At 72.0% G+C, this 55,521-nt stretch carries 54 protein-coding genes and 1 pseudogene (2 of these 55 cut by a window edge); 23 read left to right on the top strand and 32 right to left on the bottom strand.

Going from position 1 to position 55,521, the window contains the following annotated elements:
- A protein-coding gene (locus ABZS66_RS08175) for a CoA ester lyase (RefSeq protein ID WP_354756316.1) crosses the window boundary here: on the bottom strand, window positions 1–33 show its 5' portion. It extends 921 nt beyond the left edge of the window; 33 of the gene's 954 nt are visible here — the first part of the coding sequence; its start codon is at window positions 31–33; the stop codon falls past the left edge of the window.
- Between the two features lie 77 nt (window positions 34–110).
- On the opposite strand from ABZS66_RS08175, the gene ABZS66_RS08170 reads away from it, so the two are divergent.
- Entirely contained in the window at window positions 111–935 is an 825-nt protein-coding gene (locus tag ABZS66_RS08170) for an SDR family NAD(P)-dependent oxidoreductase (protein WP_354756314.1), read from the top strand.
- Here ABZS66_RS08170 and ABZS66_RS08165 read toward each other — a convergent pair.
- Both ABZS66_RS08165 and amrA read right to left on the bottom strand, forming a co-directional pair.
- On the bottom strand, window positions 913–1,401 hold the full coding sequence (locus ABZS66_RS08165; RefSeq protein WP_354756312.1) for a hypothetical protein: 489 nt from the start codon (window positions 1,399–1,401) through the stop codon (window positions 913–915). The genes ABZS66_RS08170 and ABZS66_RS08165 overlap by 23 nt on opposite strands.
- Before the next feature lie 12 nt (window positions 1,402–1,413).
- Window positions 1,414–1,992 (bottom strand): AmmeMemoRadiSam system protein A, encoded by a 579-nt coding sequence (amrA, locus tag ABZS66_RS08160; RefSeq protein ID WP_354756310.1) that lies wholly within the window; start codon window positions 1,990–1,992, stop codon window positions 1,414–1,416.
- A 124-nt stretch (window positions 1,993–2,116) separates the two neighbouring features.
- Here amrA and ABZS66_RS08155 point away from each other — a divergent pair, with 124 nt between their 5' ends.
- The gene (locus tag ABZS66_RS08155) at window positions 2,117–3,031 is read left to right on the top strand and encodes a DMT family transporter (RefSeq protein WP_354756308.1); all 915 of its coding nucleotides are present in this window, start codon (window positions 2,117–2,119) and stop codon (window positions 3,029–3,031) included.
- On the opposite strand, the gene ABZS66_RS08150 is transcribed toward ABZS66_RS08155, so the two are convergent.
- On the bottom strand, window positions 2,977–3,834 hold the full coding sequence (locus ABZS66_RS08150; protein WP_354756306.1) for a PhzF family phenazine biosynthesis protein: 858 nt from the start codon (window positions 3,832–3,834) through the stop codon (window positions 2,977–2,979). The genes ABZS66_RS08155 and ABZS66_RS08150 overlap by 55 nt on opposite strands.
- A 32-nt stretch (window positions 3,835–3,866) precedes the next feature.
- Between ABZS66_RS08150 and ABZS66_RS08145 the strand changes: the two genes are divergently transcribed.
- The 3 genes from ABZS66_RS08145 to ABZS66_RS08135 all read left to right on the top strand — a co-directional run bounded on the left by ABZS66_RS08145 (window position 3,867) and on the right by ABZS66_RS08135 (window position 6,978).
- Window positions 3,867–5,141 carry a CBS domain-containing protein gene (locus ABZS66_RS08145; RefSeq protein ID WP_354756304.1) on the top strand — a complete coding sequence of 425 codons (1,275 nt, stop codon included), beginning with the start codon at window positions 3,867–3,869 and terminating at the stop codon, window positions 5,139–5,141.
- The gene (locus ABZS66_RS08140) at window positions 5,134–5,739 is read left to right on the top strand and encodes a DUF1003 domain-containing protein (RefSeq protein WP_354756302.1); all 606 of its coding nucleotides are present in this window, start codon (window positions 5,134–5,136) and stop codon (window positions 5,737–5,739) included. Before ABZS66_RS08145 ends, ABZS66_RS08140 begins: the two co-directional genes overlap by 8 nt.
- 96 nt (window positions 5,740–5,835) lie before the next feature.
- Window positions 5,836–6,978, top strand: a complete 1,143-nt coding sequence (locus ABZS66_RS08135) for an Mrp/NBP35 family ATP-binding protein (RefSeq protein WP_354756300.1) — start codon at window positions 5,836–5,838, stop codon at window positions 6,976–6,978.
- A 226-nt stretch (window positions 6,979–7,204) separates the two neighbouring features.
- On the opposite strand, the gene ABZS66_RS08130 is transcribed toward ABZS66_RS08135, so the two are convergent.
- Together ABZS66_RS08130 and ABZS66_RS08125 are read right to left on the bottom strand one after the other, a co-directional pair.
- A complete protein-coding gene (locus ABZS66_RS08130) occupies window positions 7,205–7,624 on the bottom strand; it encodes a twin-arginine translocase TatA/TatE family subunit (protein ID WP_354756298.1) in 420 nt (139 codons plus the stop codon).
- A gap of 71 nt (window positions 7,625–7,695) precedes the next feature.
- Window positions 7,696–9,006 carry a trypsin-like peptidase domain-containing protein gene (locus ABZS66_RS08125; protein ID WP_354756296.1) on the bottom strand — a complete coding sequence of 437 codons (1,311 nt, stop codon included), beginning with the start codon at window positions 9,004–9,006 and terminating at the stop codon, window positions 7,696–7,698.
- A 164-nt stretch (window positions 9,007–9,170) separates the two neighbouring features.
- Between ABZS66_RS08125 and ABZS66_RS08120 the strand changes: the two genes are divergently transcribed.
- Together ABZS66_RS08120 and ABZS66_RS08115 are read left to right on the top strand one after the other, a co-directional pair.
- Window positions 9,171–9,761: a class I SAM-dependent methyltransferase gene (locus ABZS66_RS08120; RefSeq protein WP_354756294.1), complete on the top strand. Its 591-nt coding sequence runs from the start codon at window positions 9,171–9,173 to the stop codon at window positions 9,759–9,761.
- A gap of 32 nt (window positions 9,762–9,793) precedes the next feature.
- Window positions 9,794–10,774: a hypothetical protein gene (locus ABZS66_RS08115; protein ID WP_354756292.1), complete on the top strand. Its 981-nt coding sequence runs from the start codon at window positions 9,794–9,796 to the stop codon at window positions 10,772–10,774.
- 45 nt (window positions 10,775–10,819) lie between these two features.
- Here ABZS66_RS08115 and ABZS66_RS08110 read toward each other — a convergent pair whose 3' ends face one another.
- The 4 genes from ABZS66_RS08110 to ABZS66_RS08095 all read right to left on the bottom strand — a co-directional run bounded on the left by ABZS66_RS08110 (window position 10,820) and on the right by ABZS66_RS08095 (window position 14,993).
- Entirely contained in the window at window positions 10,820–12,046 is a 1,227-nt protein-coding gene (locus tag ABZS66_RS08110) for a DUF1501 domain-containing protein (RefSeq protein ID WP_354756290.1), read from the bottom strand.
- A gap of 76 nt (window positions 12,047–12,122) precedes the next feature.
- A complete protein-coding gene (locus ABZS66_RS08105; RefSeq protein ID WP_354756288.1) occupies window positions 12,123–13,346 on the bottom strand; it encodes a DUF1800 domain-containing protein in 1,224 nt (407 codons plus the stop codon).
- 46 nt (window positions 13,347–13,392) lie between these two features.
- On the bottom strand, window positions 13,393–14,184 hold the full coding sequence (locus ABZS66_RS08100) for an enoyl-CoA hydratase-related protein (RefSeq protein WP_354756286.1): 792 nt from the start codon (window positions 14,182–14,184) through the stop codon (window positions 13,393–13,395).
- A gap of 14 nt (window positions 14,185–14,198) precedes the next feature.
- Window positions 14,199–14,993 (bottom strand): PaaX family transcriptional regulator C-terminal domain-containing protein, encoded by a 795-nt coding sequence (locus tag ABZS66_RS08095; protein ID WP_354756284.1) that lies wholly within the window; start codon window positions 14,991–14,993, stop codon window positions 14,199–14,201.
- 221 nt (window positions 14,994–15,214) lie between these two features.
- Between ABZS66_RS08095 and ABZS66_RS08090 the strand changes: the two genes are divergently transcribed.
- Together ABZS66_RS08090 and ABZS66_RS08085 are read left to right on the top strand one after the other, a co-directional pair.
- The gene (locus ABZS66_RS08090; protein ID WP_081971220.1) at window positions 15,215–15,382 is read left to right on the top strand and encodes a DUF3117 domain-containing protein; all 168 of its coding nucleotides are present in this window, start codon (window positions 15,215–15,217) and stop codon (window positions 15,380–15,382) included.
- A 77-nt stretch (window positions 15,383–15,459) separates the two neighbouring features.
- The gene (locus tag ABZS66_RS08085) at window positions 15,460–16,929 is read left to right on the top strand and encodes a leucyl aminopeptidase (protein ID WP_354756281.1); all 1,470 of its coding nucleotides are present in this window, start codon (window positions 15,460–15,462) and stop codon (window positions 16,927–16,929) included.
- Window positions 16,930–17,086: 157 nt separating this feature from the next.
- Here ABZS66_RS08085 and ABZS66_RS08080 read toward each other — a convergent pair whose 3' ends face one another.
- From ABZS66_RS08080 to ABZS66_RS08070, 3 genes are all read right to left on the bottom strand, one after another.
- A complete protein-coding gene (locus ABZS66_RS08080) occupies window positions 17,087–18,115 on the bottom strand; it encodes a 2-oxoacid:ferredoxin oxidoreductase subunit beta (protein WP_354756279.1) in 1,029 nt (342 codons plus the stop codon).
- Window positions 18,108–19,955, bottom strand: coding sequence for a 2-oxoacid:acceptor oxidoreductase subunit alpha (locus ABZS66_RS08075; RefSeq protein ID WP_354756277.1), 1,848 nt, complete (start codon window positions 19,953–19,955; stop codon window positions 18,108–18,110). The genes ABZS66_RS08080 and ABZS66_RS08075 overlap by 8 nt, the downstream gene beginning before the upstream one ends.
- A gap of 156 nt (window positions 19,956–20,111) precedes the next feature.
- Window positions 20,112–21,596 carry a hypothetical protein gene (locus ABZS66_RS08070; protein ID WP_354756275.1) on the bottom strand — a complete coding sequence of 495 codons (1,485 nt, stop codon included), beginning with the start codon at window positions 21,594–21,596 and terminating at the stop codon, window positions 20,112–20,114.
- Window positions 21,597–21,735: 139 nt separating this feature from the next.
- Between ABZS66_RS08070 and ndhC the strand changes: the two genes are divergently transcribed.
- Window positions 21,736–22,125: an NADH-quinone oxidoreductase subunit A gene (gene ndhC / locus ABZS66_RS08065; RefSeq protein ID WP_354756273.1), complete on the top strand. Its 390-nt coding sequence runs from the start codon at window positions 21,736–21,738 to the stop codon at window positions 22,123–22,125.
- 40 nt (window positions 22,126–22,165) lie between these two features.
- On the opposite strand, the gene folP is transcribed toward ndhC, so the two are convergent.
- The gene (gene folP / locus ABZS66_RS08060; protein WP_354756271.1) at window positions 22,166–23,026 is read right to left on the bottom strand and encodes a dihydropteroate synthase; all 861 of its coding nucleotides are present in this window, start codon (window positions 23,024–23,026) and stop codon (window positions 22,166–22,168) included.
- Window positions 23,027–23,102: 76 nt separating this feature from the next.
- Here folP and ABZS66_RS08055 point away from each other — a divergent pair, with 76 nt between their 5' ends.
- From ABZS66_RS08055 to ABZS66_RS08035, 5 genes are all read left to right on the top strand, one after another.
- Entirely contained in the window at window positions 23,103–23,606 is a 504-nt protein-coding gene (locus ABZS66_RS08055; RefSeq protein WP_354756269.1) for a DivIVA domain-containing protein, read from the top strand.
- The gene (locus ABZS66_RS08050; protein WP_354756267.1) at window positions 23,603–24,079 is read left to right on the top strand and encodes an SRPBCC family protein; all 477 of its coding nucleotides are present in this window, start codon (window positions 23,603–23,605) and stop codon (window positions 24,077–24,079) included. The genes ABZS66_RS08055 and ABZS66_RS08050 overlap by 4 nt, the downstream gene beginning before the upstream one ends.
- Window positions 24,080–24,100: 21 nt before the next feature.
- Window positions 24,101–24,679 (top strand): DNA-3-methyladenine glycosylase I, encoded by a 579-nt coding sequence (locus ABZS66_RS08045; protein WP_354756265.1) that lies wholly within the window; start codon window positions 24,101–24,103, stop codon window positions 24,677–24,679.
- A gap of 67 nt (window positions 24,680–24,746) precedes the next feature.
- Window positions 24,747–25,310, top strand: coding sequence for a GrpB family protein (locus ABZS66_RS08040; protein ID WP_354756263.1), 564 nt, complete (start codon window positions 24,747–24,749; stop codon window positions 25,308–25,310).
- Between the two features lie 79 nt (window positions 25,311–25,389).
- Complete coding sequence (locus ABZS66_RS08035) at window positions 25,390–25,911, top strand: hypothetical protein (RefSeq protein ID WP_354756261.1); 522 nt, start codon at window positions 25,390–25,392, stop codon at window positions 25,909–25,911.
- A 179-nt stretch (window positions 25,912–26,090) separates the two neighbouring features.
- Here the strand turns inward: ABZS66_RS08035 and ABZS66_RS08030 are convergent, their stop codons facing one another.
- Together ABZS66_RS08030 and ABZS66_RS08025 are read right to left on the bottom strand one after the other, a co-directional pair.
- Window positions 26,091–28,757 carry an adenylate/guanylate cyclase domain-containing protein gene (locus ABZS66_RS08030; RefSeq protein ID WP_354756259.1) on the bottom strand — a complete coding sequence of 889 codons (2,667 nt, stop codon included), beginning with the start codon at window positions 28,755–28,757 and terminating at the stop codon, window positions 26,091–26,093.
- A 270-nt stretch (window positions 28,758–29,027) separates the two neighbouring features.
- Window positions 29,028–29,246, bottom strand: a complete 219-nt coding sequence (locus ABZS66_RS08025; RefSeq protein WP_354756257.1) for a zinc ribbon domain-containing protein — start codon at window positions 29,244–29,246, stop codon at window positions 29,028–29,030.
- A 55-nt stretch (window positions 29,247–29,301) separates the two neighbouring features.
- On the opposite strand from ABZS66_RS08025, the gene ABZS66_RS08020 reads away from it, so the two are divergent.
- Complete coding sequence (locus ABZS66_RS08020) at window positions 29,302–30,363, top strand: lytic murein transglycosylase (protein WP_354756256.1); 1,062 nt, start codon at window positions 29,302–29,304, stop codon at window positions 30,361–30,363.
- A gap of 63 nt (window positions 30,364–30,426) precedes the next feature.
- Window positions 30,427–31,428: a GNAT family N-acetyltransferase gene (locus tag ABZS66_RS08015; RefSeq protein WP_354756254.1), complete on the top strand. Its 1,002-nt coding sequence runs from the start codon at window positions 30,427–30,429 to the stop codon at window positions 31,426–31,428.
- On the opposite strand, the gene ABZS66_RS08010 is transcribed toward ABZS66_RS08015, so the two are convergent.
- From ABZS66_RS08010 to ABZS66_RS08000, 3 genes are all read right to left on the bottom strand, one after another.
- Window positions 31,418–32,170 carry a DUF3152 domain-containing protein gene (locus ABZS66_RS08010; protein WP_354756252.1) on the bottom strand — a complete coding sequence of 251 codons (753 nt, stop codon included), beginning with the start codon at window positions 32,168–32,170 and terminating at the stop codon, window positions 31,418–31,420. The genes ABZS66_RS08015 and ABZS66_RS08010 overlap by 11 nt on opposite strands.
- A 157-nt stretch (window positions 32,171–32,327) precedes the next feature.
- Window positions 32,328–34,415, bottom strand: a complete 2,088-nt coding sequence (locus tag ABZS66_RS08005; protein WP_354756251.1) for a ThuA domain-containing protein — start codon at window positions 34,413–34,415, stop codon at window positions 32,328–32,330.
- A gap of 70 nt (window positions 34,416–34,485) precedes the next feature.
- A complete protein-coding gene (locus tag ABZS66_RS08000) occupies window positions 34,486–37,320 on the bottom strand; it encodes a PQQ-dependent sugar dehydrogenase (RefSeq protein WP_354756249.1) in 2,835 nt (944 codons plus the stop codon).
- Between the two features lie 236 nt (window positions 37,321–37,556).
- On the opposite strand from ABZS66_RS08000, the gene ABZS66_RS07995 reads away from it, so the two are divergent.
- The gene (locus ABZS66_RS07995) at window positions 37,557–38,201 is read left to right on the top strand and encodes a helix-turn-helix domain-containing protein (RefSeq protein WP_354756247.1); all 645 of its coding nucleotides are present in this window, start codon (window positions 37,557–37,559) and stop codon (window positions 38,199–38,201) included.
- Window positions 38,202–38,300: 99 nt separating this feature from the next.
- On the opposite strand, the gene hemB is transcribed toward ABZS66_RS07995, so the two are convergent.
- Genes hemB through ABZS66_RS07970 form a run of 5 tightly spaced genes read right to left on the bottom strand, consistent with a single transcriptional unit; the run spans window position 38,301 to window position 43,807 of the window.
- On the bottom strand, window positions 38,301–39,281 hold the full coding sequence (gene hemB / locus ABZS66_RS07990) for a porphobilinogen synthase (protein WP_354756246.1): 981 nt from the start codon (window positions 39,279–39,281) through the stop codon (window positions 38,301–38,303).
- Between the two features lie 12 nt (window positions 39,282–39,293).
- A complete protein-coding gene (locus ABZS66_RS07985) occupies window positions 39,294–40,877 on the bottom strand; it encodes a uroporphyrinogen-III synthase (protein WP_354756244.1) in 1,584 nt (527 codons plus the stop codon).
- Window positions 40,861–41,790, bottom strand: a complete 930-nt coding sequence (gene hemC, locus ABZS66_RS07980) for a hydroxymethylbilane synthase (protein ID WP_354756242.1) — start codon at window positions 41,788–41,790, stop codon at window positions 40,861–40,863. The genes ABZS66_RS07985 and hemC overlap by 17 nt, the downstream gene beginning before the upstream one ends.
- Window positions 41,787–43,070, bottom strand: a complete 1,284-nt coding sequence (locus ABZS66_RS07975) for a glutamyl-tRNA reductase (protein ID WP_354756240.1) — start codon at window positions 43,068–43,070, stop codon at window positions 41,787–41,789. The genes hemC and ABZS66_RS07975 overlap by 4 nt, the downstream gene beginning before the upstream one ends.
- Window positions 43,067–43,807: a redox-sensing transcriptional repressor Rex gene (locus tag ABZS66_RS07970; protein WP_354756238.1), complete on the bottom strand. Its 741-nt coding sequence runs from the start codon at window positions 43,805–43,807 to the stop codon at window positions 43,067–43,069. Before ABZS66_RS07970 ends, ABZS66_RS07975 begins: the two co-directional genes overlap by 4 nt.
- Window positions 43,808–44,233: 426 nt before the next feature.
- Between ABZS66_RS07970 and ABZS66_RS07965 the strand changes: the two genes are divergently transcribed.
- Together ABZS66_RS07965 and ABZS66_RS07960 are read left to right on the top strand one after the other, a co-directional pair.
- Window positions 44,234–45,538, top strand: coding sequence for a sensor domain-containing protein (locus ABZS66_RS07965; protein WP_354756236.1), 1,305 nt, complete (start codon window positions 44,234–44,236; stop codon window positions 45,536–45,538).
- Between the two features lie 35 nt (window positions 45,539–45,573).
- Entirely contained in the window at window positions 45,574–46,218 is a 645-nt protein-coding gene (locus ABZS66_RS07960) for a response regulator transcription factor (RefSeq protein WP_354756234.1), read from the top strand.
- Window positions 46,219–46,221: 3 nt separating this feature from the next.
- On the opposite strand, the gene ABZS66_RS07955 is transcribed toward ABZS66_RS07960, so the two are convergent.
- From ABZS66_RS07955 to ABZS66_RS07945, 3 genes are read right to left on the bottom strand one after another with little or no spacing between them, the layout of a single operon-like run.
- Entirely contained in the window at window positions 46,222–46,872 is a 651-nt protein-coding gene (locus ABZS66_RS07955) for an HAD hydrolase-like protein (protein ID WP_354756232.1), read from the bottom strand.
- Complete coding sequence (locus ABZS66_RS07950; RefSeq protein ID WP_354756230.1) at window positions 46,869–47,114, bottom strand: glutaredoxin family protein; 246 nt, start codon at window positions 47,112–47,114, stop codon at window positions 46,869–46,871. Before ABZS66_RS07950 ends, ABZS66_RS07955 begins: the two co-directional genes overlap by 4 nt.
- Window positions 47,111–48,622 (bottom strand): AMP-binding protein, encoded by a 1,512-nt coding sequence (locus ABZS66_RS07945; RefSeq protein WP_354756229.1) that lies wholly within the window; start codon window positions 48,620–48,622, stop codon window positions 47,111–47,113. The genes ABZS66_RS07950 and ABZS66_RS07945 overlap by 4 nt, the downstream gene beginning before the upstream one ends.
- A 526-nt stretch (window positions 48,623–49,148) precedes the next feature.
- On the opposite strand from ABZS66_RS07945, the gene ABZS66_RS07940 reads away from it, so the two are divergent.
- The 3 genes and pseudogenes from ABZS66_RS07940 (at window position 49,149) to ABZS66_RS07930 (ending at window position 52,253) form a co-directional block, all read left to right on the top strand.
- Window positions 49,149–49,982: a sigma-70 family RNA polymerase sigma factor gene (locus tag ABZS66_RS07940; RefSeq protein WP_354756372.1), complete on the top strand. Its 834-nt coding sequence runs from the start codon at window positions 49,149–49,151 to the stop codon at window positions 49,980–49,982.
- A 217-nt stretch (window positions 49,983–50,199) separates the two neighbouring features.
- A pseudogene (locus tag ABZS66_RS07935) lies at window positions 50,200–51,030 on the top strand (DUF5667 domain-containing protein); the annotation flags it as partial.
- Window positions 51,031–51,335: 305 nt separating this feature from the next.
- Window positions 51,336–52,253, top strand: a complete 918-nt coding sequence (locus ABZS66_RS07930) for an HAD-IB family hydrolase (RefSeq protein WP_354756228.1) — start codon at window positions 51,336–51,338, stop codon at window positions 52,251–52,253.
- Window position 52,254: 1 nt separating this feature from the next.
- Here the strand turns inward: ABZS66_RS07930 and ABZS66_RS07925 are convergent, their stop codons facing one another.
- The 5 genes from ABZS66_RS07925 to ABZS66_RS07905 form a co-directional block, all read right to left on the bottom strand.
- The gene (locus tag ABZS66_RS07925) at window positions 52,255–53,133 is read right to left on the bottom strand and encodes a lysophospholipid acyltransferase family protein (RefSeq protein ID WP_354756226.1); all 879 of its coding nucleotides are present in this window, start codon (window positions 53,131–53,133) and stop codon (window positions 52,255–52,257) included.
- Window positions 53,126–54,193, bottom strand: a complete 1,068-nt coding sequence (locus ABZS66_RS07920) for an NAD-dependent epimerase/dehydratase family protein (protein ID WP_354756224.1) — start codon at window positions 54,191–54,193, stop codon at window positions 53,126–53,128. The genes ABZS66_RS07925 and ABZS66_RS07920 overlap by 8 nt, the downstream gene beginning before the upstream one ends.
- 72 nt (window positions 54,194–54,265) lie before the next feature.
- Entirely contained in the window at window positions 54,266–54,367 is a 102-nt protein-coding gene (locus tag ABZS66_RS07915) for an AURKAIP1/COX24 domain-containing protein (RefSeq protein WP_007465623.1), read from the bottom strand.
- A 108-nt stretch (window positions 54,368–54,475) separates the two neighbouring features.
- On the bottom strand, window positions 54,476–54,691 hold the full coding sequence (locus ABZS66_RS07910) for a helix-turn-helix domain-containing protein (protein WP_190255778.1): 216 nt from the start codon (window positions 54,689–54,691) through the stop codon (window positions 54,476–54,478).
- A 130-nt stretch (window positions 54,692–54,821) separates the two neighbouring features.
- Window positions 54,822–55,521: the 3' portion of an ABC transporter permease gene (locus tag ABZS66_RS07905; RefSeq protein ID WP_354756222.1), read on the bottom strand. Its footprint extends 485 nt past the window's final position; 700 of the gene's 1,185 nt are visible here — the last part of the coding sequence; its start codon lies beyond the right edge, outside the window; the stop codon is at window positions 54,822–54,824.

The raw sequence follows: 55,521 nt of genomic DNA, 5'->3' as shown, positions 1-55,521 counted from the left end.
GCACGAGCGGCGGGGGCGACCGAGAGCGGCCATGGCGAAGCTCCTTAGCAACGGTTAAGGGGCGGGGTACGCCACGGTAACCTCGTCGCGTGAGCGCGCAGAATGCCCCTGTGGGAGATCTCACCGGCCGTACGATCGTGGTCACCGGAGCCAGCTCGGGCATCGGTCTGGCCGCATGTGTCGAGATGGCGCGCCGCGGCGCCCACGTGGTGCTCGTCGGCCGCAACCCCGATCGTCTCACCGCCGCGGCCGCCGCGGTGCAGGAAGCGGCGGGTGGTAAGCCGCCCCCGGCCTACCGGGCCGACTTCGCGCGCCTCGACGACGTGCATGTTCTCGTCGACCACCTGCGCCAGCGGTACCAGAGGATCGATGTCCTGGCGAACAACGCCGGCGGCGTCGTGCGGGGGCACGTCGTCACACCCGACGGGTTCGAGGAGACGATCCAGAGCAACCACCTGGCCGGGTTCCTGCTCAGCAACCTCCTGCGGGAGCAGCTGCGCAACGGCCGCATCATCAACACGGCGTCGGGCGCGCACGCGATGGGCGCGGTCGACCCCGACGACCTGCGCGGCGAGCGCCGCTCGGGGCTGTGGAGGCGCTACGGCTCGGCGAAGCAGGCCAACATCCTGTTCGCGGCCGAGGCGGCGCGGCGCTGGCCCGACATCATGTCGGCGGCGTACCACCCGGGCTGGGTCCGCACCCGCTTCGGCGCCGGCATCGGGGTCAGCTGGGCGAGCCAGATCACGCCGTTCGCCAGGACGCCGCAGCAGGGCGCCGACACGCTGGTCTGGCTGGCCGCGACCCCGTCCGTGCAGCTCACCCCGGGCGGGTATTACGCCAGGCGCAGGCTCGCGCAGCCGACCGCGGCCACCCGCGACCCGCGGCTCGCGGCCCGGCTGTGGGAGGCCAGCCTCAGCGCTGTCGGTCTCGCTTAGCCCCGCGCACCTTGTGCAGGCGGAACGGCCGCTTCGGCAGCCGCGTCGCCGGGGACGGCCGGGGCGGGGCGGCCTGCGCGTCGTCGGGCAGCGGCCGGGTGTCGCCGGCCGGGGTCAGGCGGCTGACCACGCAGCGCTCGGCCCACACGGTGGCCAGTTCGGCGACGCCGTTGAGGCGCTTGCCGGCCAGCTGGGGCACCAGCTCGGCCCACTCGTCGGCGGACGGGTCGATCCGGGTCACGGTCGCCGCCCAGGTGACGATGCGGCCGCCGTGGTCGCCGCGGAGTGTGACGTCGACGGTGGACGCCTCGGCGAGGCCCGGTGCGGGCTGCTCACCGGGGCCGCTCACGACCAGCAGCGAGCCGCCGAGCCAGGCGCACCACACCAGGTAGGCGGGGCCGGCACCGGGCACCGACAGCCAGGCGACCGCGGCCTTCTTGGCGGCCTCCTCGATCAACGGCTCCATACGGCAATCCAATCACAACGGCGCCCGGGGCGAGTGATCATGGAACTCGCTCGACCCGTACCGCCAGGCCGACACCCCGGGCGGCCACTCCCCGTCGGGCCAGCCGCCCTTGCGCAGCAGCGCGGTCAGGAACCGCTGCGGCTCGGGCAGCTTCGTCCAGACCGACGGCAGGAACGTGGCGCGCCGCCGGCCGTCGTCCAGGATCAGCCCGTGAGTGCCGGGGACCAGCGCGGCCAGCACCTGCGCACCGTCGCCGGCTGGGATCGGCGCGGGCGGGCCGAGAACGGAGACCTTGACGTCGAGCAGCGGCCAGTCGTCGTGGGTGACCGGCGGCAGCCGGGGGTCGGTCATCGCCCGGACCGCGTTGCGCACGACGTCGCGGTGCAGTGGACGGACCGGCTCCAGGCTGCCGACGCAGCCGCGCAGGACTCCCGAGCGCTCCAGCGTGACGAACGAGGCGCCGGTGGCGTGCAGGGCGCCGTCGAGCGGCAGCCGGGCGACCAGGCGGGCCCCGCTGAGACGCGCGCGGACCGCGTCCGCCGCCAGGCAGGCGAGGAGCCGGCCATCCGTCAGCGACAATGCCGCCGTCACGCCATCAGCATAGGTGCGCCGACTCGACCGCCGCGCCGGCCGGGCTCGGTATCCGCGGGCGGCAACATGTGTCGGATCAACGACACTTCTCCGGGAGTTCCCGGCGGGTGAAAAGATCTCCGGCATGCGTTTTGCCGTCGCGGCCCTCGCCGTCGCGATCGTGGCCATCTCGTCGTCGGCGCCGCTCATCGCGTTCGCGACGGCCCCGGCGCTCGCGATCGCCTTCTGGCGCAACGCCGCGGCGGTCGGCGTGCTCGCACCGGTTGCGCTGGCCCGGAGGCCGCACGAGGTACGCAAGGCGGGCGGCGTGAGCGTCCTGTCCGGGCTGTGCCTGGCGGTGCACTTCGGCACCTGGGTGCCGAGCGCCCAGCTCACCAGCGTCGCCATGTCGGTGGCGCTGGTCTCGACCACGCCGGTCTGGGCGGCACTCATCTCGGCGGTTCGGGGCGTCCGGGTGCCCGCCTCGACCTGGGCCGGCATCGCGGTGGCGGTGGCCGGCGTCGCGCTCGCCACCGGCGCCGACCCCGACGCGTCGCCCCGGGCGCTGCTCGGCGACGCGCTGGCGCTGGTCGGCGGTATCGCCGCGGCCGGATACACGCTGCTCGGTGAGCGGGCCCGGGCGACGGTCGCGACCACGACGTACACCAGCGTCTGCTACTCGGTCTGCGCCGTGGTGCTGCTGCTGGCCTGCCTGGTCACGGGGGCCGACCTGGTCGGCTTCGACGGGCGGACCTGGCTCGCGATCGCGGCGATGACGATCGGCCCGCAGCTGCTCGGCCACACGCTGATCAACTACGCGCTCCGGCGCATCTCGGCGACCATGGTCGCGGTGCTGCTCCTGCTGGAGGTGCCCGGGGCGCTGGTGATCGCCTGGCTGCTGCTCGACCAGCTTCCTGAGGCCCGCACGCTGCCCGGGATCGCCGTGCTGCTGGCCGGGGTGGCGATCGTCGTGCTCGGGGCGCACGGTCGGCCCCGTCGGCCCGGTCAGCCCACGAACGGCGGCACGGCCATCTCGCCGGAGGCGATCGGCACCACGTGACCGCCCACGGTCGCGGAGACCGCCGCCCCGCCGGACGCGGTGACCGAGCACTGCAACGACGACGGCCGGTGGATCTCCACGCCCTGGGTGATCCGGTACCGGCTGAGGCCGTCACCGGGGAGCAGACCGGCGGCCACCAGCCAGACGCCGAGGCCGAGCGCCGCCGACCCGGTCGCCGGGTCCTCGGCCACGCCGACCCCGGGGACGAGCACCCGGGCGTGCGCCTCGTGCCGCTCGGCGTCCCAGTGGAACACGCTGACGTTGTCGACGTGACCTTGCAGCTTGAGCCGGGTGACGGCCGCGTCCGTCACCGACAGGTACGCGAAATCGAGCCCGCAGCCGGCCGTGCGCGGTGCCGGGCCGACGTAGTCCTCCCCGGTCAGGCCGATCGCCGCGAGCAGCGGTGCCGGGTCGAGGGCCGCGCCGACGGTCGGCTCGCCGCCGGTGACCGTCGCACTGTGGTGCTCCGGGTCGATCCGGATCGGGATCAGCCCGGCGCCGCACTCCTGCACGACGTCGGTGTCCTTGACCACACCGGCGCGGTGCAGCGTGACCGCGCAGCCCACGCTCGGGTGGCCGGCGAACGGCAGCTCGGTGCCCGGCGTGAAGATCCGCACCCGGTACGTCGCCTCGGGCATGGTCGGCGGCAGCACGAAGATCGTCTCGGACAGGTTGAACTCGCGCGCGATCGCATGCATCTGCTCGGTTGCCAGGTCCTGCGCGTCGTGGACGATCGCCAGCGGGTTGCCGGTGAACGGCCGGTCGGTGAAGACGTCGACGACGGAGTACCGCACCATGCTCATGAGTCGAAGCCTAATAAGTAGGCTGGTCTCTTGTGAGCACTGCGCCGCGAGTCTATGTGGCGCGCCTCGCCGGCCTGAGCGTGTTCGATCCGAACGGTGACCAGGTGGGCCGGGTGCGCGATGCGGTCGCGCGTCCCCGCACCGGCAACCAGCCGCCCCGAGTGGTCGGGCTGGTCGCCGAGATGGTGATGCGGCGGCGCATCTTCCTGCCCATCGGGCGGATCACCGCGATCGAACCCGACGCCGTGGTGCTCAACACCGGCACGCTCAACCTGCGCCGGTTCGAGAAGCGCGCCGGTGAGCTGCTCGTGCTGGAGGACCTCCTCGACCGGCACGTCACGATCCCGACCAGCGGGCGCACCGGCACCGTCGTCGACGTGGCCATGGAGTCCGACCGCACCGGCGAGTGGTCGCTCACCCGCGTCGCCGTCCGCGAGTTCAGCGGCCGGCTCACCCGCCGCGGCCACCTCAACCAGCTGGAGTGGGGCGAGGTCGCCGGACTGGCCGGGGAGCCCCAGACCCAGGGCACGGCCAATCTGCTCGCGGTCCTCGACAACATGCGCCCCGCCGACCTGGCCAACGTCCTGCAGGACCTGTCCGAGAGCCGCCGGGTCGAGGTCGCCGCCGCGCTGGACGACGAGCGGCTCGCCGACGTGCTGGAGGAGCTGCCCGAGCACGACCAGCTGGAGATCATCACCGCGCTGGAGCCGCAGCGGGCGGCCGACGTGCTGGAGGAGATGGACCCGGACGACGCGGCCGACCTGCTGGCCGAGATGCCGAAGCCGGAGCAGGAGGTGCTGCTCGACCTGATGGAGCCCGACGAGGCCTCGCCGGTCCGCGCCCTGCTCGACTATCTGCCGGGCACCGCCGGCTCGGTGATGACCTCGGAGCCGATCGTCATGCCGCCGGACGCCACCGTGGCGGAGGCGCTGGCCCGCATCCGCGAGCCGCAGCTCTCCCCGGCCGTCGCCGCCGGCGTCTTCGTCACCCGCCCGCCGATGGCCACACCCACCGGCCGGTACCTCGGGGTCGTCCACTTCCAGCGGCTGCTGCGCGAGCCGCCCTCGGCGCTGCTCGGCGGCGTGGTCGACAACGACATCGACCCGCTCGAACCCGGTACCACCCTGGCCGAGATCACCCGCCGGATGGCGACCTACAACCTGGTGGTGATGCCTGTGGTCGACGACAACGACAAGCTGGTCGGCGCCGTCACGGTCGACGATGTGCTCGACCACCTGCTGCCCGAGGACTGGCGCGACCGCGACCACGCCGAGCCCCTGCCACTGCCCGGCGGTGCCCGTGGCTGACCGCCGCCGCCTCGACCAGCCGCGTGACGCCCGGATCACGCTGCCCCGCTTCGACCCGGAGGCGTTCGGGCAGTGGTCGGAAGGCATCGCCCGGTTCATGGGGACCGCGAAGTTCCTCGTCTACATGACGGTGGTGATCCTGGCCTGGATCGCCTGGAACACGCTGACGCCGCAGAGCTGGCGCTTCGACCCGTACACGTTCACGTTCCTCACGCTGATCCTGTCCCTCCAGGCCTCCTACGCGGCGCCGCTCATCCTGCTGGCGCAGAACCGGCAGGCGGACCGCGACCGGCTGGCCTCCGAGGAGGACCGGCGCCGGGCGGCGGCCCAGAAGGCGGACACCGAGTACCTGGCCCGGGAGATCGCCGCGCTGCGCATCGCCGTCGGCGAGGTGGCGACCCGCGACTTCCTGCGCTCGGAGCTGGCCCGGATGAGCGAGGAGCTCGACGAGGCGGCCGTGCGGCGGGCGAAGCTGGAGCGGAAGAAGGCGCGGAAGGCCGCCGCCGCGACGCCTCCTACGCTGGACGAGCCGCTCGACGACGACTCCGTCGACTCCGACGAGCCGCCTGCTCCCCGGCGGCGGTCGAGGTCGCATTAGCCGGCACGCGGCGCGCGACAAATTTCTCATTTCGGGTCGTGTGACACTGTCCTCGACACGCCTGTTGAGCGCGCTTCCCGACGTAACATGGCAGCCATGTCTGCCCCGGCCACCACCGTCGAGGACGCGATCAGCGCTGCGCTCGCGACCGTCGACGACCCTGAGATTCGCCGCCCGATCACCGAGCTGGGCATGGTGCGTGACGTCACGCTCCGTCCCGACGGGGTCGCGACGATCGGCATCCTCCTGACCGTGGCCGGCTGCCCGCTGAAGGACAAGCTGCGCAGCGACATCACGCGCGCGGTCGGGGCGGTCCCGGGCGTGACCGCGGTTGAGATCGACTTCGGCGTCATGACCCCGGAGCAGCGCAAGAACCTCCAGACCAGCCTGCGCGGCGACGTCCAGGAGCCGGTCATCCCGTTCGCCCAGCCGGGCTCGCGCACCCGCGTCTACGCGGTGGCCAGCGGCAAGGGCGGCGTGGGCAAGTCGAGTGTCACGGTCAACCTGGCCGCGTCGCTGGCCGCCCGGGGCCTCTCGGTCGGCGTCGTCGACGCCGACATTTACGGCCACTCGATTCCCCGCATGCTGGGCGCCGACGGCCGCCCGACCCAGGTCGAGTCGATGATCATGCCGCCCTCCGCGCACGGCGTGAAGGTCATCTCGATCGGCATGTTCACACCCGGCAACACGGCCGTCGTGTGGCGCGGCCCGATGCTGCACCGGGCGCTCCAGCAGTTCCTCGCCGACGTGTACTGGGGCGACCTCGACGTTCTGCTCCTCGACCTCCCGCCGGGCACCGGCGACGTGGCCATCTCCCTCGCGCAGCTGCTGCCGTCGGCCGAGATCCTGGTCGTGACGACGCCGCAGGCCGCCGCGGCCGAGGTGGCGGAGCGGGCCGGGTCGATCGCCCTGCAGACCCACCAGCGCATCGTCGGCGTGGTCGAGAACATGTCCTGGCTGGAGCTGCCCACCGGCGAGAAGATGGAGATCTTCGGCGCCGGCGGTGGCCAGACGGTGGCCGACTCCCTGAGCCGCCTGGTCGGCGCGAAGGTGCCGCTGCTGGGCCAGATCCCGCTCGACACCCGGCTCCGCGAGGCGGGCGACTCGGGCCTCCCGCTGGTCCTGGCGACCCCGGACGCGCCGGCGGCGTCCGCCCTGCGGTCGGTAGCGGACCGGTTGGCGCAGCGCCGCGAGAGCCTGGTCGGCAAGCCGCTGGGCCTCAAGCCGGCCGGCCGCTGACCTAGCGCTTTTTTCTCGCCCCCGGCATCTCCATGATCAAGGGAAACATCTGGTCGCTATGACAGCCAGATGGCTCCCTTGATCATGGAAGCGCGGGCGACGCGGATCATGGAAGCGGGGCATCACGCTCACTGCCCACTTCATTGGGCGCGCCCCGAATCGGACATTTCCGTAAAGTCGGGCGCGCTTGTGTGGGGCGGAAGGTGCTGCGGGCGGCGGTACAGGATCAGGTGACGTCGTCCCATGAGGCGCGGACGGCCGGCTGGGCCGGGGGCGCCGGGGTGGCCGCCGCGGCCGTGGCGCCGTTCGCAGCGGACGCGGCCGCCTGGGCGTCGCGCTTCACACCGTCCGCCACGCCTTTGACGTCGTCGTAGATGCCCTGCAGCGGCTTGCGGAGGGCGGCCTCGTCGGCCTCGCTGAGCAGGTGCTTGCGCAGGAAGGTCTTCGGGTGGAGGTCTTCCAGCTGGATGTCGGTGCCGAGTTCCTTGCTGAGGTCACCGGTCGCGTTGCGCGCCATCTGGCGGACATTGCGCAGCATGCGCATGCCGTCGCCGATGGCCTTCGGCAGTCGGTCGGGACCGAAGATGAACAGCCCGACCAGGATGATCAGGATGAACTCCCAGCCGCCGATGTTCTCCAAGCCCATTGTGCCGGCCCTCCCCTGCTCTCAGCCGCAAGACTACGCACCTACGGACCCGAACGGGGAGGCCCCGGCGGTCACTTGGCGTCTGCGACCAGCGTCACGGGCGCTTTTTCCCGAGTTGTACCCCGTAAGTACTGGATCTCCACGGTGTCCCCGGGCGCGTACTTGCGCACGAGCGCGGTGAGATCCCAGAACTCCTCGATCGGCTTGCCGTTGACCGCCAGGATCACGTCGCCGCTCTTCAGCCCGGCCGCGGCGGCCGGCCCGCCGGCCTCGACGGAGGCGAGGCGCGCGCCGCCGGCGGGGTTGCGGTACGACGGGTCGGGCTGGACGCCCATCACGGTGCGCCGGGCCTTGCCGGTGTTGATGATGTCGGTTGCGATGCGCTTGGCATGGTTGATCGGGATCGCGAACGCGAGGCCGACGTTGCCCGCCGTGGACTGGTCCTCGGACAGGGTGCCGATCACGGAGTTGATGCCGACCACGCGGCCGGCGGCGTCGAACAGCGGGCCGCCCGAGTTGCCCTGGTTGACCGCGGCGTCGGTCTGGATTGCCGCGTAATACCGCGCGGTGCCGCCCTCGCTGGTGCGGATGGGGCGGTCGAGGTAGCTGACCACGCCGTAGGTGACCGTGCTGGTCAGGCCGAGCGGCGCGCCGACCGCGACGACCGGGTCGCCGACCTGGACCTGGTCGGAGTCGCCGAACTCGACCGGCACGAGCTTGCCCTCGGGCAGCCCGGCCGTGTCGATCTTGAGCACGGCGACGTCGGACTCGTCGTCGCCGCCGACCACCTTCGCCGACACCACGGTCGCGTCGTTGAAGCGCACCGTCGCGTTGCCGGTGCCGCCCTCGACGACGTGGTTGTTGGTGATCACGTGGCCGTCGTTGGACACGACGAAGCCCGAGCCGAGCGACGTGCCGGAGCCGACCCGGATGCTGATCGTGACGACGCTGGGCAGGACCTTCTTGGCCAGCGCGGCGACCGAGTCCGGCGGGCGGCCGTTGAGTGGCGGGTCGCTGCCGAGCTCCGTGCCGCCGAGGCCGCCGCCCCCGCCGACGGCGAAGACGTAGCCGAGCGTGCCGCCGAGCGCGCCCGCCAGCAGGGCCGTGACGATCGACACGACCAGCACGAGGCCCAGGCCGAGGCGCGGCCCCGGGCCGGGCGCCGGCGGCTTCTCCAGCGGCGGGATCTCGTCCTGTGGCGTCTTCACCACGACGACCGGCGCATCGGGATCGCGCCACGGGTCGGCCAGCGCATCGGACCACCAGCTGTCCGGCGCGGGCTGCGGCTGCGCCTGCGGGCGGCCCTGCGTTGGCGTCGCCCAGCCACCGGGGCTGGGCGCTGCGCCGTGGCCCGGCTGCCGCCAGGCCGAACCGTCTGTCACGATCGGCTCCTCCGTCCGTTTCGCATCCAGCATTACACGCTCCGGCATCCCACACGCGGGGGCGAGGTCTCCTAGGCTTTGCCGGGAATCGAGTCACCTGGAGGTGCCCCATCACCGCGTCCGCGAGAAGCGCGCAGCAGTTCGCCGACTTCGTCGACGGATATGTGCTGGAGGACCCGGTGCTCACCGCTGCCCGGGAACAGGCCGGTGAGCTGGGCATCCACGCCGTCAGCCGGGGCTGCGGGGCGGCGCTGCGGGTGATCGCGGCGGTGAGCAACGCCAAGGCCGTCGTGGAGGTCGGCACCGGCACCGGGGTGAGCGGCGGGTGGCTTCTGCGCGGCATGCGGCGCGACGGCGTCCTCACCACGATCGACTACGAGGCGGAGCACCAGCGGATCGCGCGGCGCGTGTTCTCCGCCGCCGGCAACCCGCCGTCGCGCACCCGCATCATCACCGGCCGGGCGCTGGACGTGCTGCCGCGGCTCGCCGACCGGGCGTACGACCTGGTGTTCGTCGACCACGATCCGGCCGAGTACGGCCCCGTCGTGGCCGCCGCCGAGCGCCTGCTGCGGCCGGGCGGGACGCTGGTGCTGAACGAGGCGCTGGCCGGCGGCCGGGTGAGTGATCCCACGATCCGGGACACGGAGACGGTACTGCTGAGGGAGACGGTCAAGGGCCTGCGCGACAGCGACGCCTGGATTCCCGCTCTGCTGCCGATCGGTGACGGACTGTTGCTGGCGGCCCGCGCGGCTTAGAAAGTGTCGTACCCGGGTTCGAAACTGTCGCCATGACCGAACTCGGCACCACCACCCGCGTCGTCCTGTCCGCCACCGCCCCGTTCGACCTGGCCTGCTCGATGCGCGCGATGCGCACCTTCACGCCCAACCACAACGACCAGTTCCTCACCGGCGACGGCCGCGTCCGCAAGGCGTTCCTGCACCCGACCGACCCGTCCCGAGCCGTGGTCACGGAGGTGATGGCCCGCGACGACGGCGAGCCGGGCGTCGCCGTGACCGTCCACAGCGACGAGCCCCTGACCCCGGCCGAGACGACGGCCGTCGCCACCGCCGTCACCGACTGGCTGGGCCTCGACGACGAGCGCGCCGAGTTCCTGGCGATCGCCCGCAGCGACCCGGCGATGGCCCGCCTCCTGCCCGTCGCCGAGGGCCTGCACCAGGTCCGCTTCCCGACCCTGACCGAGGCCGCCACCTACTTCACGCTGACCCACCGCTCCACGGCCTGGTATGCGGCGGCCCGCAAACGCCGCCTGGTCGACGAGCACGGCCCGTGGGCCGTCGTGGAGGGCCGCGCATATGCGGCGTTCCCCACGGCTGCCGTGGTGACCGCCCTGGACGTGCACCACCTCCTGCCCTTCACGGGCAGCCAGTTCCGCACCGAGCGCCTGCTGACGGTGCTCTCCGGCCTCGCCGAGCTGGACGAGGCCGCCCTCCGCGCGGCGCCCTATGAGGAGGCTCGCGCGACCCTGCTCGCCGTCCGCGGCATCGGCACGTTCACCGCCCACGGCCTTCTCCTGCGCGCCCTGGGCCGCCCCGACGCCGTTCCCCTGGAGCGGGCCCAGTTCACGAAGACGACCCTGGCGCTCTACGGCGAGCCGACCCCGACCCCCACCGATCTCCGCCGCCGCTACGGTCCGTGGATCGGCTGGTGGGCATACACGGCCCGCACCGCCCTGGGCTGGCTGCCCACCCCGGACTCGTCCGACGCCCCGTCGCCGCCGCCCGTCCCGCTGGCCGCCGCGGCCGCCTGACGCTCGCCACCTCCCCGAGCCGGGCCCGGACGCGGCCCCGAGCGGCTAGAAGAGGCCGTCCAGGGGCTTGGTGTAGTTCAGGATCCGGCCCGGGTCGGCGTCCAGGACGTCCCGGAGCAGCGCGGCGTAGACCGAGCGGAAGTCGGTGGTGAACTTCAGGTCGCCGTTGTCCAGGTCGGCGAGGCTGGGCTGCTCGCCGAACAGGCCGCCCTTCACCGGGGAGCCCAGGACGAACATGTTGGACGCCGTGCCGTGGTCCGTCCCGTCGGAGCCGTTGGCAGCGACCCGGCGGCCGAACTCCGAGTAGACCGCCACCACCACCCGGCGGCCGGCCTCGGTCTTGGCCATGCGTTCGGCGAACGTGGTGAGGGCGCTGTCCAGGCGCTTCAGCAGGGCCTCCTGGGAGTTTCGCTCGTCGGCGTGCAGGTCGAAGCCGCCGAGCGAGACCGAGAACACCCGCGTGGCCACGCCGGCCTCCACGCACCTGGCCACCAGGGCCAGCTGCTCGGGGAGGTCGGCGCGGCCGCCGGTGCCGGTGCCGGTCGACGTCGAGGACTGGTCGTCGTCGGCGTCGGTGTCGGCGCTCTGGATCAGGGTGTCGACGGCGACCAGGTCCGCGAAGGCCCGGGCGGCGCGGGCCTGCAGCGGGGGCTCGCCCGGGGAGGACTGGCCGAGTGAGGTCAGGGTCGACATCGAGACGCCGTTGGGCAGGGCCAAGCCGGTCACCGGGATGGCGGCGCCGGCGGTGGTGGCACCGGCGAGCAGCGGAGGGAGGACGGGTTCGAACGAAACCGCGTGGCGGGGGTCGCCACCGACCGAGTCCAGCCAGCGGCCCAGCCAGCCGGTGTTGCCGGGGCGGTCGGGCTGCGCGGTCTGCCAGATGTCCATCGAGCGGAAGTGGCTGTGGTCGGGCTTCGGGTAGCCGACGCCGCGGACGACGGCGAGCTTGCCGGCGTCGTACATGCGCTTGAGGCCGACGAGCGCCGGGTTGAGGCCCAGCTCGTCGTTCAGGCGCAGGACCTCCTCCGGCGCGTAGGCCAACTCCTGGCGGGCGTCGCGGTAGCCGGGGGCGGCGAACGGGATCACGTTGGCCAGGCCGTCGTTGCCGCCGTAGAGCGTGACCAGGACCAGGGTGCCGGCGTCGCCGGGGCGGTCGTCCCAGGCCGCCGTCTCGAAGAGGTCGCGCAGCGTCCAGGCGGTGCCGGCGGCCAGGGCGGCGGCGCCGGTCACGCCGCTCGCGATGAGGAACCGGCGTCGCGTCACGGTGTCCACGGGAGGACCTCCATCGACAGGTCACGTACTCGGAACTGGAACGGCGGCGCGTCAGGGGTGCGCCTGGAGGGGGCCATCAGCAGACCGCGTACTCGGGGCTGGCCAGGCCCAGGGCCAGCAGCTTGCGCGGGTCGGCCGCCACGGCGGACAGGACGGTCGCCGTGCGGTCGGTGAAGCGGTCGACCACCAGCAGGCGGGCCAGCGCGACCACGCGCTGGGGCTGGGGCACCGACTTCAGGCGGTCGAGCACGGCCGGCGAGGCCTTCGCGGCCAGGGACTGGGCCACCTTGAGCCGGGCCTGCGTCGCCGACGTGGTCAGCCAGGCCGCGCCCGACGGCCAGCCGCCGACGCTCGGCGGACGCAGCGGCACCTGGCCCAGCTGGTTGAGGGAGTTGAGGTGCTGCTCGACGGGGCGGATGCCGAGCTGGCGCAGCGCGCCGACCAGCCACTCGACCGGCTGTTTGACCAGCTCGGTGTGGCCGTCGGCGAGCAGCAGCGTGCGCAGCATCGCGCCTGTGGTGGTCGCGGTTCGCGCCGCGTCCAGTGTGGCCGGCGGGATGTCGCCTTCGCCGCAGTACCGAAGCCAAAGCCGCCTGGCGATGAACGCGGCGCATGACGGCTGGCCCAGCAGGAGCGACGCGAAGCCGTCGGCGTCATAGTTCGACGTCGAGCCCAGGATGGTCTTCGGCTTGTCGTCGTGGCGCTTCGGGTTGAGCGTGGCCGTGCCGCGGGGCTGGTCGACGACCCAGCCGGTCAGGGCGCGGGCACCCTCCCGCACATCCCGCTCGGTGTAGTTGCCGACACCGAGCGTGAACAGCTCCATGAGCTCGCGGGCCAGGTTCTCGTTCGGGGCCTTGACCGTGTTCTTCTGCCCGTCGAGCCAGAGGATCAGGGCGGGGTCGCGGATCATCGCCCGGACCTGAGTGGCGAAGTCGCCGAGCCCGGTCCGGAAGAGTGTCTGCTGCTGGCCGAGCATGAGCGGGCCCGACTTCACCTTGTCGGCGGAGGTGGCCCAGTGCCCGTGCCAGAAGAACGTCAGCTTCTCGTGCAGCTGGTGCTCGGCCTGGGTCATGCGGTCGAGCCACCACACCGCGACGGTGCGGATCTGCTTGGCCCGGTCGCTGCGCTCGTTCGTGACCGGGCCGAGCTTGGGCAGCGGCGTGCGGGCCGCCCCGGCGTCGTCGCGCGACGGCACGAGCAGCCGGTCGACGACCTCAGCCGGGTCCAGCGAGGCGAACGCATCGACCTCGTCCGCGGTCGGCCCGAACGTCGCGCGGCGCAGCAGGTGGGCAACGCTCATGCCCACGACCGTAGAACCCAAGTGTTCGAGGGTTGTAAACCCCTGTTCAGGCTCCCTTGAAGACGGGCTTCTGCTTCGCGACGAACGCGGCCGTGGCGTCGCGGTGGTCGGCGGTGTGGCCGCAGGTGGACTGGGCCTCCGCCTCGATCCGCAGCGCGTCGGCCAGCGAGCCCGAGCCGCCGGCGGCCAGCTCGCGCTTGATCTGCCCGTACGCGACGGTGGGGCCGGCGGCGAGGCGGGCGGCCAGGGCCTGGGCGGCCGGCAGGACCTCGTCGTCGGTCTCGGCCAGCCGGGTCAGCATGCCCAGCCCGAAAGCGGTCTGCGCGTCGACCGGCTCGGCGAGCAGCAGCAGCTCGGTGGCCTTGGCGTGGCCGACCAGGCGGGGCAGGGTCCACGAGATGCCGGTGTCGCCGGCCAGGCCGACGTTGGCGAACGCCATCAGGAACGACGTCTTCGGGCCGCCGATGCGGAAGTCGGCGAGCAGGGCGAGCGACGCGCCGGCCCCGGCGGCCACGCCGCGCACGGCCGCGACGACGGGCTTGGGCATCCCGCCGAGCGCGAGCGTGATCGGGTTGTAGTGCTCGGACACCGTCGACAGCGAGGCGCCCGTGCCGGCCTCCAGCGAGGCGACGTGCTCGCGCAGGTCCTGCCCCGCGCAGAAGGCCTTCCCCGCGCCCGCGACGACCACTGCTCGTACTGCCGAATCCTCTGCGATCTCGCCCAGCGTGTCCCGCAGTGCGACCTTCAGCTCGTCATTCAGCGCGTTGTACGCGTCGGGGCGGTTGAGCGTCACCGTGGCGACGCCGTCGGCGCGCTCGACGAGCAGGGTGTCGGACATGGCGGTACCCCTTCTCACGAACTCAGGCAATGGTCAACGTACCGGTCGGCGGCCGGGCGGAGGCGGACGGCGTGCCGGTCGAAGAACGCGGCCGCCGTGGTGCCGGACCACCCGGGCGGCAGGAGGTCGGGCGGGAGCTGCGGGTCGCGGAACAGGAACGCGCGCCACGCATGGACGAGCGTGAACCGCACCGCGTAGGCCTGCTCGTCGGTGGCCCCCGGCCCGATCCCGGCGACCAGCGGGGTGAGCCGCTCGACGAACTCGTCGTAGGCCGCGGCGATCGCCTTCAGGTCCCACGCCCGCTCGACCAGCCGCAGCGCGCCGGTCGTGCCGCCGACGTGGGCGGCGCGGAAGCGGTCGTGCTGGACGCCGGCCTCGGCGAGCAGGGCGTCGACCCCCTCGCCCGGGCGGGGCGCGATCCAGGTCGACCCGTCGATCGAGCCGTACCCCAGGAACCCGAGATTCGCCACGAGTCTCGCCCGCGCGCCACGGTGCTGGGGCGGTTCGAGCATGATGAGATCGAAGTGCCCGTCCCATCCTCCGTCGCCCTTGCGGGTGCGGTAGATGCGGGCACCGGCCGCGTCGAGGCGTCGTGCCGCCTTCGGGGTGATGCCGTAGCCGGGGCCGGTCGGCAAGCGTAGAGGATGGAGCCAGCCCTGCCGGACCATCCGCGAGATCGCGGTGCGCACGGCGGGAGCGGCAATGCCGAGGGGAGCGAGCAGGCGCACGAGAGCCGCGACGGCGGCCCGCCCACCGCGCGGGCGCAGATGGTCGCCATAGAGATCAAAGAGGGCCGACCGGGCCTGCATGGCCGCTTATTGTGACAGTTGACCGGCATTTCCCGCCACAAGTTGTCACAAGGTTTGCGTCCCGGTTTGGGTCTTGGGGCCATCATCAGGGAAAATCATCGGTTGGTGCGTTCGTCACGGAGCCAACGGGTCTTGGTCGGGCCCCGTGAGCAGGCGCGCGGGCATGCGGGGACGGCTGTGCCACCTGGTGTCTGGGACATCAGGGAGCGAAGGGAGACAACATGGCGGCCATGAAGCCGCGGACAGGCGACGGTCCGCTGGAGGTCACCAAGGAGGGCCGCGGCATCGTCATGCGGGTCCCGCTGGAGGGTGGTGGGCGGCTCGTGGTTGAGATGACCAAGGACGAGGCCAACGAACTGAGCGAGGCGCTGAAGACCGCCACCGGCTGAGGCCATCCACCGCAGGTTTGCCGGAGTGACCCGAGCTGGTCGCTCCCTTCAGTGTGCTCGTCGAATGGAGGGTCAACGTGCTGGACATCAGGTTCTCCACTGCCCGCACCGCGTCGGCTGCGGCCGCTGTGGTCGTGCCGTCCGGTGAGCCCTCCGCGGCGGTCGAACTGCTCGGTGAGGCGACGCGCCTCCGGTTGAGCCCGGCCGACCTCGACGAGTGCGCGGCGTTCCTGGAGGACGTCGAGCACTCCGGGTCGGCCGGGTCTGTGCACAGCCTGCCCCGCCCGGGTCGCCAGCTGGCGCGGCTGCTCTTCGTCGGGATCGGCGACGGCGCGGAGGCCGGCTGGCGCGCGGCGGGCGCGGCCCTGGCCAAGTCGGCCCGTTCCGAGCCGGCGTTGATCCTGGTCGTACCGCACGAGCTCCCGCCGGCGGGACTGCGCGGCCTGGCGGAGGGCCTCTGGCTGGCCTCGTACCGCTTCGAGCTGTCGACCGCCGACGAGTACGAGCTGAAGCGCGTCACGCTCGTGCTGGAGGCGACCCCCGAGCACGCCGAGGCGCTGGAGCGGGCCCGCGCGGTCGCCGAGTCGACCCGGCTGGCCCGGGACCTCACCAACATGCCCCCCGACCGGAAGACCCCGGCCTGGTTCGCCAAGCGGATCGAGAAGGCCGCGACCGGCGTGCCGCAGCTCACGATCTCGGTCCGCGACGAGGCCGCCCTGACCGAGCAGGGCTTCAACGCGATCCTCGCGGTCGGCCGCGGCTCGACGCGCGGCCCGCGGCTGGTCGAGCTGTCATGGCGCCCGCGCGGGGCCCGGCGGCACATCGTGCTGGTCGGCAAGGGCATCACGTTCGACACCGGCGGCATCTGCATCAAGCCGCTGGCCGGCATGAAGCTGATGCGCAAGGACATGGGCGGCGCGGCCGCCGTGGTCGGCGCGACCCTGGCCGCGGCCGCGATGCGCCTGCCGGTGCGGGTCACCGCCCTGGCCCCGCTGGCGGAGAACGCGATCGGCGCCGACGCGATGCGCCCCGGCGACGTGATCCGCCACTACGGCGGGATCACCAGCGAGGTGCTGAACACCGACGCCGAGGGCCGGCTGGTGCTCGGCGACGCGATGGCCTACGCGGTGCGCCGCCTGCGCCCGGACGTGATCGTCGACCTGGCCACGCTGACCGGCGCGCAGGGCGTGGCGCTGGGCAAGCGGACGGCGGCGATGTACAGCCACAGCGACGCCCTCGCGGCCGAGTTCCGCGGCGCGGCCGAGGCGGCGGGCGAGTCGGTCTGGCGGATGCCGCTGAGCGACGACTACGCCGAGGCGCTCGACGGCGACCTGGCCGACCTGGTCAACTCGACGGACATCGGCGGCGGATCGCTGCTGGCCGCGCTCTACCTGCGCGAGTTCACCGGTGGCCTGCGCGACAGCTGGGTCCACTTCGACATGTCCTCGCCGGCCTGGGCCGACTCGGCCGACGGCGAGCTGACCAAGGGCGCGACCGGCTGGGGCGTGCGCACGCTGACCCGCTGGCTGGAGACGACGGCCGCCTGACCTGCACGCGCGCCGATCTTGGAGTTGTGGTCCCCGACAAACCAGGACATACGCGGAGTGTCCGAGCGCCGCAACGCCAAGAACGACGCAGAGAGCACGGCGCGGGTGCGGACACAGCGCGGCCCCGGGACCTGCCCGGGGCCGACGCCGGAAAGCGCTACAGGATGGTCCAGGTGTCGCCGCTGTTCAGCAGCGCGCCCAGTTCCTCCTCGGGGGTGGCCTTCACCTTCGCCTTGGCCGCCGTGAGCTGGTCGCGGACCAGGTCGTCGTAGGCCGGGCGGTCGACCTTGCGGAACACGCCGATCGGGGTGTTGCGCAGGTCCAGGCCGGGCAGGCGGGACAGGGCGAACGCGTACGCGGGCTCGGCCACCGTCTCGTCGTGCACCACGATCTCGTCGGGCGACACCTCCGCCGTCGGCACGACCGACAGGCCGAAGCCGCCGGGCGGGTGGGTCACCGCCCACTCGCCGTCCTTGCCGAACGTGATCGGCCGGCCGTGCTCGAGGCGGACGATGTAGTCGTCGCGGGTGCCCGGGTCCTTCAGCACGTCGAAGGCGCCGTCGTTGAAGATGTTGCAGTTCTGGTAGATCTCGACGAACGCCGAGCCGCGGTGCTCGGCCGCGGCGCGCAGCACCGACTGGAGGTGCTTGCGGTCGGAGTCGATCGTGCGGGCGACGAACGAGGCCTCGGCGCCGAGGGCGAGCGAGATCGGGTTGAAGGGCGAGTCGGCCGAGCCGGCCGGCGTCGACTTCGTGATCTTGCCGATCTCGGAGGTGGGCGAGTACTGCCCCTTGGTCAGGCCGTAGATCTTGTTGTTGAACAGCAGGATCTTCAGGTTGACGTTGCGCCGCAGGGCGTGGATCAGGTGGTTGCCGCCGATCGACAGGGCGTCGCCGTCGCCGGTGACGACCCAGACCGACAGGTCGGGGCGGGACACCGACAGGCCGCTCGCGATCGCCGGCGCGCGGCCGTGGATCGAGTGCATGCCGTAGGTGTTCATGTAATACGGGAACCGCGAGGAGCAGCCGATGCCGGACACGAACACGATCCGCTCACGCGGAATGTTGAGCTCCGGCATGAACGACTGGACCGCGGCCAGGATCGCGTAGTCCCCGCAGCCGGGGCACCAGCGGACCTCCTGGTCGGACTTGAAGTCCTTGGCCGTCAGCTTCAGCATCTCAGGCATTCTTGACCACTTCCTCGAACACGCCCTCCAGCTCGGCGGCGGTGAACGGCAGGCCGCGGACCTGGTTGTAGGCGATCGCGTCGACCAGGAACTTCGACCGGATGATGCCGGCGAGCTGGCCGAGGTTCATCTCCGGGATGACGACCTTGTCGTACGACTTCAGGACCTCGCCGAGGTTCTTCGGCATCGGCGAGAGGTGCCGCAGGTGCGCCTGCGCGATCGGCAGGCCCCGCTGGCGCAGGGCGCGGGCGGCGGCGCCGATCGGGCCGTAGGTCGAGCCCCAGCCGAGCACGAGCACGCGGGCGGTGCCGTCGGGGTCCTCGACCTCGACGTCCGGGACGTCGATGTGCTCGATGCGGGCCGCGCGGGTGCGCACCATGAAGTCGTGGTTGGCCGGGTCGTACGAGATGTCGCCGGTCTTGTCGGCCTTCTCCAGGCCGCCGATGCGGTGCTCCAGCCCGGGGGTGCCCGGGACGGCCCAGGGCCGGGCGAGCGTCTGGGGGTCGCGGAGGTACGGCAGGAAGGTCTTGCCGTCCTCGGCGTTCGGCGCCGTCGCGAACTCGACCTGCAGGTCGGGCAGGTCGGCGACCTCGGGCAGGCGCCAGGGCTCGGAGCCGTTGGCGATGTAGCCGTCGGAGAGCAGGATGACCGGCGTGCGGTAGGTCAGCGCGATCCGGGCCGCTTCGAGGGCGGTGTTGAAGCAGTCCGCGGGCGAGCGCGGCGCGAGGACCGCGACCGGCGCCTCGCCGTGCCGGCCGTAGATGGCCATGTTGAGGTCGGCCTGCTCGGTCTTGGTCGGCAGGCCGGTCGACGGTCCGGCCCGCTGCACGTCGATGATGAGCAGCGGCAGCTCCAGGGCGACCGCGAGGGAGATCGTCTCGCCCTTGAGGGCGACGCCCGGGCCCGAGGTGGTCGTCACGCCGAGCGCGCCGCCGTAGGAGGCGCCGAGGGCCACGCCGATGGCGGCGATCTCGTCCTCGGCCTGCACCGTGGTCACGCCGAACTTCTTGTGCTTCGACAGCTCGTGCAGGATGTCGGAGGCCGGGGTGATCGGGTACGCACCGAGGAAGACGGGCAGCTTCGCCCGTACACCCGCGGCGACGATCCCCAGGGCGAGCGCGGCGTTGCCGGTGATGTTGCGGTAGTTGCCCGCCGACATGCGGGCCGGCTTCACCTCGTAGCGCACCGCGAAGTGCTCGGTCGTCTCGCCGTAGTTCCAGCCGGCCTTGAAGGCGGCGATGTTGGAGGCGACGAGCTCCGGGCGGGCCGCGAACTTGCGCTCCAGGAAGGCGAGCGTGGACTCGTGGGGGCGGGAGTACATCCACGAGAGCAGCCCGAGCGCGAACATGTTCTTCGCCCGCTCGGCGTCCTTCTTGGAGATCTGGAACGACTCGAGCGCCTTGACCGTCATGGAGGTCAGCGCGACGGGGGCGACCGCCCAGCCGTCGAGCGAGCCGTCCTCCAGCGGGTTGGCCGCGTAGCCCACCTTGGCCAGGTTGCGGTTGGTGAACTCGTCCGTGTTGACGATGATCGAGGCGCCCTTGGGCAGGTCGGCGAGGTTGGCCTTCAGCGCCGCCGGGTTCATGGCCACCAGGACGTTCGGGGCGTCGCCCGGCGTCAGGATGTCGAAGTCGGCGAAGTGCACCTGGAAGCTCGACACGCCGGGGAGCGTGCCGGCGGGGGCACGGATCTCGGCGGGGAAGTTTGGCAGCGTCGAGATGTCATTACCGAGCTGGGCGGTCTCCGAGGTGAACCGGTCACCGGTGAGCTGCATGCCATCACCGGAATCGCCAGCGAACCTGATGACCACTCGATCCAGCTGGCGGACCTGCTTGGTCACGTGAGCTGACCTCCTGTTGAGCCGGCGGGGCGGGGTCGGGGCGACGACTTAGCGAAGCCTTACAACCAGAGGGTACGTCGGCCGCGCCCCGCCGCCTGCGGCGCAGGTCTCACCTGAGGATCGAATCCTCCGGACCTGCGCCGCCCGACCCGCCGATCAGGACATTTCCGACGGCCGATCGGCGCCGTCATCGCCCGAATCGCGGTACCGGCTGTCCGAATGGCGGAACCCGGGCCCGGCCACCGGACCGGCCGGCAGCCGCGGCAGGGTGATCGAGCGCGGGATCGCCGAGCGGGGCGGCGGCGGCAGTTCGCCGGCCGCGACCAGCACGACCTCCTCGACCTCGTCCGCGGAGAGCTCATCGTCGTCGTCCCGGCCGCCGCCGCCCATACGCCGCCGCAGCGAGAACACCACCAGGAAGCCGACGACCGCGACCAGCCCGACGATGCCGACCACGAACGGCGTGCTGGACAGCCGGTCACCGGACAGCAGGTTGCTGTCCGCGTCGCCCTGGTGGGCCGGGTCGGTACCGCCGACGAGCGGCACGGCGGCGGGCGAGGCCGGCGCGTCGGTCGGCAGCGGCGACTCGCCCGCAATGGGCGGCGCGGTGATCAGGTAGTCGGCCCGCGTCTCCACGGTCGCCCGGCCGGCCGGCGTCAGGTAGCCGTGGACGGACCCGCTCAGCGGCAGCTGCACCAGCGCGGCCGCGCTGATCGTCAGCCCGAACGTCACCGGCACTTCGCGGCCGGCGGTCAGGTCACCCAGCTCGCAGCGGTCGCGGTCCTCAGCGATCTTGCGGTGCGACCGGCAGGCGGCCGGGAACGACACCAGGTCGACCCCCGGCGGGGTGATCAGCTCGACCGCCCCGAACCCCTTCGCGGCGCCGGTGTTGCGCAGCCTGACCTGCAACTGGGCGCTCTGCGCCTGCGGGGCGGCGACGGCGGGCAGGTCGAGCTGCGAGGCGGACAGCGCGATGCCGGGCGTCGGTGGCGGGCTGTTGAACCGGATGGCGACGTCGCGCTTGCGGACGACGTCCCGCTCGTGCTCCTTGTCGCGGACGGACGCGGTGACCGAGCCGGAGCCCGAAACCTTCCAGGCGTTCTCGTCGACGTCGACCTTGACCACGACCCGGCCGACCTTGCCCTCGCCGAGCCGGCAGCCGAAGCTCAGCGCCTTGACGTCGGTGGCGACGCAGCCGTCGGTGCCGTACGCGCCGACCGGTCGCGCCCCGCTCGGCAGCACGTAGAAGCCGTCGATCTGCTCGGTGCCGACGTAGCTGCCGATGTTCTGCACCGCGACGACCAGCTCGGCGGCGCCGTTGCCCTGCCAGTACGCGTCGCCGACCACGATGTCGCTGGCCATCAGCTTGATGTTGTGCACGGGCGTCGGGGCGGGCGGCTTCGTCGGCGGCCGGGTGGTCGGGGGCGCCGCGCTGGTGGGCGGTGGCGGTTCGGTCGTCGGTTCCTCGGTCGGTCCGGGAGGCTCCGACGTCGGTACCTCCACCGTGGGCGGATCCGACGGGTCCTCCTCCGGGGTGGCGTACACCGGGGCGGCGAAGACCAGGGAGCACACGGTGGTCAACAGCACGAGGGAGCCGGCACGCAGCTGCCACCGGGTGTGGTGGGCCGCGGGTGCGTCCATGAGGGGATGTCCTTTTGGGGTCTACTCGGCGGCAGCCGGGGGGTGACTTGGTTGCACTCCGGCAAGGAGGCCCATTATCTAGAGAGTTTCGGGTTTTGGGCATGTCGGAGATCGTGACGATCCGGGTACGGTGCGTATCGTGAGTGGATATCTGGGCGGCTATGCGACGCTCGGCCTCCTGCTTCTGGTCGGCGCGGGCGTTTTCGTCGCCGCGTTCACGGCCAACCGGCTGCTGGGTCCGCGCCGATCAGCGGACAGCGCGGCCACGCAGAGTGGCAAGTACGAGACCTACGAGTGCGGTCTCGACCCCGTCGGCGGCGACTGGGCGCAGGCTCAGATCCGCTACTACGTGTATGCCTACCTTTACGCGCTGTTCGCTGTGGAGAGCGTGTTCCTGTTCCCGTGGGCGGTGATCTTCGACCAGCCAGGTTACGGGGCCGCGGTCGTCGTCGAAATGGCGATCTTCGTCGCGGTGCTGGCGCTGGGCATCCTCTACGCGTGGCGCAAGAACATCCTGCGCTGGACGTAGCCCACCGCCGTTCGCGGCGCTGACGGCGTTTTGCGCCGGTTTACGCCAGGCCTCGCCGGGACACCGCGGGCTGGCGGTCGCCCCGGATGGCCGCCACCGTGTCCAGGACCCGGCGGGTCTCCTTGACCTGGTGCGCCCGGAACACGCGGGCGCCCAGCCAGGCCGAGACCGCGGTCGCCGCGAGCGTGCCCTCCAGCCGCTCCCCCACCGGCAGGTCGAGCGTCTCGCCGATGAAGTCCTTGTTCGACAGCGCCACCAGCACCGGCCAGCCGGTGGCGACCAGCTCGTGCAGCCGGTTGGTGATGGCGAGCGAATGCCGCGTGTTCTTGCCGAAGTCGTGGGCCGGGTCGATGAGGATGCCGTCGCGTCGCACCCCGAGGTCGAGGGCCCTTTCCGCCAGCGCGGTCACGGTCAGTACAACATCATCCACCGGATCCGTGAACGCCACCCGATGTGGACGGGTGCGCGGGGTCAGCCCGCCGGCATGGGAGCACACGAGCCCGGCGCCGGTCTCGGCCGCCACCGCGGCGAGCGCCGGATCGGCCCCGGCCCAGGTGTCGTTGATCAGGTCGGCGCCGGCGGCGATCACCTCGCGGGCCACCTCGGCGCGCCACGTGTCGATCGAGATCACCACGTCCGGGAAATTTTCCCGGACGGCGGCGACGGTCGGGATCGTGCGGCGCAGTTCTTCGGCGGCGTCGACGGTACTGCCGGGGCCGGCCTTCACCCCGCCGACGTCGATGATGTCGGCACCGTCGGTGACGGCCTTCTCCACGGCTCGTAGCGCTGCATCCTCGGCGAACGTGGCACCCCGGTCGAAGAACGAGTCCGGGGTCCGGTTCACGATCGCCATCACCGCATAGTCGCCGTCGGCGAACCGCCGGTTGCCCAGCCGGAACATCGCATGGCCTCCGTGTTTGCTTCTTATAGGTGTGCCGGGGTCGCCCGAGCCTCCTCAGCGTGCCACGATTCCCCCTATGGCTGAGTTCCTCCTCGTGTTGATCGCCGCTGTGGTCGTCGGGGCCATCGGGTTCGGCGTGTCGCTGTTGATCACCGGAGACGACCCGGGGATCGAAGGACATGAGCCCGACGGGCGCGCCGTCCCGCTGCCGTCGTCCCGCCCGCTCGTCGAGGGCGACGTGAGCCAGCTGCGGTTCGACACGGTGGTCCGGGGTTACCGGATGGGTCAGGTCGACACCGCGCTGCGGCGCGCCGGGTACGACATCGGCTACAAGGAAGAGCTGATCAACGTGCTGGAGGCCGAGATCAAGGCCCTGCGCGAGGGCCGGACCGAGGACGCCGACGCGCTGCGCGACGCGCGCGAGGCGGCGGTCTCCGGTGCCGGTGGCACGTCGACCACTGCCCCCTCCGCGGACCCCACTGCTTCCACGGATCCGGATGCTGCCTCGGACTCCGCTGGTGACTCCTCCCCGGACTCGGCCAAGGGCTGGGAGCTCTCGGCGTCGCCGGTGGTGAAGTGACCTTCAGCGAGGCGGAACAGCCCGGCACCGGCGAGGTCACCGCCACGGTGATCGTCAACGCGCCGGCGGCGGTCGTGTTCGCCGCGCTGACCGACTGGGCGCGGCAGGGCGACTGGATCCCGTTCACGAGCGTGCGGGTGCTGTCGGGCGACGGCGGCGAGGGCAGCCAGATCGAGGCCGTCACCCAGGTCGGCCCGGCGGTACTGCGCGACCTCATGCGGGTGGTGAAGGTCGACCCGCCGTACGAGGTCCGCGTCGTGCACCACGGCAAGGTCCTGCGCGGCCCGGGCGTGCTGCGCTGCACCCCGCTGGGCACCGACCGGACCCAGGTGGTGTGGCACGAGTGGTTCCACCTGCCGGCCGGCCCGGCCGGCAAGGTGGCCTGGCCGGTGCTCTGGCCGGGCTCGAAGGCCGGGCTGACCGCGGCCCTGCGCCGGTTCGCCCGGCTGGTCGAGGGCGGAAAACTGTCATAGCCGCGAGGTAGGTTGCGGGGCATGACGGATGTGGTGGTGGGTGCGGACGGCCTGGCCAGATGCGCCTGGGGTGGCTCGACGCCGGACTATCTCGACTATCACGACAACGAGTGGGGCCGGCCGGTCCGCGACGACAACGGGCTCTTCGAGCGGCTGACCCTCGAAGCGTTCCAGTCCGGTCTTTCGTGGATCACGATCCTGCGCAAACGGCCGGCGTTCCGCACGGCGTTCGCGGGATTCGAGATCGAAAAGGTGGCGGCATTCGGCGAATCCGACGTCGACCGCCTGCTCGCCGATGCGGGCATCGTCCGCAACCGTGCCAAAATCGAGGCGGCGATCGCCAACGCGCGCGCGGCCGCCGACTTACCCGAGGGCCTCGCCGCGCTCCTGTGGTCTTTCGCGCCCGACCCGCGCCCCGCCCAGCCGGCCGACTCCGCGCAGGTCCCGGCCGTGACAGCGGAATCGCAGGCAATGGCAAAAGCCCTGAAGAAGCGCGGTTTCCGTTTCGTAGGCCCGACCACAGCCTATGCCCTCATGCAGGCGACCGGCATGGTCAATGATCACGTCGCCTCTTGTTTTGTGCAGCTCGACCAGCCATGATCCCCGACGAACGATCACCTGGCATGCACCTGGCGAACTGCCTGCAGGAGACTGGAGAGTGAGCGAGATGACGGCCGAGTTCGCGGCGGATTTCGGCGGCCCGCTCGACCTGGTCGACTATGACCAGGGCTGGCCGGCCAAGTTCGCGTATTACCGCGACGAGCTGGCCGACGCCCTCGGCCCGGCGGCGTTACGCATCGAGCACATCGGCTCCACGGCCGTGCCCGGCCTGGCCGCCAAGAACGTGATCGACATCCTGGTCATCGTCCCCGACGAGCACGACCAGGCCGCTTACCGCCCGGCCGTCGAGTCGACGGGCATGACCCTGGCCAGCCGCGACCCGGCCGCCGCGTGGTCGTTCTACCGCCCGTCCGCCCCGCCGCGCACCCGCCACGTCCACGTGACGTCACGCGGCTCGTCCCACGAGCGGGTCCAGCTGCTGTTCGTGGACTTCCTCCGCGCCCACGACCTGGCCGTGGACGCCTACGCCCAGGTGAAGCGCCGCCTGGCAATCCGCTTCGCCGACGACCGCGAGGGCTACACGCGCGCGAAGACCGACTTCATCTTCGACATGCTGGACCGCGCCGAGCAGTGGGCCGACCAGTGCGGCTGGTCCGTGGAAAGCCGCTAGCCGCCGCACCGGCCCGGGCAGGACGAGCCCGCCCCGCACCGTGGGTAACTGCCTGCTGGGGGCGTGGTGGAATGTCTGCATGGCGAAATGGACGGTCGTGGTGTCACCGGAGCAGTACGAGTCGGAGCGGTTGTACGGGGCCGACAAGCTGGCTGTGCCGGGAGTCGGCGACTCGCTCAGCGCCGGGGACGAGGTCCTGCTCGTTGCCGCCGTCGACGAACCCGTCGTGTTCGGGCTCGCTCGGGCCGACGGGCGTGGCGGGCTGCAGTACACCGTCAATCTGCTCGAAACGCCCCTGCCCGCGCCCGACTTCGTCGGCGCCGCAACCGAAGCCGGCGCGCATCCCGTCGACGAGCGGGCGTTTCTCGACATTCAGCGGCAGGTGCGGCCCGCTGACACCGCGCGGCGGACCTGGCTCGTCAGCGTCGACATGCCCATTGAGGCGGCCTCGCCCGGGGAAGCGGTGCGGGCCTTCTGGAACTACGTGCGGGAGCTCGGGCCCGCCGAGCTGCCGGCGTTCGTCTGGCCGTCCGGCAACGAGCTGGCCATGCAGGCGTTCGTGCTCGGGGCCGAGGCCAACCAGGACCCCGAAGAGGACTGAGCGCGGGCGACGCAACCAAAACACCCGCCGGTGCGTCTCATTGGGCAGTAACACGCGAGCCGGTTCGAGATGCCGGTGAGCCCTCCCTGAGGTGGGGTGGTGGGCGGTCCAGGGTAACCCCCGAAAAGGCCCGCCATCCCACTTGAGAGAGCGCCGTTGAGAGAGCGCTACTGAGAGCGCTACTCGACGGCGGAGAAGCGGATCGAGCCCGCCACCAGGTCCGGGTGCTCGATCGTCAGGGCCGCCGCCACCGCCTCCTCCAGGCCAAGCGCGCCGCCCGCGGCGTAGGCCGCGTCGAAGTCCGCGTCACCCATCGTGGCGCGGAGCTTGGCCTGCTGCTCCGTCCAGAACGAGCCGAAGCCGCCGGACGAGCAGCGCAGGCGGACGCGGGCGGCCTGGGCCGCGCCGAACAGGCGGGCCGCGGTCTCCAGGTCCGAACCGAGCGAGCAGCGGACGGCGATCGCGTTCAGGGTCTCGCAGACCCTCCGGTGGAAGCCGTACGTCATCCGGGAGCGCAGGGCCACGATCAGGTGGTCGTGGGCGGCCACCAGGTCGCCGCGGGACAGGGCGACCATGCCCAGCATCATGTCGACCGTGCGGCGGCCGCGCTCCAGCGGGCGGCCGTTCTCCAGCGGGCGGGCGCCGGCGAGCAGGATGGCCGCCCCGTCCAGGTCGCCGCGGCGCCACAGGATCTGGGCCAGGGCGTAGACCGCGAACAGGGCCTCGTCGTCGACACCCTGGTCCTCGGCCCAGGCGATGACGTCGCGGCAGGTGCGCTCGGCCTCCTCGGTGCGGCCCATCTCGAGCAGCGGGGCGCCCCGGCCGGCCAGCACGCGGGCGATGAGGCCCGGGTCGCCGGCCCGCTTGGCGGCCGCCTCGGCGCGCTGGGAGAACCGGAGCTCCTCCACCGTCTCGCCGTCGGCGCCCGCGTGCAGGGAGTGCATGTGGTACGCCGCGGCCAGCTCGGCGTCGGGCACCGGCTCGCCCGTCGCGCTGATCCGCTCGTACAGGCGGAACAACCACATCCGTCCCTCGCGCACCAGGCCGCGCTCGCGCCACCACTGGTCGAGCGCGCCGGCGAGGGTCAGGCCCTGGCGGGCGCTGCCCCTGGTCACCGTCCAGTGCAGGGCCGCGCGGAGCTCGTCGGCCAGGGGATCCAGGGTGTACAGCGAGAGCGTCACCGGGCGGCCGTCATCGTCGAGGTAGGCGTCGTGGGCGGCCTGCAGGCACCAGGCGACGTGCCGCTCGCGGACCGACTCCTCCTCGCCGGACTCGATCAGCGTGCGGGCCGCGTACGCGCGGATCGGGTCGAGCATCCGGTACGTCGCGTTCGCCGCACCCGCCTCGGCCTGCAGGAGCGACTTGTCCACGAGCGTGGCCAGCGGGTCGAGCGGGTCGCCGTCGTGGAGCCACTCGATGGCCGGCAGGTCGACCGGGCTGGCGAAGACCGACAGCCAGCGCAGGAGCTGGGCGGCGCGGGGGTCGAGGGTGCGATACGACCAGGAGACCGCCGCCTGCATCGTGCGGTGCCGGTCGGAGGCGTCGGCATCGGCCGTCGGCCGGCCGGCGTCGAGCGTGCCGAGGACGTCGTCGATGCGCTCCGCGAGCTGGGCGGCGGAGAGCAGCCGGAGGCGGGCCGCGGCCAGCTCGAGCGCCAGCGGCAGGCCTTCGAGCGCCTCGGCGACCCGGGTGAGCTGGGCGATGTCGCCGGGCTCGGCGGCGCGGCCGCCGCGGGCCGCCGCGGCGCGGTCGACCAGCAGGGCCACGGCGTCGCTGAAGCCGCCGCCGCTGCTCGCCTCGACCGACAGCGGCGGGATGCGCCAGACGACCTCGCCGGCCAGGCCGAGCGGCTCGCGGCTGGTGGCCAGGACGGTGACCTCGGGGCCGGCCGCGAGCAGCCGGGAGACCAGCCGGCGGGCGGCGGGCAGCTGCGCGTCGGAGGTGTCGAGGAAGATCAGGAAGCGGCGGCTGCGGGCGTGGTCAACGATCGTCTGGATGACCGGGCGGCCGGGCTCGGGGCGCAGGCCCAGGGCGGCGGCGACGTTGACGTCGACGAGGTCGCCGGTCGGGACCGTGCTCAGGTCGACGAACCACACGCCGTCGCGGAACTGCTCGACGAGCTCGCCGGCGGCCTCGACGGCCAGCCGGGTCTTGCCGGCACCGCCCGCGCCGACGACGGTGACCAGGCGGTGCTGGTTGATCAGGTCGCGGACGGCGGCCCGCTCGTTGGCGCGGCCGATGAACCGGGTGGTCTGCGTCGGCAGGTTGTGGGCCGGCGCGTCGATCGTGCGCGGGCGCGGGAACTGCCGGTCGAGGCCGGGCGCGACGAGCTGGAAGATCCGCTCGGAGCCGTCGAAGCCCCGCAGCCGGTGCAGGCCGAGGTCGAGCAGGCAGGCGTCACCGTCGAGCGGGCCGACGAGGGCGGCCGTGGCGGCCGAGCACAGGACCTGGCCGCCGTGCGCGGCGGCGGCGACCCGGGCCGCGCGGTGGACCTCGGGCGACGTGTACTCGCCGCCGTAGGGCTCGGCGAAGCCGGTGTGCAGGCCCATCCGGACCTTGGGCCGGGCCTCGGGCGACGGCCAGTCGTGCGCGGCGAGGGCCCGCTGCGCCTCGATGCAGGCGGTGAGGGCGGCGGCCGCGTCGTCGAACGCGACGAAGAGGGAGTCACCCTCGGTGAAGAGCTCCGCACCGTCCGCCCCGGCCAGGGCGCGGCGAATCACCTGCCGGTGCTCGTGGAGCACCGCGCGATATCCCGCACCGAGCATCTGGGCCAGTCGCGTCGAGCCCTCGATGTCGGTGAAGAGGAAAGTCACCAGCCCGCTGGGCAGGTGCGTCCGCCCCGACACGTGAAACCTCCGCCTCCCCTTTTCAGGCGTGCCCCATATTTCCCCACCCGGGGGGCACGCGCATCGTAGAAACGGCCCCCACCATCGACCCTCAAGGTCGGTCCGCACCCGCCCTTCGACGGATGTATGCGCTGGTCAGCGGCGATGGAGGAAAAGCTTGAGTGGGTTTCGCGTGACGTAACGACAACGCGGCGGCGACGGTTGTGGCACGACCGGCCACAACATCAAAACCTCACGGCCGGGAATGTGAAACCCACTTGTAACAATGTTTCAGCAACCGCACGCCCCGCCGCAGCAACCGCCCCCGCCGGCGGGCCTCGGCTGGGCCGCCGCGCCGGCGCCACCGCCACCCACAGCGACGGTCGAGAGCAGCTTCACGGTGTCGTCGTGACCTGCCGGACAGGGAGTCTTCACATTCGCTTCACGCATCGGACGCTGGACCTCGAAGGTCTCCCCACAGGCCCGGCAGCGGTACTCGTAACGAGGCATCTCCACAGGTTATGCGACGGTGACACGCGAGCGGGAATTCGCAATACTCGACCACGTGGCAAGCGACGACGACCGGACATCCGAACCGCGCGACGAATCCGCCGAGAAGGCCGGTCAACCGTCCACGATGGACACGCTCTCCGTAACGGCGATCCGCCCGCCGGCGCCGGAGCGGGTGCCCGACCCGAGCGTCCCCACTCAGCCGCACGTGCCCAAGCACGCCGCGGTGTCCTCCGGCGACGTGCTGGAGTCGAAGCAGGGGCGGCTCGCCGAGCGGCGCGAAGCGGTGCGGACCTGGGCCGGGCGGCCCGGCGGCCGGACCATGGTCGTCGGCGCGGTGATCCTGGTGATGCTCGCGCTGGCGTATGTCGGCGGGAAGTTCATCGTGCCGGCCACGGCCAAGCCCAGCGCCGGCGGCTCGCCGACCGCGACCCCGGCGGGCACCAACGGCGGCGGGGCCGGCCCGGAGACCGGCAACGCCCCGATTCCGCAGGTACCGACCGAGACCCCGTCATACAGCCCGCCGCCCGGCACCAAGGAGCGCCCGGCCGACATGCTCGCCGTCTGGGCCGCGCCGCGGGCGGTGAAGCTCGACATCCCGCCGGTGGCGATGCAGGCCTACGGCTACGCCGAGCTGATCACCGCGCGGACCACCCCGAGGTGCAAGCTGACCTGGACCACGCTCGCCGGCATCGCCAAGATCGAGTCGAACCACGGCCGCTTCAACGGGGCGCTGCTCCAGGAGGACGGCAAGTCGGTGCCGACCATCATCGGCCCCCCGCTCGACGGACAGAGCGGCCGCCAGGCCATCCGCGACACCGACCAGGGCGCGCTCGACACCGACAAGACCTGGGACCGGGCCGTGGGCGCGATGCAGTTCCTGCCGTCCACCTGGAAGCAGTTCGGCATCGACGCGGACAACGACGGTGTGACCGATGTCAACGACATCGACGACGCCGCCCTCACCGCCGCCGCGTACCTCTGCGCGGACGGGCGCGACCTGTCGACGATGGAGGGCTGGAACGCGGCCATCCACGCCTACAACGTCCCCGAGGAGTACCGCGCGGCCGTCTTCAACGCCGCGAACGACTACGGCCGGCGGGACCGCACCGGCTAGATCAATGCCACGCTCTGCGCTCTGGTACTTCCGCTCAGCCACAAAGGTGGGCAAGCTTATGGCGTGAGGGTGCGTGAGTGGGACCCGGCGAGGGCGCCGGAGGCCGAGATCGACGCGGTGCTCCGTGCGCTGAACGAGATCGTCGCGGTTGACGTGCCCGAGGATCCACCCTGGCGCATCACCCGCTTCCGGGAGTACCTCGCCGTCACCATGCCGGGTGAGCGGCGCACGTCCTGGCTGGCGGTGAGCGACGACGGCGAGATCCTCGGTCACGCGAGCCTGCTCGCCCTGGAGGAGATCGGCGTCCTGGAGCTGTCGGTGGTGCCCTCGGCCCGCCACAGCCGGGTCGGCACGGCGCTGCTGGGTGCCGTGGCCAGGCGAGCGGCCGAGGAGGGCTTCGAGTCGGTCGGCGTCGAGGTCATCGGCGGCACGCCGGCCGTGAAGTTCTTCGAGACCCACGGCTTCGAGTGCGCGTTCATCGAGACGCGCAACCTGCTCGACCTGGGCGGCGTCGACTGGCTGCGGCTCGGCGAGATGGCCGCCGGCATCGGCGCCGGCTACCGGGTCGAGTACCACCCGGGCGGCCCGCCCGAGTCGCACTACGCGGCCTACGCGGCGGCCAAGGAGGCGGCCCGCGCAGCCGTGGTCGAGGACCTGGAGCTGCGCCCGAGCTCGTACGACGCGGAGCGCCTGCGGGCGAGCCTGGCCACCCTGCACGCCCGCGGCCTCAAGCCGTACATCGTGCTCGCCGTCCACGAGGCGACGGACGAGATCGCCGGCCTGACCGAGGTGGTCGTGCCCGCGCAGCGCCCGACCCGCGCCGACCAGTACGACACGATCGAGGTGCCGAGCCACCGCGGCTACGGCATCAGCCGGGCGATCAAGGCCCGCATGCTGTTCGAGCTGCGCGCGGCCGAGCCGCACCTGCTCGACGTGCAGACCTGGAACGCGCTGGAGAACGAGCCGCTGCTCCAGGTCAACGCCGAGCTGGGGTTCAAGCCCGACCGGGAGTGGCGCGAGTACGAGGCGGACGTCGTCGACCTGCTGCGCCGCCTCAAGAGCTAGCCCACGGCCCCTGCACGAAGGCGCCGCTCGCGGTGAACGGCCAGTTGTTGAGCGTGCAGCCGTTGAGCCCGATGGTCTGCGTCTGCATGATCGGCGCCGGGCCGCTGCCGGGGCACTGCATGTGGTCGAACCCGAGGAAGTGGCCCATCTCGTGGTTGACCGTGTTGGCGTGGTAGTCGGTCGACGCCGGCTGGCCGGGGATGCCCTTGAGCCAGCGGCGCAGGTTGAGCAGGATCGTGTCGCCGTAGCGGCAGGAGTAGACGCCCTCGGTGTCGATGCCGACCGCGCGGCAGAGCCTGTCGACGGTCTTCGGGGTGGCCAGGCGCAGCCGGACGTCGAAGGCGTCGCCGCTGACCCGCTGGAACCGCCAGCTCGCCCCGCTGATCCTGTTCGGGCCGTAGGTCACCGGGTGCTGGGCCGAGAGCGTCCAGCCGCGCGGGGCGGCGATCACCCGGTCGACCTCGGCGGCGGTCTTCGCGGCGGTCCACACCGGGTTGCTCCCCCACGAGATGCCGTTCTCGACCTCCACCCGGTACCGCACCAGCTTCGCGCCGGTGCCGACGACGTTCGTGCCGCCCGAGGCGACCGCGAAGGTGCCACTGCCACTCGCCGGCACGCCGCCGGAGGACTCCGCGCCGCCGCCACCGCCCTCCTTGACCGGCGGCTTCGACGGTGCGGGGGGCGAGGAGGGCGGACCGTCGGAGGGCGCCGGCTGCGCGATGATCGGCACCGACGTGGGCACGGCTTGCGCCGACGAGGGCGATCCGCATCCGGTGAGACTCAGGAGCAGGACAACGACCACAGCAGAGCGACGCACCCCGGCAGACTAAGCATGCCGGGGTGCGCCAAAGTGCCTCTGAGCTGGGATCTCGCCGAAACCCAACGGGATCTTCACAAACCTACGGCAGTGTCCACTTCTGGTTCGCCGCCCCGGCAATGCACGTCCACAGGTGCACCACCGTGCTGTCCGCCGAGTTGTTCCCGGACACGTCCAGGCACTTGCCCGACTGCGGGTTGCGCAGCGTGCCGTCCGACTGCGGAGCCCAGTTCTGCGCTCCGCTGCCGTTGCAGGTCCACAGCTGGATCTTCGTCCCGTCGGCCGAGCCGCCGCCGGAGACGTCCAGGCACTTGCCGAGGGCCCGCAGCGTCTGCCCGTTGCGGGTCCAGGTCTGCGCCCCGCTGCCGTTGCAGGTGTACAGCTGGATCTGCGTCCCGTCGGCCGTCCCCGAGCCGCGCACGTCGAGACACTTGTTCGCCAGCCCGCGAACCGGCCCGACGCCGGACGAGGGAGTCTTGACGAAGGTGAAGTCGTCGACGTCGAACAGCCCGGTGCCGGTGCCCGTGTAGGTCAGATAGACGTTCGCGGTGCCCGACGGGACGTTTGTCAGCGTGGTCGACACGTTGGCGAACGTCTCCCAGGATCCGGTGTTCGGCACGGCGACGGTGCCCAGGATCGGCCCCGTCTGCGAGCCGGTGCGCACCTGGATCTGCCCGCCCGGGCCGCCGGAGACGACCCGCGCCCGGAACGAGGTGGCCCCGCCCACGTTGACGCCGTTGTAGGCCGACCAGTCGCCCGGTTCGATGTAGCCCAGGGTCTGGCCGTTGTTGGCGCCGGGCTTGGTGAACGGCTGCGCGCCGCTGACCGAGCTGTACGACTCGGCCTGCACGGTCACGTCGCCGGTCGAGGTGCCCTCCTTGACCCGGATGTTGCGGAAGGCCACCGTGTCGCCGGCGCCGTGGTTCTGGATGCCGATGTACCCGTCGAGGTTCCGGTTCGGGTCGGTGTTGGTGAAGTCGTTGATCAGCGAGCCGTTGAGGTACACCCGGATCCGCTGGCCCTCGACGAGCAGCTCGTAGGTGTTCCACTCGCCGGGCGGGTTGAGGGCGGCGTCCCGCGCCGCGATGTCGGCGGACTTGAATGTGTAGATCGCGCCCGTGGTGCGGTCGGCGGCGTCGGTGGCGTCGATCTGGATCTCGTACCCCTGGTTCACCGCCACCCACGGGTCGGTCCCCGGGTTCGGGAAGCCGACGAAGATCCCGGAGTTGCTGTCGCCGGTCATCCGCCAGTCGGCCTTGAGCGAGTACGAGGTGAACTGCTTCCCGGAGTACCAGAGCAGCCCCATGCCCCCGACGGACGTCAGGGTGGCGTCCGAGTTGGTGAAGCTGCCCGGCCCGGCCTGCGACCATCCGCTGGTCGAGCCGTTGAAGAGGGTGGTGTACCCCGACTCCGGCCGGCAGTCGGCCTTCGCCCGCTTGGCCGCGTAGCGGATGCCGCCGAGCAGCTGGCCGCGGAAGTTGCCGTCGGCGTACGACTCCTGGGTGTGCCCGAAGCCGGTGTAGAAGGACCGTCCACTGTCGACGGTCTTGCACCAGGTGATCGGGTGGTCGGCGCCCATCGAGCCGCCCGAGTAGGTCGACTCGTCGAGCGTGGCGAGCACGCGGGCGGTCGAGCGCGGGTTGGTCTGGTAGTTGTACAGCTCGTCGGTGCGCACCCAGCTCTGCGGCAGGTGCGCCGTCGCCGGGTGGGCCCGGTTCTCGGTGCGCGACGTGACCTGCTGGATCGCCGGGTGCGACGCGAAGTACGCGCCGACGAGCTGGCCGTAGAAGGCCCACGAGTACTCGGTGTCGGCGGCGGCGTGGACGCCCACGTAGCCGCCCCCGCCGCGGATGTACGACTCGAAGGCCGTCTGCTGCGCGTCGTTGAGCACGTCGCCGGTCGTGCTGAGGAACACGACCGCCTCGTACTGCGCGAGGTTGCCGGTCGTGAACGCGGCGGCGTCCTCGGTGGCGGTGACCGTGAAATTGTTCGCCGCGCCCAGCTGCTGGATCGCGGTGATGCCGGCCGGGATCGAGTCGTGCCGGAACCCGGCGGTCTTGGAGAACACGAGCACGTCGTAGGGCGCGTCGGCGGCCTGGGCCGCCGTCGAGTAGAGGGTGCAGGCGGCGAGGGCGACGACGGTGCCCGCAACGGCCAGCAGTTTACGCATGGTCACTCCCTTCAACGAGTGAACCAGGGTGGGCGCCCGCGTGGCGGCGCGAGCGCCCACGCTCGGGTGATTACGGCATCGACCACTTCTGGTTCGCCGCACCGGCGATGCACGTCCACAGGTGCACGACCGTGCTGTCCGCCGAGTTGTTGCCGGAGACGTCCAGGCACTTGCCCGACTGCGGGTTGCGCAGCGTGCCGTCGGCGTTGGGCACCCAGTTCTGGGCGGCCGTGCCGTTGCACGTCCACAGCTGGACCTTCGTGCCGTCGGCGGTGCCGCCGCCGGAGATGTCCAGGCACTTGCCGAGGGACCGGAACGTCTGGCCGTTGCGGGTCCAGACCTGCGCTCCGGTGCCGTTGCAGGTGTACAGCTGGATCTGCGTCCCGTCGGCCGTGGCCGCGCCCCGCACGTCGAGGCACTTCCCGGCCAGCCCCTTCACCGGCCCGACGCCGGTGCCACCCGGGCCGGTGGTGAAGGTCCAGCTGTCCAGGTCGAACAGCGCGGCCGTCGTGCTGCCGGCGAAGGTGAGGTACAGCGAGGTCGTCCCGGCCGGCGCATTGCTGATCGTGCCGGTGACGGTCGTGAACGTCTCCCACGAGCCGGTCACCGGGACGGTCGCCGAGCCGATCACGGTGCCGGTCGGCGAGCCGGTGCGCAGCTGCAGCGTGCCGCCCGTGCCGCCCGACGAGACCCGCGCGCTGAACGAGGTCGCGTTGTTCACCTTGTACGGGTCGAACTGGATCCAGTCGCCGTTGTGGATGTCACCGACCGTCTTGCCGCCCTCCGCGGCGGTCTTGGTGAACTGGTTGACCCCCGACGCGGTCTTGTAGTGCTCGGCCTGGCGGTGCCGGGGCTGCAGGATGTTCTGGGCGTGCGTGGTCAGCCCGCCCTTGTCGGTGTACTGCGCGTCGAAGATCGGGAAGATGTTCGCCGCGTCGTCGTGCTCGCCGTCGACCGGGATGGTGATCGTGCCCGAGCAGCCGGCCTGGGACGTGATCTGGTGGGCGTGCTGGTCGTGGCCGAGCACGTAGGTCATGGTGACCTTCGTGCAGTCGATCGCGCCGTCCTCCGGATCGGTGACCGTGACGCTCCACGACACCGCGTCGCCGAAGGACACCAGCTGCCCGGCCGACGGCCCGTGGATGGTGATCGCCGGCGCGGTGTTGCCGACGCTGATGAGCACGCTCGCCGAGCCGGTCGCACCCTGCGGGTCGCGCACGGTCAGGGTGGCCGTGTAGTTGCCGTTGGTGGAGTACGTCTTCGTCGGGTTCGCCGCGGTCGACGTGGTGCCGTCGCCGAACGCCCACGAGTAGGTGAGCGCGCCGCCCTCGGGGTCGGACGAGCCGGCCGACGAGAACGTCACGGCGAGCGGGGCCGCACCCGAGGTGCGGTTGGCGCCCGCGACGGCCGTCGGGGCCCGGTTGCCGCCGGCGACGTAGTCGTAGCGGTAGAGCGCCGAGTTGGCGTCGCCGTTGAAGTAGCCGGTGCCGTAGTCGAGGACGTAGAGCGAGCCGTCGGGGCCGAAGGCCATGTCCATGACCTGCTTGCCGTTCCACGGGAACGTGTCGATCGCGCCCGGCGAGCCGTCGGCGTTGAGCTTGATCGGCTTGACCCAGCCGCGGCCGAACTCGCCGGCGAAGAACATGTTGTCCAGCGCCTGCGGGAACTTCGTGGCCGACGGGTTGGCCGCGTCGTAGTGGTAGACCGGGCCGGCCATCGGCGACTCGGAGCCGCCGCCGAACTCCGGCGGGGTACCGGCGTCGCCGCCGTAGCGGATCCAGGACGGCTTGGCCGCGGGCAGGGTGGTCAGGCCCGTGTTCCGGAAGGAGTTGTTCGTCGGGCCGCCGGTGCAGTTGTACTTCGCGCCGCCGGTGCCGGTGGCGAAGTCCCACTCGTTGTAGGTCTCGTTGGCGGTGTTCGTGCCGGTGCAGTACGGCCAGCCGAAGTTGCCCGGCGCGGTGATCCGGTTGAACTCGACCTGGCCCGACGGGCCGCGGGTGGCGCTGGTGCTGCCGGCGTCGGGGCCGTAGTCGCCGACGTAGACCACGCCGGTCGCCTTGTCGACGCTCATGCGGTACGGGTTGCGGAAGCCCATCGCGTAGATCTCGGGCCGGGTGTTGGCGGTACCCGGCGCGAAGAGGTTCCCGGACGGGATCGAGTAGGTGCCGTTGGCGTTGACCTTGATCCGCAGGATCTTGCCGCGCAGGTCGTTGGTGTTGCCGGCGGAGCGCTGCGCGTCGTAGGCGGGGTTGCGGTTCGTCCGCTCGTCGATCGGCGCGTAGCCGGCCGAGTCGAACGGGTTGGAGTCGTCGCCGGTCGACAGGTAGAGGTTGCCGGCCGCGTCGAAGTCGATGTCGCCGCCGACGTGGCAGCAGATGCCGCGGCTGGCCGGCACGTCCAGGACGGTGACCTGGCTGGCCAGGTTGACCGTGAAGTCGGCGTTGAGCGTGAACCGGGACAGGCGGTTGACCCCGGTCCAGGTGGCCCAGTCGGTGGCGGTACCGGTGGCCGGCGCGTCGCCCGCCGGGGTGCTCAGCGGGGGCGCGTAGTACAGGTAGATGTACCGGTTGGTGGCGAAGTTCGGGTCCGCGGCGACGCCCTGCAGACCCTCCTCGTCGTGGGTGTACACGGGAATGTTGGCGATGACGGTCGTGGTGCCGCCGGCGTCGGTGCGCCGGAGCGTGCCGTTGCGGGCGGTGTGCAGGACCGAGCGGTCGGGCAGCACCGAGATGGCGAGCGGCTCGCCCACCTCGGGCTCGCCCTTGGCCAGGGTGACCTGCTGGAAGTCGGCGGCATTGATGGCCGCCGCCGCGGGGGATGCGGGGCCGGCGAGGACGCCCAACCCGCTGGAGACGAGCAGAACGGCGACGGCTGACGACCGCCACCTCGAGGGCTGATGGTTCACGGGGTGTCCCTTCCTGACTACAGGTGCCAGGCAGGGCGCGCGCCGCCGCGCCGGAGCCGATACGGCATTCACGTCCCGTAACCGCGCCGAGCGGATACATTGATGATGCACTCTGAGTGCCGTGGGGGACACACTAGGGGTTTCGGCTCAGACTGTCCATACTTTTCGATGGCCGCTCGAAAGTTCGGTATGGACGATCGAAAGCCACTCCCGCATTGATGCCTATGCTGGGTGCTATGGGGGTGGGGTTGCGAGCCGACGCCGAGCGCAACCGGCGGCAGCTGATGGACACGGCCCGGGTCGTGTTCGCCGAGCGTGGGCTGGACGCGCCGCTCGATGAGATCGCCCGGCGCGCGGGCGTGGGCAACGCGACGCTCTACCGGCGGTTCCCGACGCGCGGTGAGCTGGTCACGGCGGTGTTCCGCGACGCGCTGCGGGAGCTCGTCGCCGCCACCGAGCGCGCGCTGCAGGTCGCCGACCCGTGGCACGCCTTCGCCGGGCACGTCACGTTCCTGTGCCGGTTACAGGCGGAGGACCGGGCGTTCGCCGACCTGCTCACGGCGTCGCTGTCCGGGGTGCCGGAGCTGGAGCGGCTGCGCGGGCAGGCCCTGGCCGGCCTGGCCGAGCTGGTGGATCGGGCGAAGGCGAGCGGCCACCTGCGGGCCGACCTCCAGCACGAGGACGTCGTGCTGATGCTCATGGCCAACGCGGGGCTGGCCGAGCGGACCGGCCGGCTGGTGCCGGCGGCCTGGCGGCGGCAGCTGAGCTTCCTGCTCGACGGCCTGCGGGCGTCGAGCGCGACCCGCCCGGCGCCGTCGGTCGGCCGCGACGCGGTGCAGCAGGTGATGCAGTCGATCGCCAAGCGGGGCGGACTGGGCTAGCAGATCTCGCGCCAGGCGCCCAGGTCGAGCACCTGCCCCAGACACTCGTGCCTGCCGACCCGGTTGGTGTCGGCAGGCACGCGCGCAGGCTGAGCGGACCTACATGCGCCGCAGCAGACGAGCCGCGTCGACCGCCCAGTACGTCAGGATGAGCTGGGCACCGGCCCGGCGGATCGACGTGAGCGTCTCCAGGACGACCCGCTCGCGGTCGAGCCAGCCGTTGGCGACGGCGGCCTCGACCATGGCGTATTCGCCGGAGACCTGGTAGGCGGCGACCGGGACGTCGGTCACCTCGGCCACCCGGGCGAGCACGTCGAGGTACGGCAGCGCGGGCTTGACCATGACCATGTCCGCGCCCTCCTCGATGTCGAGGGCCACCTCGCGCAGCGCCTCCCGCACGTTCGCGGGGTCCTGCTGGTAGGACTTGCGGTCGCCGACCAGCGCCGACTCGACGGCCTCGCGGAACGGGCCGTAGAAGGCGCTGGCGTACTTCACCGCGTAGGCGAGCAGGGCCACGTCGGTGTAGCCCGCGTGGTCGAGCGCCCGGCGGACCACGCCGACCTGGCCGTCCATCATCCCGGACGGGCCGAGCACGTGGGCGCCGGCCTCCGCCTGGGCGAGCGCCATCAGCTCGTACTGCCGCAGCGTCGCGTCGTTGTCGACCGAACCGTCGCCGGCCAGCACGCCGCAGTGCCCGTGCGAGGTGAACTCGTCGAGGCACAGGTCGGCCATGACCACCGTGCCGTCGCCGACCTCGGCGATCACGTCGCGGATCGCGACGTTGAGGATGCCGCCGGGGTCGACGCCGCCGGAGCCCGTCTCGTCGCGGGTCTCCGGCACGCCGAAGAGCATGATGCCGCCGACGCCCTCGGCGACCGCCTCGGCGGCGGCCTTGCGCAGCGACTCGCGGGAGTGCTGGACGACGCCCGGCAGGGAGCTGATCGGCCGTGGCTCGGTCAGCCCCTCCTTGACGAACATGGGCAGGATCAGGTTCGACGGCTGGACGTGCGTCTCCGACACGAGGCGGCGCATGGCCGCGGTGCGCCGGAGACGACGCGGACGGACGTCAGGGAACCCCATGGGACGAACCCCCTAGCGGAACCGCAGGGCGGTCGGGCCCTGCACCTTGGAGCCGCGGCGTTGTTTCGCGGGCATCGCGGCCAGCTTCTCGCGCAGCTCGACCGCGTAGCCGGCGAGCGCCTCGACCAGGTCGGGCACCGAGGCGTGCGCGGGCTGCACGTCGACCCGCAGGCCGAACTCGACAGCCGTGTCGGCTGTCTTCGGCCCGATGACCGCGACGACCGTGCGGGCGTGCGGCTTGCCGGCGATGCCGACCAGGTTGCGGACGGTGGAGGACGACGTGAAGAGGACCGCGTCGAAGCCCCCGGACTTGATGGCGTCACGGATGTCGGCGGGCGGCGGCGCGGCGCGGACCGTGCGGTACGCGGTCACGTCGTCGACCTCCCAGCCGAGCTCGGTCAGGCCGGCGGCCAGCGTCTCGGTCGCGATGTCGGCCCGGGGCAGCAGCACCCGGCCGACCGGGTCGAGCAGTTCGTCGTGCGGCGAGAACTCGGCCAGCAGGCCCTCCGAGGACTGATCGCCGGTCGGGATCAGCTCGGGCGAGATGCCGAAGCCGCGCACGGCCTCCGCGGTGGCCTCACCGATGCAGGCGACCTTGACCCCGCCGAAGTGGCGCGCGTCGAGGCCGTGCTCGGCGAACTTCTCCCAGACCGCGCGGACGGCGTTGACCGACGTGAAGACGGTCCAGGCGTACCGCCCGTCGACCAGGCCCTTGATGGCCCGCTCCATCTGCGCCGGGGTGCGCGGCGGCTCGACCGCGATGGTCGGCACCTCGCACGGGATGGCGCCGTAGGCGCGCAGCCGCTCGCTCATCGCGCCGGCCTGCTCCTTGGTCCGCGGGACCAGGACCTTCCAGCCGTACAGCGGGCGGTTCTCCCACCAGCCGAGCTTCTCGCGCTGGGCGACGCCGGCGCCGAGGCAGAGCACCACCCGGCCGGCGAAGCCGAGGGCGGCGGCCACCATGCTGTCGACCGTGGAGGCCGAGCTGTACTGCGTCTCGCCCGTCCCGTCGCCGGTGATGGACACCGGGGTGGCGGGGTCGACGCCGGCGGCCAGCAGGCCGTCGCGGACGTTGGCCAGGTCGCCCGCGTCGACCGCGAGCGCCGAGGAGCCGCGCGCCACGGCGGTGGCGATGGCCTCGAAGTCCACGGAGTGCACGTCGTCGACGTCGGCGGTGACGCGGACGCCGGGCAGCGGCACGCCGGCATAGGTGGCGACGCCCGCGGCCTGGCCGATGCCGGGCACGACCTCGAACGGCACCGCGGTGCGGGCGACGGCCTGCACCTCCTTGAGCACCGTGTCGTGCGCGAGCGGGTCGCCGCCCACCAGGTGGATGGCGCGCAGGCCGGAGCGGGCGGCGGACAGCAGCACCTTGGCCACGTCGCCGGGTGCGCCCTCGGCCGGGCTGAATTGTGCCTCCGCGTCCGCCTCGGCGCGGATGACGGCGAGCAGCGTCTCGGGGACGTTGCGGTCGTAGACGATGTGATCGGCGGTCACCAGCGCCTCATGGGCGCGACGCGTCAGCAGGCCTGGATCGCCGGGGCCGGCCCCGACGAAGGCGATCCGGCCGGTGCTGCCCTTACGGGTGCGGGTCATGCTGCACTCCCAGTGCGTTGTCGGCGCCTTCTTCGCGTAGGTCGCGGGCCAGTGCTCGGCCCACCTCCGCGGCGTCGGCGAGCGTTCCGGTGCGCGAGAGCCGGAGGGCGAAGCCGCCGTCCGGGCTGAACACCGCACCGCGCAGATAGATCTCCGGCCCCTCGTCGCCCTCGGCGACCTCGGCCAGTGCCGCGATCGGGGCGGAGCATCCCGCCTCGAGCTCGGCCAACAGCGCCCGCTCGGCGGTGACCGCCGCGCGGGTGTACTCGTCGTCGAGCGCGGCCAGCAGCTCACGCAGCTCGACATCGTCCTCACGGCACTCGACCGCCAGTGCGCCCTGCGCCGGGGCGGGCAGCATCAGCAGCGGGTCGAGCACCTCGGTGGCCTCCCCGGCGCGGCCGAGGCGGGCCAGGCCGGCGCGGGCCAGCACGATGGCGTCGAACTCGCCGTCGGCCAGCTTGCGCAGGCGGGTGTCCACGTTGCCGCGCACCGGCACCGGCTCCAGCCGGCGGCCGAGCGCGTTGAGCTGGGCGATGCGGCGCAGCGCGCCGGTGCCGATCCGGGCACCCTCGCCCAGCTCGGCGAGCGTCAGGCCGTCGCGCGCGACGAGCGCGTCACGGGGATCCTGCCGCGGCGGTATCGCAGCGATCGTCAATCCCTTGGCGGCCGCGGTCGGCAGGTCCTTGTAGGAGTGGACGGCGAAGTCGATCTCGTTGGCGAGCAGCGCGTCGCGCAGCGCCGACACGAAGACGCCGACGCCGAGCTGCTGGATGGGCGCGCTCGACCGGTCGCCCGGCGTCACGATCTCCACGAGTTCGACGTCGCGGCCGGTCCGCTCGCGAACGGCCTCGGCGACGGTGGTCGACTGCGCCAGCGCGAGCGCGCTGCCCCTGGTGCCGAGCCTGAGCGTCACGGATGCACCTCACCAGCGGCCGCGGGATTGATCTCGGAAGGAATCTGCAGGTCGAAGAGCTCCCGCAGCGCCTGAGCATAAGCCTCGCCGCCGGGGGCGGAGGCCAACTGCCGCACCCGGACCGTCGGCTGATGCAGCAGCCGCTGGACGATCCGGTGGATGCTGTGGGCCACCTCGGAGCGCACCTCGTCGCCCATCTCCGGGCACCGCTGGGCCAGCCGGCGCAGCTCGGCCTCGACGACCTCGTCGGCGCGGGCGCGCAGGGCGGCCACGGTCGGGGCCACGTCGGCCCCGCGCAGCCAGGTCAGGAACGCCTCGACCTCGGTGGCGACGATGTCCTCGGCCGCGCGCTCCTCGGCGTCGGCGGTGGTGGACAGCGACTCGCTCAGCAGCTCGATGTCGACGAGCGTGACACCGGGCAGCTCACCGACGCCGGGCGCGACGTCGCGCGGCAACGCGAGGTCGATCACCAGCAGCGGGCGGCCGGCCCCGGCGACGAGCGGCGCGTCGAGCACCGGCTCCGCCGAGGCGGTCGCGCTGACCACGACGTCGACCCGCTCCAGCAGCGACGGAAGCTCGGCGAACGGCACCGCGGTCGCCCCGTGCAGCTCGGCGAGCCGCTCAGCCCGGGCGAGGCTGCGGTTGGTCACGAACAGCGGACCGGCCCCCACCCGCTTGAGCGTGGCGAGCGACAGCGCGCCCATCGCGCCGGCCCCGACGACCAGCGCCGGGCGCTGCTCGACCGGTCCGGTGGCGCCCTGTCCGTAGGCGAGGGCCGCGCTGACCACGCTCTGCCCGGCCCGGTCGATCTCGGTCTCGGCGTGCACGCGCTTGCCGACCCGCAGGGCCTGCTGCATGAGCTCGTGCAGCATCCGCCCGGCGGCGGCCTGCTCACCGGCCACGCCGTAGGCGTCGCGGAGCTGGCCGAGGATCTGCGCCTCGCCGACGACCATCGAGTCGAGCCCGGCCGCGACCCGGAACGCGTGGCGGACGGCGTCGACCTCGTAGTGGACGTACATCTGCGACGCCAGGTCGCCGACCGGCAGGCCGGCCCGGCGCGCGAGCACCCCGCCGATGTCGGCGAGACCGCCGTGGAAGGCGGTCACCGCCGCGTAGACCTCGACGCGGTTGCAGGTCGAGAGCACGACGGCCTCGTCGACATACGGCAGGCCGACCAGTTCGGCGAGCGCCGCCTGGGCCTCGCCGCCGTTCATCGCGAGCCGCTCCAGGACGGGCACCGCTGCCGTGCGGTGTGACATCCCGACGACCAGCAGATTCACGATCCCACCGCCTCCGCACCGAGCCGATTGGCCCGTTGGAGATCCTGGCCGGCCCGCCCCGGCAGCGCGGTCAGCGCCGACTTGCGGTGCTCGTGGAAGGACAGGATCTGCAATTCGATAGCCAGGTCGACCTTACGCACGTCGACGCCCTCCGGGACGTTCAAGACGCACGGTGCAAAGTTCAGGACACTTGTCACGCCGGCGGCCACCAGTCGATCGGCCACGTTCTGCGCGGCGTGCGCGGGGGTCGCGATCACCGCGATGGAGATCGACTCCTCCTCGACGACCTCGGGCAGGTCGTCGATGTGCCGCACGACGAGGCCGTTGATGTGCTCACCCACGCGGCCGTGGTCGGCGTCGAACAGGGCGGCGATGCGGAAGCCGCGGCTGCCGAACCCGGCGTAGCCCGCGAGGGCGTGACCGAGATTGCCCACGCCGACGAGCGCGACGGCCCGGCGGTGGGTGAGGCCCAGCACCTGCTCGATCTGGTCGATGAGCAGGGTCACGTCGTAGCCGACGCCCCGGGTGCCGGTGCGGCCCAGGTGGGACAGGTCCTTGCGGAGCTTGGCGGAGTTGACGCCCGCGGCCGCGGCCAGACCCTCCGAGGAAACCGTGTCGTGCCCGTCCTCAGCGAGGTTGTGCAGGGCACGCAGGTACTCCGGAAGCCTGGCGACGGTCGCCTCCGGCAGGTCCGGAAAGTCCGGTCCGTCCGTGGGGCCGGTGCGCTGCTGGCTCATGAGTCTCCGTGACGACGACGGTAAGCGAGGCCGCTCGCGACGGCGATGTCCGCCTGTGCTAGCGGGGTTCGTCGTTGCTACAGAGTAGGCGCTTGTGAAGCCGTGCACAAATCGCGATCTTGGAGCGTCGGCGCTCACCACATAGAGGTCAGCGCCCGCTCGCGCGGACCACACACGCGAGAAATGCCCCCGCGGCACCTGGTGCCCCCCTTCCCGGTCGCGGTCGGCGACAGGCGAGCGTTGTGGCTATTATCGCCACAATTCCGACATCCTACCTCGCCGACACGCTGAACGTTTTCAGCCGTTGTGAGCCAGGGTCACGTCGACCGGTAGCCACACTACACGTTTCCAGTAGGGTTGGCCCTACCATCAAGTGGCCGGGCGACGGGATGGGATGCGGGGGGCCGGATGAATAGCGTCGATGACATGACGACGACCATCACCCCGATGCTCGGCCACGGCCGAATCTCTCGCGTTTTCCGCCAGCTCGGCGTCGACACGCAGTACGTCCTCCTCGGATTCCCGCTGGGGCTCATCACGGTGACGCTCTTCCTCACCGGATTCGCCCTCGGCGTCGGGCTCTTCGTCACGGTCGTCGGCTTCCCGCTCCTGACCATCACGGTCATGCAGGCGCGCGGCTTCGCGACCGTCGAGCGCGCCCGCGTCGGGCCGGTGCTGCGCACCCGGCTGCCACACCCCTACTACCGCAAGGCGAAACCCGGGGCCGGCTTCTGGCGGCGCACGTTCGAGCCGCTGTCCGACGGCCAGTCGTGGCTCGACCTGGTGCACGGCATCTTCCGGTTCATCCCGAGCACGATCGCCTTCGCGTTCGTGGTGACCTGGTGGGCCGGCGCGCTGGGTGGCGTCACCACCGTGCTGTGGGACTGGTCGATCCCGCGCCCGCCGGACAACACCGACCTGCCGGAGCTGATGGGCCTGGGCTCGGGCAACGGCGTGCGGATCCTGCTGTACACCGGCATCGGCGTCTTCTTCGCGCTCACCCTGATCCCGGTCGTGCGCGCCGCCGCGCTCATGGAGGCGATGTTCGCCCGCGCCCTGCTCAGCGGCGTCGCCGAGCTGCGCGAGCGGGTCGCCGAGGCGGAGGCGAGCCGCGACGTGGCCCGCGCCCAGACGGTGGCCGCGGTGTCGGCCGAGGCGACCGCCCTGCGCCGGCTGGAGCGCGACATCCACGACGGCCCGCAGCAGCGGCTGGTCCGGCTGGCGATGGACCTGGGCCGCGCCGACCTGCAGTTCGAGAGCGACCCGGCGGCGGCCCGGGCCACGGTCGCCGAGGCGCTCAGCCAGACCCGCGAGACGCTGGAGGAGCTGCGCGCGCTGTCCCGCGGCATCGCCCCGCCGATCCTGGTCGACCGCGGCCTGCGCGCGGCCCTGACCGCGCTGGCCGGCCGCTCGCTGATCCCGGTCGACCTGGAGCTGCCCGAGCTGGACCGGCTCGCCGAGAACGTGGAGACGACGGCGTACTTCGTGGTCGCCGAGTCCCTGACGAACGTCGCCAAGCACAGCCACGCGAGCGAGGCGAAGGTCATCCTCCAGCGCTCCGCCTACGGGATGCTGGTGACCGTCGAGGACGACGGCGTCGGCGGGGCGAGCCTGGCCAAGGGCCACGGCCTGCGCGGCCTGGCCGACCGGGTCAAGGCGTCCGGCGGCGAGCTGACCGTGACCAGCCCGGCCGACGGCGGCACCCGTGTGACGGCGATCCTGCCGATCTGACATCAGTCCCGACAACCCGCATAGGATGCCTATCCGTGCGGGTTGTCGTGGCGGATGATGCGGTACTGCTCCGAGAAGGTCTGGTGCGGCTGCTCGAGGAGAGCGGCCACACCGTCGTCGCGGCGGTCGGCGACGGGCCGAGCCTGGTCGCGGCCGTGGTCGAGCACCGGCCCGACGTCGCCATCGTCGACGTGCGGATGCCGCCCTCGCACACCGACGAGGGCCTGCGGGCGGCGGTCGCCGCCCGGCAGCAGGTGCCGGCGACGCCGATCCTGGTCCTGTCGCAGTACGTCGAGGTGTCCTACGCCGACGACCTGCTCGCCGACCGGGCGGGCGCGGTCGGCTACCTGCTCAAGGACCGCGTGTCCGAGGTCGCCGAGTTCCTCGACGGGATGCGCCGGGTCGCCGCCGGCGCCACCGTCCTCGACCCCGAGGTCGTCGCCCAGCTGCTGGTCCGGCGCCGGCGCGACGATCCGCTGCGCAGCCTGACCCCGCGCGAGCGGGAGGTGCTCGGGCTGATGGCGGAGGGCCGGTCGAACACGGCGATCGCCCGCAAGCTGGTGGTCACCGACGGCGCCGTCGAGAAGCACGTCAAGAACATCTTCACCAAGCTCGACCTGCAGCCGGACGACGAGCAGCACCGCCGCGTGCTCGCCGTCCTGACCTATCTCCAGAGCTGACCCTCAGGTGGTGGCCTTCGGCCCTCGGCCGGCCAGCCCGACGGCTTCCATGAGCGAGTGCGCGACCGGGAGGCCGGTCGCCTCCAGCAGCCGCACGTCGGTGAAGCCGCCCGCGTAGAGGACGCAGGACGCGCCGACCGTGCGGGCCGCGTCGCCGTCGTCGACCGAGTCGCCGATCAGCACCACGTCGGCCGGGTCCAGGGCCAGTGCCGCCAGGTGCCGCTCCAGGTAGGCGGCCTTGAGGTGCCCGCCGACCGTGCCGGGCAGCCCGTCGACCCGCACCAGGCGCGTGGTGAGCCCGTGCCGCTCCACCTCGACCAGCAGCTCGTCGTGGAAGAACATCGAGAGCAGCGACTGGGTGCCCGCCCACCCGGCCATCGCGTCCAGCGCGTCGGGCACCAGCCGGACGTTCGGCATGCCCAGCCGGTAGGCGTCGTGGAAGGCGTCGTCGAGCAGCTGGAACTCGACCTGGTCGACCGGCCGCTGGAGCACGTACGCGTAGTAGTCGAGGATCGGCCGGCGGAAGTCGCGGCGGTGCTCCTCCGCGGTGATCACCGGCCCGCCCACGGTGGCCAGGCAGACGTTGGTGGCGTCGACGACCAGCTTCAGGTCGTCGAGGAGGGTCCCGTTCCAGTCCCAAACCAGGTGCTTCACCCGGGTGAGGATAGCCGCAGGTCCCGCAGGAGCCGCTCCTCCTCGACCCGCCAGTAGCCGTGCTCCTTGCCGTCGAGGAGCACGACCGGGATGCGGAAGCCGTACTCCTCCTCCAGCTGCTCGTCGCCGGTGATGTCGACCTCGGTCCACTCCTCACCGGTCGCCGCGGCGACGCGCGCCATGACCTCCTTGGCGTCCTCGCACAGGTGGCAGCCGGGCCGGGTGATCAGGGTGAGTCTCATCGCAGGGCCGCCTTCCGGATCTTGCCGGTTGCCGAGTGCGGCAGCTCGGCCACGAACTCGACGGCCGTCGGGCACTTGAACCGGGCCAGGTTGCGCTCGCAGTGCGCGATCAGCTCCTCGGCCGTGACCTGGGAGCCGGGCCGGCGCACGACGACCGCCTTCACGGTCTGCCCGGTGTACGGGTGCGGCACGCCCAGTGCCGCCGCCTCCAGCACCGCCTCGTGCGCGTTCAGCACCATCTCGACCTCGTGGGGGTACACGTTGAATCCGCTCACCAGGATCAGCTCCCCCAGCCGGTCCACGATGAACAAATCGCCGTCCTCGTCCGCGTAGGCGACGTCGCCGGTCGCCCACCAGCCGTCCGGGTCCGGGCCGCCGCTCGCGTCCGGCCAGTACCCCAGGAACAGGTTCCGGCCCCGCGCCACGATCTCGCCGGGGTCGGTGCGGACCTCGTCGTCCTCGTCGAGGAGCATCTCGTTGCCGGCCGCGTCCACCAGCTTGATCTCGACGCCGGGGATGGACCGCCCGATCGACCCGGGCTTCACGGCCGGGCTTGCCAGCGTGCTGGTGAGCACCGGTGCCGCCTCGGTCAACCCGTACCCGAGGTGTACCGCCTTGCCCGTCGCCTCCGCGAACCGGCGCTCCGCCGCCGCGTCGAGCGGGGAGGCGCCACAGACGGCCAGCCGCACCCCGGCCCACGCGCGGGCCAGCGGCTCACCCATGAGCGACCAGGCGACATACATGGGCGGGACCCCGACCACCCCGGTCACCCCGTGCCGCTCGATGGTGTCGAGGGCGTCGGCGGGATCGAAGCGCTCGACGAGCACCCCACAGGCGGCGTGATATGCGACGGCGCCGAGGCCGGAGTTCAGCCCGTAGGCGTGGAACAGCGGCACGGCCAGCAGCAGGACATCGTCACTCGTGACCGGTGCCGGCTCGATCCGCGCCAGTTGTTCGTGGTTGGCCAGCAGGGCGCGGTGCGGCAACATGGCGCCCTTCGGCGCCCCACCGGTGCCAGACGTGTAGATGAGCACCGCGAGGTCGTCGTCGCCCTGATCGCTCGTCGGAGCCTTGCCGCCTTTGAGCAGATCTGGGAGATTTTCGCCCAATTTGTACTGCCGGGGAGGCGCGTTCGGCGCCTGCACCGAGCGGGTCGCGACGAGCACCGCGGCGCCGGAGTCGGCGAACACGTGCTCCAGCTCGCGAGGGGTATAGGCCGGGTTGACCGGGACGGCGATCAGACCCGCGCGCAGCACGCCGAAGAACACGGCGGCGAACTCGGGGACGTTGGGCAGTGCGATCGCGACGCGGGCCGGGCCGTGCTCGTCGACGGGCAGGTCGAGCGCGGCGAGGTTGGCGGCCACCGCGTCCACCTGGCGGTCGAGTTCCGCCCAGGTCACGACCGTGTCATGCGATCGCAGGGCCGGTCGGGCGCCGTTTGTGGCGGCGGCGCGCCGGACCAGATCGGCGAAGTTGGAGACGTCCTGCACGGTCGCTGAGTCTGACACACCCTGTCCGTCAGTGACGGGTGATGGTCGGCCGACGGAGAGATCACCCGTCACCAATCACCCTGTCCCGTGGCATGGTCCCTAACGCAGTCGAGCAGGGCGCCCGACCGGCGACACGCCGACTGAGTAATTGTCCACCCGTTTGTGTGCAATGCACATGTCGTAGGTCAGTAGCCGGAGCAGGTTTTCGTCCCGTTTCGCCGTTTTCACGGAGTGCTGTACGGCGTGTCGCCGAGGGGTGACGGACAGCATGTGCGCCGGACGGACATCGATCCGTGGAAAGAATGTCCCCTCACGACAAGAGCCGCCCACATGCGGGTGACGCCGGTCCCATCAACAGCGAAGTCGACTCACCCCATTTGTGGCGAGTTGATACCCCTCACCCCGAGGAGGCCCAAGTGCCCGTGATCGCGCCGGCTAAGCCGTCTTTTCTGGCTTACGAAGCATGAGCGGTTACCAGCACGCGTTCGACGACGAACACGGACTCGCCGGTGGGCTGTCGATGCTGCGCGGCTCGATGCGCGACATGTTCAGCACGGTGATCCGCGGCGAAGGCAGCGGTGTGCCCCGGACCCGCGGGCGCCCACACACCAACGAGGCGCCGACCCGCCCCGGACCGGCCCCGAACGCGAGACCCAACGCCGGGATGAACGGCAAGCTGTCCGGCAGCGGCGCGGGAACGGGCCTGCTCGGCGAGGACACCGTGCCGATCCCGACCAACGTGGTCGCCGTGACGACGCTCGTCGACACCGCCCCGGCGCCGAGCCCGCCGCCGGCGCGGCCCGACCGGGGCGACCCGGCCGCGGAGGTCTGGGCGCTCATCGAGCGGGCCCAGGCCGGCGACGGTGCGGCATTCGGACTCCTCTACGACCGGTACTTCGACACGGTCTTCCGTTTCGTGTACTTCCGGGTCGGCAACCGCCAGCTGGCCGAGGACCTGACCGCCGACACCTTCCTGCGGGCGCTCAAGCGCATCGGCAGCTTCACCTGGCAGGGTCGCGACCTGGGGGCCTGGCTGGTCACCATCGCGCGCAACCTGGTGGCCGACCACTTCAAGTCCGGTCGGTACCGGCTCGAGGTGACGACGGGTGACGTGCTCGACGCCGACCGGCCGGACCGGGGCCCCGAGGGCAGCCCGGAAGCCGCGGTCATCGGCCACATCACCAACGTCGACCTGCTCAAGGCCGTGAAGCAGCTCAACCCCGAGCAGCAGGAGTGCATCGTGCTGCGGTTCCTGCACGGCTTCTCCGTCGCGGAGACCGCGCAGGCCATGAACAAGAACGAGGGAGCCATCAAGGCGCTGCAGTACCGAGCGGTGCGTGCACTCGCCCGGCTCCTGCCCGACGGCTTCCAACCGTGATCGCTGTCACCTTCGGTTACAGTGCCCGACGGCGCCGTAACCAGCCTCCGCTCTGCGGCGTTGGTCCTGATGCGACCGTCGGCATGGCGCACGGCGGACGCGGTGGCCCACCATCCCGCTGCCCTGCCGCGCCTGATCGACGCGATCACGGAAGGGGGTGCCCGAGGTGATTGGCTCCGTCTTCCATCGTCGACGGGCTGAGCGGTTCGCCCAGCTCATGGACGAGGCCATGGGGGCCCGACGGCACCGCATGAGGTCAACGCTCGACGACTCCCTGACCGACCTCGTGCAGGTCGGCCGGCGGCTCTCCGAAATGCCGATCAAGGTCGAGGGACAGCAGGAGTTCCGGGACGGCCTGCGGGCCATGCTGCTGGCCACGGCCGAGCGCGAGGGCATCGGTGCCACCGCGAAGGAGCCGGAGCCGACGTCCCGGACGACCCTGCGGTCGCTGCGCCGGCCGGCGGGCAGCCGCCCGGCCGTGAGCCGCCGGACCCGCACCCGGGGCGCGATCGTCGTCGGCCTGGCCGCCGGCACCCTCGCACTGTCGGGCATGTCGGCCGCGAGCGGCGACGCGATCCCCGGCGACGCGCTGTACTCGGTCAAGCGCTCCACCGAGAAGGCCCAACTCGCCCTGGCCGGATCGGACGTCAGCCGGGGCCAGCTGTACCTCGAGTTCGCCCGCACCCGGCTCGACGAGGCCCATGCGGTCAAGGACCCGGCCGGCCTCGGCGCGGTCCTGGAGGACATGGACAACGAGACCCTCGAGGGTGTCCGGCGGCTGACCACGACGGCGGTGGCCCGCAAGGACACGGCGGCGCTCGACGCGATCGACACGTTCGTGTCGACCCAGCGCGCCGCGGCCGAGAAGCTCCGCGCGTCGGCCACCGGCGACGCCCGCACCCGGGCGACGAAGTCGGTGACCCTGCTGGAGGAGATCCAGCGCCGCTCGCAGGCGCTGCGCCCGCTGCTCAAGTGCGGCGCGAACGCCACGTCGGCCGCCGACACCCTCGGCCCCGTGCCGAACGGCTCGGCCTGCAAGACCACGGGCGGCGGCCAGAAGAGCGGCCAGCAGTCCGGCGCACCGGCCCAGAGCAGCCCCGGTCAGACCGGCGCGGTCGCCAGCGAACGCCCGTCCCCCAGCACCTCCGCATCCGTGACCGAGTCGGCGCCCGCCGCGTCGACCCCGAGTCCGAAGCCCTCCCCCAGCAAATCGGGCGACTAGTTGTTCCGCTGACTTGTCCGTTCGGACACAACAGGGCCCGGTGTCGTCCACCGGGCACTGTTGCCATTCCGGACCGGTACCGTTGGTCCGTCGAACGAGACGGCCGGGGGACAGACACAGGGAGCAGACGCATGGCGTTCCGACCTTCCGCGCTGCGACGCAAGCGACCCCGGGGCCGCATCGTGGCCTCCTCGGCGGGCTGGGCGGCGGCCGAGGTGGAGGCGGCGCTGGAGATCCCCGCCGACCCGCGCGCCGCGGCGTTCTTCGACGTCGACAACACGATGATGCAGGGCGCGTCGATCTACTACTTCGCCCGCGGCCTGGCCAAGCGCAAGTACTTCACCAGCACCGACCTGCTGCGCTTCGCCTATCAGCAGGCCCGCTTCCGGCTGCTGGCGTCCGAACACGCCGGCACCGTCTCCAACGCCAAGTCCGCCGCCCTGGCGTTCATCGCCGGTTGGAAGGTCGAGGACATGGAGCGGCTCTGCGAGGAGATCTTCGACGAGCTGATGGCCGACCGGATCTGGTCCGGCACGCTCGCCCTCGCGCAGCTGCACCTGGACGCCGGCCAGCGGGTCTGGCTGGTCACCGCGGCCCCGGTCGAGCTCGGCCGGATCATCGCCGCCCGCCTCGGCCTGACCGGCGCGATCGGCACGGTCGCGGAGATCACCGACGGCGTCTACACCGGCCGCCTGGTCGGCGACCTGATGCACGGCCCGGAGAAGGCGTCGGCGATCACCACGCTGGCGCTGGCGGAGGGCCTGGACCTGGCCCGCTGCGCCGCCTACTCGGACTCGGTGAACGACACCCCGATGCTCTCCACGGTGGGCTACGCGGTGGCGGTCAACCCGGACCCGGCCCTGCGCCGCGAGGCCCGCAAGCGGGGCTGGGAGATCCGCGACTTCCGCACCGGCCGCAAGGCGGCGAAGATCGCGGTGCCGGCCGCCCTGGCCACCGGCATCGTCATCGGCGGCGTGGCCACCGCGACGGCCATGCGCCGGCGCCGGCGCCGTCCCCCGGCCCAGCCGGGGCCGTCCCCGCAGAGCTGACTCAGGTGGAGAAGGCGTCCGGGCGGCGGTCGAGCAGCTTGTAGAGCGTCTGCTGGATCGTCTCGCGGACCTGGTCGGACAGGTTGAAGACCACCATCGGGTCGTCGGCCGCGTCCACGTACTCCTCCGTGGGGATCGGCTCGCCGAACTCGATCAGCCACTTGCTCGGCAGCGGCACCAGGCCCAGCGGGCCCAGCCACGGGAACGTGGGGGTCACCGGGAAGTACGGTGCGCCCAGCAGGCGGGCCAGCGGGCGGATGTTGCCGATCATCGGGTAGATCTCCTCGGCACCGACGATCGAGACCGGGACGATCGGGGTGCCCGTGCGTACCGCCGCGGAGACGAAGCCGCCGCGGCCGAAGCGCTGCAGCTTGTAGCGCTCGGCGAAGGGCTTGCCGACGCCCTTGAAGCCCTCCGGGAACACGCCGACGAGCTCCCCCTCCGACAGCAGGCGCTCGGCGTCGGGGTTGCAGGCCAGGGTCGCGCCTGACTTGCGGGCCAGTTCCGACACGACCGGCATGCGGAAGACCAGGTCGGCGCCGAGGAGGCGGAGGTGGCGGCGGGCGGGGGTCTCGTCGTGGACGGCGACCGAGAGCATCATCGCGTCGAGCGCCAGGGTGCCGGAGTGGTTGGCCACGACCAGCGCGGCGCCCTCCTTCGGCAGGTGCTCGATGCCGAAGACCTCGGTGCGGAACCATTGCTTGTACAGCGGGCGCAGCAACGGCAGGAAGACGCCGTCGGTCAGGTGGCGGTCGAAGCCGAACCCGTCCACCTCGTAGTCGCCGGTGAGCCGCTCGCGCAGGAACGCGAGCGCGCCGGCGACCCGGTCGTCCCACTGGTCCGGGAGGGCAGGACCAGGGTCGGTCCCAGGGTCAGTCACTGCCAGCCTCCAACGCGGCGCGGGCCGCACGGGTCCGGCGGAACCCGTCGAGCAGCGCCTGCTCGACGGAGCGAATCGTATCCGCGGGCAGGATCTCGCCCGCGCTGCGGCTGCGGACGAACTCCTCGAACGCCTCGGCGGTCGTGCGGGGGGTGTAGCCGAACTCCCTGATCAGGCGCGCGGTGTCGACGACCCGGCCGTGGACGAAGAGGTCCAGCTGGTCCAGCGACACCCCGGCGCGGCCGAGGCCGGCCAGGGCGTTGAGCCCGGGCTCCAGCACCGGCATGGTGACGCGACCGGCGCGCCGCACCGCCTGGGAGAGGGTCAGCGTGCCGGCCCCGGCCACGTTGTAGGTGCCCGGGTGCGACTCGACGACCGAGCGGTGCAGGACCTCGAACGCGTCATCGACGTGCAGGAACTGCAGACGGGGGTCGCGGCCGAAGACGGTCGGGACGACCGGCTGCGCGAAATAGCGGGTCAGCCGCGTGTCCACGGTCGAGCCGATGAACGGCGCGAACCGCAGGACCGTGGCCGGCACGTCGTGGCGACGCCGGCGGAAGCCGCGGACATACCCCTCGATGTCCAGCACGTCCTTGGCGAAGCCGCCGCGCGGGACCTCCCGCGGCTCCGTGTCCTCGGTGAAGATCGCGGGGTCGCGGAACGAGGCACCGTAGGCCGCCGTGGAGGAGCGCACCACCAGCTTCGTCAGCCGCGTCGCCTGCTGGCAGGCCGCGAGCAGCTGCATCGTGCCGATGACGTTGAGCTCCTTCATCGCCGCCCGGCCGCCCTGCTGGTCGGCCGCGGTGGCCACGGCGAGATGCGCGACCGCCTCGACGCGGGCGTCGACCATCACCCGCAGCACCCCGGGGGTGCGCAGGTCGACCTGGTGGACCTCGACAGCGTCGAGAACCTCGGCCAGCTCACCGGACGGCGCGGTGCCGTCGATGCCGATCACCCGTTCGATGCGGGGGTCGGCGGCGAGCCGGGCAGCCAGCCGCGCGCCGAGATAGCGGCCCACCCCGGTCACCAGAACGACCCGTGGTGCTGACGGCGTGGTCACGCGGCCCCGATCCGAAGGGAGATCCACGCGGGCCGCCCCTGGACTGGGCCGGGGCGGTCCGGCGAGGCGCTACTACTTGCCGAGACGACGACGCTGGACGCGGGTCTTGCGCAGCAGCTTGCGGTGCTTCTTCTTGGCCATACGCTTGCGGCGCTTCTTGACCACCGAGCCCATGCGGGTTTCTCCTCGATACAGCGGAACGCGTGCCATCGCTGGCACGCAAAAGACATGGTTAGCGGCTCAAGGGTAGCCGCACCGCCGCTTGATCGGAAAACGACCCCGCTATGCGGTCTCACGGAACGCTTCGCGAAGGTATTGGTCGACCGCGTGCTCGGGCACCCGGAACGACCGACCGACGCGGACCGCAGTGAGATCACCGGCGTGCACCAGGCGGTAAACGGTCATCTTCGACACCCGCATCAGGGTGGCCACCTCAGCCACGGTGAGGAACCTGACCTCGCCAAGCCGGCCTTCGGTGGTGTGTGGCGTACTCGACATCGCTACCTCCGACCAGCGTCTCGCCGTGAACCGCGGCACTCACAATCAGCGTGCTATCAGTACGGTAACGGTACTGCTGTGACTTGCGCCCCGGGTTCGTCGGAATCTTTCCTCGCCAACATCAACTGCCTTACTCGGTCCGCAGCGCGACGACCGGGTCGAGGCGGCCGGCACGCTGAGCCGGGACCACGCCGAAGACGATGCCGACGGCGGCCGACACGCCGAAGGCGAGCGTGAGCGACCACCACGTGATCGCGGCCGGCACGGGTGACAGTGCGGCCACGATCAGCGACGCCGCGATGCCCAGGGCCATCCCGGCAAATCCGCCCAAGGTGGTCAGCAGGACGGCCTCCAGCAGGAACTGGAGGCCGATGTCGCGCGGCCGGGCCCCGACCGCCTTGCGCAGCCCGATCTCCTTCGTCCGCTCGCGGACCGACACGAGCATGATGTTGGAGACGCCGACCCCGCCGACCAGCAGCGAAATCCCGGCGATCGCGGCCAGCACGCCGGTGAGCACGCCCAGGATGTCGCCCAGCACGCCGAGGATCTGCTCCTGGGTGACCGCGCTGAACTCGGTGCCGGGGTGCCGGCGGGAGAGCTCGGCGATGATCCGGGCGCCGAGGTCGTCGATCTCGTCGCGGTTCGGGGCCTTGACCGCGATGCCGTCGACCCGGTTGGTGCCGAGCAGGCGCTGGGCGGTCGTGATCGGCACGTGGACCTCGTTGTCGCGGTCGATGCCGAGGCTCTGGCCGAGCTGCTCGAACACGCCGATCACCCGGAACCGGACGCCGGCGATGGTGATCTGCTGGCCCACCGCGTCGCGGTCGGCG

Origin of the sequence: Dactylosporangium sp. NPDC005572 (assembly GCF_040605515.1) — a bacterium.
Lineage (GTDB): Bacteria > Actinomycetota > Actinomycetes > Mycobacteriales > Micromonosporaceae > Dactylosporangium.
Note: the sequence above shows the minus strand (reverse complement) of the source record. Positions and strands in the feature narration are given on the sequence as shown.

What these genes read in the sequence shown, in the direction of transcription:
- folP (WP_354756271.1), bottom strand. Translation starts at nt 23,026, where the DNA reads ATGTTCCGGCTGGGCAACCGGCGGTTCGCCGACGGCGACTATGCGGTG.
- ABZS66_RS08150 (WP_354756306.1), bottom strand. Translation starts at nt 3,834, where the DNA reads ATGAGCATGGTGCGGTACTCCGTCGTCGACGTCTTCACCGACCGGCCG.
- ABZS66_RS08090 (WP_081971220.1), top strand. Translation starts at nt 15,215, where the DNA reads ATGGCGGCCATGAAGCCGCGGACAGGCGACGGTCCGCTGGAGGTCACC.
- ABZS66_RS07965 (WP_354756236.1), top strand. Translation starts at nt 44,234, where the DNA reads ATGACGACGACCATCACCCCGATGCTCGGCCACGGCCGAATCTCTCGC.
- ABZS66_RS07910 (WP_190255778.1), bottom strand. Translation starts at nt 54,691, where the DNA reads ATGTCGAGTACGCCACACACCACCGAAGGCCGGCTTGGCGAGGTCAGG.
- ABZS66_RS08135 (WP_354756300.1), top strand. Translation starts at nt 5,836, where the DNA reads ATGTCTGCCCCGGCCACCACCGTCGAGGACGCGATCAGCGCTGCGCTC.
- ABZS66_RS08045 (WP_354756265.1), top strand. Translation starts at nt 24,101, where the DNA reads ATGACGGATGTGGTGGTGGGTGCGGACGGCCTGGCCAGATGCGCCTGG.
- hemB (WP_354756246.1), bottom strand. Translation starts at nt 39,281, where the DNA reads ATGGGGTTCCCTGACGTCCGTCCGCGTCGTCTCCGGCGCACCGCGGCC.
- ABZS66_RS08025 (WP_354756257.1), bottom strand. Translation starts at nt 29,246, where the DNA reads ATGCCTCGTTACGAGTACCGCTGCCGGGCCTGTGGGGAGACCTTCGAG.
- ABZS66_RS08100 (WP_354756286.1), bottom strand. Translation starts at nt 14,184, where the DNA reads ATGTCCGACACCCTGCTCGTCGAGCGCGCCGACGGCGTCGCCACGGTG.
- ABZS66_RS07940 (WP_354756372.1), top strand. Translation starts at nt 49,149, where the DNA reads ATGTTCAGCACGGTGATCCGCGGCGAAGGCAGCGGTGTGCCCCGGACC.
- ABZS66_RS08095 (WP_354756284.1), bottom strand. Translation starts at nt 14,993, where the DNA reads ATGCAGGCCCGGTCGGCCCTCTTTGATCTCTATGGCGACCATCTGCGC.
- ABZS66_RS08040 (WP_354756263.1), top strand. Translation starts at nt 24,747, where the DNA reads ATGACGGCCGAGTTCGCGGCGGATTTCGGCGGCCCGCTCGACCTGGTC.
- ABZS66_RS08165 (WP_354756312.1), bottom strand. Translation starts at nt 1,401, where the DNA reads ATGGAGCCGTTGATCGAGGAGGCCGCCAAGAAGGCCGCGGTCGCCTGG.
- ABZS66_RS08080 (WP_354756279.1), bottom strand. Translation starts at nt 18,115, where the DNA reads ATGCCTGAGATGCTGAAGCTGACGGCCAAGGACTTCAAGTCCGACCAG.
- ABZS66_RS07930 (WP_354756228.1), top strand. Translation starts at nt 51,336, where the DNA reads ATGGCGTTCCGACCTTCCGCGCTGCGACGCAAGCGACCCCGGGGCCGC.
- ABZS66_RS07970 (WP_354756238.1), bottom strand. Translation starts at nt 43,807, where the DNA reads ATGAGCCAGCAGCGCACCGGCCCCACGGACGGACCGGACTTTCCGGAC.
- ABZS66_RS08105 (WP_354756288.1), bottom strand. Translation starts at nt 13,346, where the DNA reads ATGAGCGTTGCCCACCTGCTGCGCCGCGCGACGTTCGGGCCGACCGCG.
- ABZS66_RS08070 (WP_354756275.1), bottom strand. Translation starts at nt 21,596, where the DNA reads ATGGACGCACCCGCGGCCCACCACACCCGGTGGCAGCTGCGTGCCGGC.
- ABZS66_RS08155 (WP_354756308.1), top strand. Translation starts at nt 2,117, where the DNA reads ATGCGTTTTGCCGTCGCGGCCCTCGCCGTCGCGATCGTGGCCATCTCG.
- ABZS66_RS08130 (WP_354756298.1), bottom strand. Translation starts at nt 7,624, where the DNA reads ATGGGCTTGGAGAACATCGGCGGCTGGGAGTTCATCCTGATCATCCTG.
- ABZS66_RS08005 (WP_354756251.1), bottom strand. Translation starts at nt 34,415, where the DNA reads ATGCGTAAACTGCTGGCCGTTGCGGGCACCGTCGTCGCCCTCGCCGCC.
- ABZS66_RS08055 (WP_354756269.1), top strand. Translation starts at nt 23,103, where the DNA reads ATGGCTGAGTTCCTCCTCGTGTTGATCGCCGCTGTGGTCGTCGGGGCC.
- ABZS66_RS07995 (WP_354756247.1), top strand. Translation starts at nt 37,557, where the DNA reads ATGGGGGTGGGGTTGCGAGCCGACGCCGAGCGCAACCGGCGGCAGCTG.
- ABZS66_RS07950 (WP_354756230.1), bottom strand. Translation starts at nt 47,114, where the DNA reads ATGAGACTCACCCTGATCACCCGGCCCGGCTGCCACCTGTGCGAGGAC.
- ABZS66_RS07985 (WP_354756244.1), bottom strand. Translation starts at nt 40,877, where the DNA reads ATGACCCGCACCCGTAAGGGCAGCACCGGCCGGATCGCCTTCGTCGGG.
- ABZS66_RS08035 (WP_354756261.1), top strand. Translation starts at nt 25,390, where the DNA reads ATGGCGAAATGGACGGTCGTGGTGTCACCGGAGCAGTACGAGTCGGAG.
- ABZS66_RS07915 (WP_007465623.1), bottom strand. Translation starts at nt 54,367, where the DNA reads ATGGGCTCGGTGGTCAAGAAGCGCCGCAAGCGTATGGCCAAGAAGAAG.
- ABZS66_RS08115 (WP_354756292.1), top strand. Translation starts at nt 9,794, where the DNA reads ATGACCGAACTCGGCACCACCACCCGCGTCGTCCTGTCCGCCACCGCC.